43 protein-coding genes and 1 pseudogene are annotated in these 52,006 nt (G+C 70.9%); 20 read left to right on the top strand and 24 right to left on the bottom strand.

Features of this window, described 5'->3' with window-relative positions; genetic code table 11:
- Nucleotides 1-286: 286 nt before the first annotated feature.
- Nucleotides 287-1,306 carry an ADP-ribosylglycohydrolase family protein gene (locus ABZ896_RS26270; protein ID WP_360933876.1) on the bottom strand — a complete coding sequence of 340 codons (1,020 nt, stop codon included), beginning with the start codon at nucleotides 1,304-1,306 and terminating at the stop codon, nucleotides 287-289.
- A 253-nt stretch (nucleotides 1,307-1,559) separates the two neighbouring features.
- On the opposite strand from ABZ896_RS26270, the gene ABZ896_RS26265 reads away from it, so the two are divergent.
- The 3 genes from ABZ896_RS26265 to ABZ896_RS26255 all read left to right on the top strand — a co-directional run bounded on the left by ABZ896_RS26265 (nucleotide 1,560) and on the right by ABZ896_RS26255 (nucleotide 8,722).
- Nucleotides 1,560-2,291 (top strand): VIT1/CCC1 transporter family protein, encoded by a 732-nt coding sequence (locus tag ABZ896_RS26265; protein WP_360933873.1) that lies wholly within the window; start codon nucleotides 1,560-1,562, stop codon nucleotides 2,289-2,291.
- Nucleotides 2,292-2,670: 379 nt separating this feature from the next.
- Complete coding sequence (gene gltB, locus ABZ896_RS26260; RefSeq protein ID WP_360933870.1) at nucleotides 2,671-7,269, top strand: glutamate synthase large subunit; 4,599 nt, start codon at nucleotides 2,671-2,673, stop codon at nucleotides 7,267-7,269.
- The gene (locus ABZ896_RS26255) at nucleotides 7,262-8,722 is read left to right on the top strand and encodes a glutamate synthase subunit beta (RefSeq protein ID WP_360933867.1); all 1,461 of its coding nucleotides are present in this window, start codon (nucleotides 7,262-7,264) and stop codon (nucleotides 8,720-8,722) included. Before gltB ends, ABZ896_RS26255 begins: the two co-directional genes overlap by 8 nt.
- 101 nt (nucleotides 8,723-8,823) lie before the next feature.
- Here ABZ896_RS26255 and ABZ896_RS26250 read toward each other — a convergent pair whose 3' ends face one another.
- From ABZ896_RS26250 to ABZ896_RS26240, 3 genes are read right to left on the bottom strand one after another with little or no spacing between them, the layout of a single operon-like run.
- Entirely contained in the window at nucleotides 8,824-9,855 is a 1,032-nt protein-coding gene (locus ABZ896_RS26250) for a TolB-like translocation protein (protein WP_360933864.1), read from the bottom strand.
- A 32-nt stretch (nucleotides 9,856-9,887) separates the two neighbouring features.
- Nucleotides 9,888-11,159 carry an MFS transporter gene (locus ABZ896_RS26245; RefSeq protein ID WP_360933861.1) on the bottom strand — a complete coding sequence of 424 codons (1,272 nt, stop codon included), beginning with the start codon at nucleotides 11,157-11,159 and terminating at the stop codon, nucleotides 9,888-9,890.
- Nucleotides 11,160-11,184: 25 nt separating this feature from the next.
- Entirely contained in the window at nucleotides 11,185-12,036 is an 852-nt protein-coding gene (locus ABZ896_RS26240) for a glycosyltransferase family 2 protein (RefSeq protein WP_360933858.1), read from the bottom strand.
- A gap of 246 nt (nucleotides 12,037-12,282) precedes the next feature.
- On the opposite strand from ABZ896_RS26240, the gene ABZ896_RS26235 reads away from it, so the two are divergent.
- The 8 genes from ABZ896_RS26235 to ABZ896_RS26200 all read left to right on the top strand — a co-directional run bounded on the left by ABZ896_RS26235 (nucleotide 12,283) and on the right by ABZ896_RS26200 (nucleotide 23,561).
- Complete coding sequence (locus tag ABZ896_RS26235) at nucleotides 12,283-13,722, top strand: sugar transferase (RefSeq protein ID WP_360933855.1); 1,440 nt, start codon at nucleotides 12,283-12,285, stop codon at nucleotides 13,720-13,722.
- A gap of 23 nt (nucleotides 13,723-13,745) precedes the next feature.
- Nucleotides 13,746-14,801 (top strand): Gfo/Idh/MocA family oxidoreductase, encoded by a 1,056-nt coding sequence (locus ABZ896_RS26230; RefSeq protein ID WP_360933852.1) that lies wholly within the window; start codon nucleotides 13,746-13,748, stop codon nucleotides 14,799-14,801.
- A 50-nt stretch (nucleotides 14,802-14,851) separates the two neighbouring features.
- Nucleotides 14,852-15,832, top strand: coding sequence for an NAD-dependent epimerase/dehydratase family protein (locus ABZ896_RS26225; RefSeq protein WP_360933849.1), 981 nt, complete (start codon nucleotides 14,852-14,854; stop codon nucleotides 15,830-15,832).
- Nucleotides 15,829-16,968: a DegT/DnrJ/EryC1/StrS family aminotransferase gene (locus ABZ896_RS26220; RefSeq protein ID WP_360933846.1), complete on the top strand. Its 1,140-nt coding sequence runs from the start codon at nucleotides 15,829-15,831 to the stop codon at nucleotides 16,966-16,968. The genes ABZ896_RS26225 and ABZ896_RS26220 overlap by 4 nt, the downstream gene beginning before the upstream one ends.
- Nucleotides 16,965-17,654: an acetyltransferase gene (locus ABZ896_RS26215; RefSeq protein WP_360933843.1), complete on the top strand. Its 690-nt coding sequence runs from the start codon at nucleotides 16,965-16,967 to the stop codon at nucleotides 17,652-17,654. Before ABZ896_RS26220 ends, ABZ896_RS26215 begins: the two co-directional genes overlap by 4 nt.
- Entirely contained in the window at nucleotides 17,651-18,769 is a 1,119-nt protein-coding gene (locus tag ABZ896_RS26210; RefSeq protein WP_360933840.1) for a DegT/DnrJ/EryC1/StrS family aminotransferase, read from the top strand. Before ABZ896_RS26215 ends, ABZ896_RS26210 begins: the two co-directional genes overlap by 4 nt.
- A 70-nt stretch (nucleotides 18,770-18,839) precedes the next feature.
- Nucleotides 18,840-22,442, top strand: a complete 3,603-nt coding sequence (locus tag ABZ896_RS26205) for a DUF4082 domain-containing protein (RefSeq protein WP_360933837.1) — start codon at nucleotides 18,840-18,842, stop codon at nucleotides 22,440-22,442.
- Between the two features lie 72 nt (nucleotides 22,443-22,514).
- Complete coding sequence (locus tag ABZ896_RS26200; RefSeq protein ID WP_360933834.1) at nucleotides 22,515-23,561, top strand: glycosyltransferase; 1,047 nt, start codon at nucleotides 22,515-22,517, stop codon at nucleotides 23,559-23,561.
- A gap of 23 nt (nucleotides 23,562-23,584) precedes the next feature.
- Here the strand turns inward: ABZ896_RS26200 and ABZ896_RS26195 are convergent, their stop codons facing one another.
- Nucleotides 23,585-24,247: a hypothetical protein gene (locus tag ABZ896_RS26195; protein ID WP_360933831.1), complete on the bottom strand. Its 663-nt coding sequence runs from the start codon at nucleotides 24,245-24,247 to the stop codon at nucleotides 23,585-23,587.
- Nucleotides 24,248-24,327: 80 nt separating this feature from the next.
- On the opposite strand from ABZ896_RS26195, the gene ABZ896_RS26190 reads away from it, so the two are divergent.
- On the top strand, nucleotides 24,328-26,358 hold the full coding sequence (locus tag ABZ896_RS26190; protein ID WP_360933828.1) for an O-antigen ligase family protein: 2,031 nt from the start codon (nucleotides 24,328-24,330) through the stop codon (nucleotides 26,356-26,358).
- Nucleotides 26,355-27,260, top strand: a complete 906-nt coding sequence (locus tag ABZ896_RS26185; RefSeq protein WP_360933825.1) for a glycosyltransferase family 2 protein — start codon at nucleotides 26,355-26,357, stop codon at nucleotides 27,258-27,260. Before ABZ896_RS26190 ends, ABZ896_RS26185 begins: the two co-directional genes overlap by 4 nt.
- A gap of 5 nt (nucleotides 27,261-27,265) precedes the next feature.
- Here the strand turns inward: ABZ896_RS26185 and ABZ896_RS26180 are convergent, their stop codons facing one another.
- The 13 genes and pseudogenes from ABZ896_RS26180 to ABZ896_RS26120 all read right to left on the bottom strand — a co-directional run bounded on the left by ABZ896_RS26180 (nucleotide 27,266) and on the right by ABZ896_RS26120 (nucleotide 40,381).
- Nucleotides 27,266-28,246, bottom strand: a complete 981-nt coding sequence (locus ABZ896_RS26180; RefSeq protein ID WP_360933822.1) for a class I SAM-dependent methyltransferase — start codon at nucleotides 28,244-28,246, stop codon at nucleotides 27,266-27,268.
- On the bottom strand, nucleotides 28,240-28,917 hold the full coding sequence (locus ABZ896_RS26175) for a class I SAM-dependent methyltransferase (protein ID WP_360933819.1): 678 nt from the start codon (nucleotides 28,915-28,917) through the stop codon (nucleotides 28,240-28,242). Before ABZ896_RS26175 ends, ABZ896_RS26180 begins: the two co-directional genes overlap by 7 nt.
- A gap of 67 nt (nucleotides 28,918-28,984) precedes the next feature.
- Nucleotides 28,985-29,779, bottom strand: coding sequence for a glycosyltransferase family A protein (locus ABZ896_RS26170; protein ID WP_360933816.1), 795 nt, complete (start codon nucleotides 29,777-29,779; stop codon nucleotides 28,985-28,987).
- Entirely contained in the window at nucleotides 29,776-30,858 is a 1,083-nt protein-coding gene (locus ABZ896_RS26165) for a hypothetical protein (protein ID WP_360933813.1), read from the bottom strand. The genes ABZ896_RS26170 and ABZ896_RS26165 overlap by 4 nt, the downstream gene beginning before the upstream one ends.
- A gap of 5 nt (nucleotides 30,859-30,863) precedes the next feature.
- Nucleotides 30,864-32,435: an oligosaccharide flippase family protein gene (locus ABZ896_RS26160; RefSeq protein WP_360933810.1), complete on the bottom strand. Its 1,572-nt coding sequence runs from the start codon at nucleotides 32,433-32,435 to the stop codon at nucleotides 30,864-30,866.
- Entirely contained in the window at nucleotides 32,398-33,309 is a 912-nt protein-coding gene (locus ABZ896_RS26155; protein WP_360933807.1) for a Wzz/FepE/Etk N-terminal domain-containing protein, read from the bottom strand. Before ABZ896_RS26155 ends, ABZ896_RS26160 begins: the two co-directional genes overlap by 38 nt.
- 51 nt (nucleotides 33,310-33,360) lie before the next feature.
- Nucleotides 33,361-34,491, bottom strand: coding sequence for a UDP-N-acetylglucosamine 2-epimerase (non-hydrolyzing) (wecB, locus tag ABZ896_RS26150; RefSeq protein ID WP_360933804.1), 1,131 nt, complete (start codon nucleotides 34,489-34,491; stop codon nucleotides 33,361-33,363).
- Between the two features lie 3 nt (nucleotides 34,492-34,494).
- A complete protein-coding gene (locus ABZ896_RS26145; RefSeq protein ID WP_360933801.1) occupies nucleotides 34,495-35,754 on the bottom strand; it encodes a nucleotide sugar dehydrogenase in 1,260 nt (419 codons plus the stop codon).
- Nucleotides 35,754-36,476: a WecB/TagA/CpsF family glycosyltransferase gene (locus ABZ896_RS26140; protein WP_360933798.1), complete on the bottom strand. Its 723-nt coding sequence runs from the start codon at nucleotides 36,474-36,476 to the stop codon at nucleotides 35,754-35,756. Before ABZ896_RS26140 ends, ABZ896_RS26145 begins: the two co-directional genes overlap by 1 nt.
- A 68-nt stretch (nucleotides 36,477-36,544) precedes the next feature.
- Nucleotides 36,545-37,708: a hypothetical protein gene (locus tag ABZ896_RS26135; RefSeq protein WP_360933795.1), complete on the bottom strand. Its 1,164-nt coding sequence runs from the start codon at nucleotides 37,706-37,708 to the stop codon at nucleotides 36,545-36,547.
- Nucleotides 37,709-37,976: 268 nt separating this feature from the next.
- Entirely contained in the window at nucleotides 37,977-38,576 is a 600-nt protein-coding gene (locus tag ABZ896_RS26130) for an acyltransferase (RefSeq protein ID WP_360933879.1), read from the bottom strand.
- Between the two features lie 48 nt (nucleotides 38,577-38,624).
- A pseudogene (locus tag ABZ896_RS26125) lies at nucleotides 38,625-39,467 on the bottom strand (chitosanase); the annotation flags it as partial.
- Complete coding sequence (locus tag ABZ896_RS26120; protein ID WP_360933792.1) at nucleotides 39,464-40,381, bottom strand: rhomboid family intramembrane serine protease; 918 nt, start codon at nucleotides 40,379-40,381, stop codon at nucleotides 39,464-39,466. The pseudogene ABZ896_RS26125 and the gene ABZ896_RS26120, both read right to left, overlap by 4 nt.
- Nucleotides 40,382-40,479: 98 nt before the next feature.
- Here ABZ896_RS26120 and ABZ896_RS26115 point away from each other — a divergent pair, with 98 nt between their 5' ends.
- Nucleotides 40,480-41,196, top strand: a complete 717-nt coding sequence (locus ABZ896_RS26115) for a VWA domain-containing protein (RefSeq protein WP_360933789.1) — start codon at nucleotides 40,480-40,482, stop codon at nucleotides 41,194-41,196.
- A gap of 73 nt (nucleotides 41,197-41,269) precedes the next feature.
- Nucleotides 41,270-42,910: a cytochrome bc complex cytochrome b subunit gene (locus ABZ896_RS26110; RefSeq protein ID WP_360933786.1), complete on the top strand. Its 1,641-nt coding sequence runs from the start codon at nucleotides 41,270-41,272 to the stop codon at nucleotides 42,908-42,910.
- Here ABZ896_RS26110 and ABZ896_RS26105 read toward each other — a convergent pair.
- Both ABZ896_RS26105 and ABZ896_RS26100 read right to left on the bottom strand, forming a co-directional pair.
- Nucleotides 42,885-43,850, bottom strand: coding sequence for an acyl-CoA dehydrogenase family protein (locus tag ABZ896_RS26105; protein ID WP_360933783.1), 966 nt, complete (start codon nucleotides 43,848-43,850; stop codon nucleotides 42,885-42,887). The two genes, ABZ896_RS26110 and ABZ896_RS26105, sit on opposite strands and share 26 nt — an antisense overlap.
- 88 nt (nucleotides 43,851-43,938) lie before the next feature.
- Nucleotides 43,939-45,078, bottom strand: coding sequence for an acyl-CoA dehydrogenase family protein (locus tag ABZ896_RS26100; RefSeq protein ID WP_360933781.1), 1,140 nt, complete (start codon nucleotides 45,076-45,078; stop codon nucleotides 43,939-43,941).
- A 47-nt stretch (nucleotides 45,079-45,125) separates the two neighbouring features.
- Between ABZ896_RS26100 and ABZ896_RS26095 the strand changes: the two genes are divergently transcribed.
- Genes ABZ896_RS26095 through ABZ896_RS26085 form a run of 3 tightly spaced genes read left to right on the top strand, consistent with a single transcriptional unit; the run spans nucleotide 45,126 to nucleotide 47,719 of the window.
- Nucleotides 45,126-45,911 (top strand): SDR family oxidoreductase, encoded by a 786-nt coding sequence (locus ABZ896_RS26095; RefSeq protein WP_360933778.1) that lies wholly within the window; start codon nucleotides 45,126-45,128, stop codon nucleotides 45,909-45,911.
- Between the two features lie 15 nt (nucleotides 45,912-45,926).
- A complete protein-coding gene (locus tag ABZ896_RS26090; protein ID WP_360933775.1) occupies nucleotides 45,927-46,538 on the top strand; it encodes a TetR/AcrR family transcriptional regulator in 612 nt (203 codons plus the stop codon).
- Nucleotides 46,539-46,561: 23 nt separating this feature from the next.
- The gene (locus tag ABZ896_RS26085; protein WP_360933772.1) at nucleotides 46,562-47,719 is read left to right on the top strand and encodes an acetyl-CoA C-acetyltransferase; all 1,158 of its coding nucleotides are present in this window, start codon (nucleotides 46,562-46,564) and stop codon (nucleotides 47,717-47,719) included.
- Here the strand turns inward: ABZ896_RS26085 and ABZ896_RS26080 are convergent.
- The 4 genes from ABZ896_RS26080 to ABZ896_RS26065 are packed head-to-tail and all read right to left on the bottom strand — an operon-like array spanning nucleotide 47,703 to nucleotide 51,009.
- Nucleotides 47,703-48,752 carry a nitronate monooxygenase gene (locus tag ABZ896_RS26080; RefSeq protein WP_360933769.1) on the bottom strand — a complete coding sequence of 350 codons (1,050 nt, stop codon included), beginning with the start codon at nucleotides 48,750-48,752 and terminating at the stop codon, nucleotides 47,703-47,705. The genes ABZ896_RS26085 and ABZ896_RS26080 overlap by 17 nt on opposite strands.
- A complete protein-coding gene (locus ABZ896_RS26075; protein ID WP_360933766.1) occupies nucleotides 48,752-49,462 on the bottom strand; it encodes a CoA-transferase in 711 nt (236 codons plus the stop codon). Before ABZ896_RS26075 ends, ABZ896_RS26080 begins: the two co-directional genes overlap by 1 nt.
- Entirely contained in the window at nucleotides 49,459-50,265 is an 807-nt protein-coding gene (locus tag ABZ896_RS26070) for a CoA-transferase (protein WP_360933763.1), read from the bottom strand. Before ABZ896_RS26070 ends, ABZ896_RS26075 begins: the two co-directional genes overlap by 4 nt.
- The gene (locus tag ABZ896_RS26065) at nucleotides 50,266-51,009 is read right to left on the bottom strand and encodes an enoyl-CoA hydratase family protein (RefSeq protein ID WP_360933760.1); all 744 of its coding nucleotides are present in this window, start codon (nucleotides 51,007-51,009) and stop codon (nucleotides 50,266-50,268) included. It abuts the gene before it with no gap.
- A 56-nt stretch (nucleotides 51,010-51,065) separates the two neighbouring features.
- On the opposite strand from ABZ896_RS26065, the gene ABZ896_RS26060 reads away from it, so the two are divergent.
- Entirely contained in the window at nucleotides 51,066-51,806 is a 741-nt protein-coding gene (locus tag ABZ896_RS26060) for an SDR family oxidoreductase (protein WP_360933758.1), read from the top strand.
- A gap of 1 nt (nucleotide 51,807) precedes the next feature.
- The coding region (locus ABZ896_RS26055; protein ID WP_360933755.1) for an SDR family NAD(P)-dependent oxidoreductase at nucleotides 51,808-52,006 on the top strand (199 nt) is incomplete at its 3' end.

Raw genomic sequence — 52,006 nt, 5'->3', positions numbered from 1 at the left:
GGTGTTGCCAGCGGTGCAACGGAAAGGAACGAGCGCTCATGCGCGAGATCCTCGGAAGGCGACGCAGGCTCCTGTCCCAGCAGAGCGACGGGTGGGGGTGTGGGGGGTTCGTTGTCGGGTGTGGGGGGTGCTTGTGGGGTGGGTTCGCGGTCGGCGACTGCGGGTGGAGGGGTGCGGGGTTCCTTGTCGGGTGCGGGTGGCTCCTGTGGGGTGTGTTCGCCGTCGGTGGGCGCGGGAGCGTGGGGTGCGGTGAGTGTTGTTGGTTCGTTCCAGGGGGTTGGTGGGGTCATGAGGGGACCTCCGTGCGGGCTTGCGCCGTCGTCAGCAGTTCCGCCACCTCCAGGACGTGGTGGCCCGCCATTGCCGGGAGGCAGGTGCCTCGGGCCGGGGTGATGGCCGAGGACCAGTCGGGCGGGATCGACGGCTCGCCCCGCGTCGCACCTGCCAGTGCTCCCGCCACCGCCGCCGTCGTGTCCGCGTCGCGGCCCATGTTGACCGCGGTGAGGACCGACTCGCGGAAGTCGCCGTCCGCCGCCGCGTACGCGCCGAAGGCCAGGGCGACGGCTTCGGGGGCCAGGTCCGTCCAGGGGTAGCCGCCGATCACCACCGCCGAGCGGACCGCCTTCTCGCCCCGGTGGGCCACCGCGACCGCCCGGCGCAGGGAACGCGCCGTCCAGCTGTCGTCCGGGATGACCGCCAGCGCGGAGGCGACCACCGCGATGGTCGGGGCGCCCGCCATCGCCGCCGCCACGCCCGCCGCGACCGCCTGGCCGCCGTAGATGCCCTCGCCCTCGTGGCTCACCGAGCCGTCGATCGCCACCAGGCGGGCCGCCTCCGCGGGGCGGCCCGCGGCGAAGACGCCGAAGGGGGCCGCGCGCATGGCCAGGCCGTCGCTCCAGGCGTGGCGGTGTTGCGCCGAGATGGGGGCCGCGAGGCCCCGGCGGAGGTTCTCCAGGGTGCCGCGTTCGCTGAAACCCGCCCCGCGGAAGGGGCCCTCGTCACGGTCCGCGATCCACTCGTGCCAGGCCGCCTCGACATGGGAGGGGGTCAGCGACGAGCCGTGGCGGGCCAGGAGCAGGCCCGAGAAGATCGCGTACTCCGTGTCGTCCGTGCCGGAGGGGTTCTCGGAGACGTACCCCTCGATACGGCCCCAGCGGGCGCGGATCTCCGACGGCTTCATGTTCTCGGCGGGGGCGCCGAGCGCGTCCCCGACCGCCAGGCCCAGCAGGGCGCCGCGGGCCCGCTCGCGGAGTTCGGCGGTGCCCTGGGGCGCCGGGGCCGAGGGGATGCAGGCGATCGATGCCATACGCGGGCCTTTCCACAGGGACCTTTGCGCATGTGTCCCACCATCGGCGGTTGACCTGAGCCTCCTGAGCCTCATCATCACCCGGTCGACATCTGTGCGGGTCACCGATCAGATGAGCCAGCGAGGGGAAAACCGCAGGTTAGCCCAGCCTCTCCTTGCTGGCGGGAGGGAATGCGCCGACGTACTGTGGGCGTTGTTAAGAATTAGAACTTGTCCAAAGTTAGCTTTGGCTTAGCTTTCCTGGGGGACCGGAATGGCCATCATCGACGTCGAGGCGCCGCTTCACGAGGCGCACCGTGACAACCACACGCACCGCGATGTGAACGGCGGCTGGCTGCGGCCCGCCGTCTTCGGTGCCATGGACGGACTCGTCTCCAACCTCGCCCTGATGACCGGAGTCGCGGGCGGGGCCGTCGGGCGGAGTGTCATCGTGGTCACCGGCCTGGCCGGGCTCGCGGCCGGCGCCTTCTCGATGGCCGCCGGTGAGTACACCTCCGTCGCCTCCCAGCGTGAGCTGGTCGAGGCAGAGCTGGACGTCGAGCGGCGGGAGCTGCGCAAGCACCCCAAGGACGAGGAGGCCGAGCTGGCGGCCCTGTACGAGGGGCGGGGTGTCGAGCCGGAGCTGGCGCGTGAGGTCGCCCGGCAGCTGTCGAAGGATCCCGAGCAGGCTCTCGAGATCCACGCCCGCGAGGAGCTGGGGATCGACCCCGGTGACCTGCCCTCGCCGCTCGTCGCCGCGGTCTCCTCCTTCGGCTCCTTCGCGCTGGGCGCCCTGCTCCCCGTACTCCCGTATCTGCTCGGTGCGACCGCGCTCTGGCCCGCCGTACTGCTCGCGCTGTTCGGGCTGTTCGCGTGCGGTGCCGTGGTGGCGCGGGTGACGGCGCGGACCTGGTGGTACAGCGGATTGCGGCAGCTCGTCCTGGGAGGCGCGGCGGCCGGTGTGACGTACGCCCTGGGCAGCTTGTTCGGAAGCGCCGTAGGATAGGTCGACCGCTACTTATGCGAGGGACCGCATAAGTAGCCGTTACTCACTGGTTTCGAATGCTTAACCACTGGGCATGAGCCGTAAGCGCTGTGGGCAATGACGCTTGCGGCGCACGCGCGGGGTGGGCGACGACGCCCCCTCCGCCCCCGGACCGATGGACACCGATCTGACCGATCAGTCCGGCCCGGACCCCCATACTTCAAGCCACGTGTGCGACACCCCCCTCGCACCCCGTGGCGTCCGCATGTTGGAACGGAATATCCAGTTCCCGAGAACCGCTCCATCATGTAACCTGCACGAAATTTTGCACTCACACGCAGAGGGCCAACGTCGTCCCTCGGCAATCTGCATATGCCAGTTGACGACGACGGGAGAGCCGATGCGTACGCCGCGCCAGCCGTCCCAGCACTCCGTGGATGGCCAGAAGTGGTCCTTCATGGATGCTCGCCCTGCTGCGCAGGGTATGTACGACCCCCGCAACGAGAAGGACGCCTGTGGCGTCGGTTTCGTGGCCACCCTCACCGGCGAGGCGAGCCATGCGCTGGTCGAGCAGGCGCTCACGGTTCTGCGCAACCTGGAGCACCGCGGTGCCACCGGCTCCGAGCCCGACTCGGGTGACGGCGCGGGCATCCTGTCCCAGGTTCCGGACGCCTTCTTCCGCGAGGTCGCCGGCTTCGAGCTGCCCGCGGCCGGCGCGTACGCGGTCGGTATCGCCTTCCTGCCCGAGGAGGGCACCGGGGACGCCGTCTCGAAGATCGAGACGATCGCCGTCGAAGAGGGCCTGACGGTTCTGGGATGGCGTGAGGTTCCCGTTGCCCCCGAGCTGCTCGGTGCCACCGCCCGTTCGACGATGCCGGCCTTCCGCCAGGTCTTCGTCAGCGACGGCTCCTCGGAGGGCATCGACCTCGACCGCAAGGCCTTTGTGCTGCGCAAGCGCGCCGAGCGCGAGGTCGACGTGTACTTCCCGTCGCTGTCCGCGCGGACGATCGTCTACAAGGGCATGCTGACCACCGGCCAGCTGGAGCCCTTCTTCCCGGACCTGTCCGACCGCCGCTTCGCCTCCGCGATCGCGCTCGTGCACTCCCGGTTCTCCACGAACACCTTCCCGTCGTGGCCCCTCGCGCACCCGTACCGGTTCGTCGCGCACAACGGTGAGATCAACACCGTCAAGGGCAACCGCAACTGGATGGTCGCCCGCGAGTCCCAGCTGGTCTCCGACCTCTTCGGCGGCGAGGGCAAGGACCTGGAGCGGATCTTCCCGATCTGTACGCCGGACGCCTCCGACTCGGCGTCCTTCGACGAGGTGCTCGAACTCCTGCACCTGGGCGGCCGTTCGCTGCCGCACTCCGTGCTGATGATGATCCCGGAGGCGTGGGAGAACCACGACTCCATGGAGCCCGCCCGCCGCGCGTTCTACGAGTTCCACTCCACGATGATGGAGCCCTGGGACGGCCCGGCCTGTGTCACCTTCACCGACGGCAAGCAGGTCGGCGCGGTCCTCGACCGCAACGGTCTGCGTCCCGGCCGCTACTGGGTCACCGACGACGGTCTCGTCGTCCTCGGCTCCGAGGTCGGCGTCCTCGACATCGACCCCGCCAAGGTGGTCCGCAAGGGCCGGCTCCAGCCGGGCCGGATGTTCCTCGTCGACACCGTCGAGCACCGCATCATCGAGGACGACGAGATCAAGGCCGGCCTCGCCGCCGAGCAGCCCTACGCCGAGTGGCTGGAGGCCGGGGAGATCGAGCTCTCCGACCTGCCCGAGCGCGAGCACATCGTGCACACCCACGCCTCGGTCACCCGCCGCCAGCAGACCTTCGGTTACACCGAGGAGGAGCTGCGCGTCATCCTCGCCCCGATGGCCAAGGCCGGTGCCGAGCCGATCGGTTCGATGGGCACGGACTCGCCGATCGCCGCGCTGTCCAGCCGTCCGCGGCTGCTCTTCGACTACTTCACCCAGCTGTTCGCGCAGGTCACCAACCCGCCGCTGGACGCGATCCGGGAAGAGCTGGTCACCTCCCTGCGCTCCTCGCTGGGCCCCCAGGGCAACCTGCTGGAGCCGAGCGCCGCGTCCTGCCGTACGGTCACCCTGCCGTTCCCGGTGATCGACAACGACGAGCTGGCCAAGCTCATCCACATCAACGCCGACGGCGACATGCCCGGCTTCAAGGCCGCGACCCTGTCCGGCCTGTACCGGGTCTCCGGCGGCGGCGACGCCCTCGCCGCGCGCATCGAGGAGATCTGCGCCGAGGCCGACGCGGCCATCGACAACGGCGCCCGGCTGATCGTGCTCTCGGACCGCCACTCCGACGCCGAGCACGCGCCGATCCCCTCGCTGCTGCTCACCGCGGCCGTCCACCACCACCTCATCCGCACCAAGCAGCGCACCCAGGTGGGCCTGCTGGTCGAGGCCGGTGACGTCCGCGAGGTCCACCACGTCGCCCTGCTCATCGGCTTCGGCGCCGCGGCCGTGAACCCGTACCTGGCGATGGAGTCCGTCGAGGACCTGGTCCGCGCCGGCACCTTCCTCTCCGACATCGAGGCCGAGAAGGCCATCCGGAACCTGATCTACGCCCTCGGCAAGGGTGTCCTCAAGGTCATGTCGAAGATGGGCATCTCCACCGTCGCCTCCTACCGCGGCGCCCAGGTCTTCGAGGCCGTCGGTCTCGAAGAGGCCTTCGTCGCCAAGTACTTCAGCGGTACCGCCTCCAAGATCGGCGGCGTCGGCATCGACGTCGTCGCCAAGGAGGTCGCCGCCCGGCACGCCAAGGCGTACCCCGCCTCCGGCATCGCGCCCGCGCACCGCGCGCTGGAGATAGGCGGCGAGTACCAGTGGCGCCGTGAGGGCGAGCCGCACCTGTTCGACCCGGAGACGGTCTTCCGCCTCCAGCACTCGACGCGTGCCAACCGCTTCGACATCTTCAAGAAGTACACGGACCGCGTGAACGAGCAGTCCGAGCGGCTGATGACGCTCCGCGGACTCTTCGGCTTCAAGTCGGACCGCCAGCCGATCTCCGTCGACGAGGTCGAGCCCGTCTCCGAGATCGTCAAGCGCTTCTCCACGGGCGCCATGTCGTACGGCTCCATCTCGCGCGAGGCGCACGAGACGCTCGCCATCGCCATGAACCAGCTGGGCGGCAAGTCCAACACCGGTGAGGGCGGCGAGGACCCGGACCGTCTCTACGACCCGGCCCGTAGGTCAGCCATCAAGCAGGTCGCCTCCGGACGCTTCGGTGTGACCTCCGAGTACTTGGTCAACGCGGACGACATCCAGATCAAGATGGCCCAGGGCGCCAAGCCCGGCGAGGGCGGCCAGCTGCCCGGTCACAAGGTCTACCCGTGGGTCGCCAAGACCCGGCACTCCACTCCGGGTGTCGGTCTGATCTCCCCGCCGCCGCACCACGACATCTACTCGATCGAGGACCTGGCCCAGCTGATCCACGACCTGAAGAACGCGAACCCGCAGGCGCGGATTCACGTGAAGCTGGTCTCGGAGGTCGGTGTCGGTACGGTCGCCGCCGGTGTGTCGAAGGCGCACGCGGACGTCGTCCTGATCTCCGGTCACGACGGTGGCACCGGTGCTTCCCCTCTTACTTCGCTGAAGCACGCGGGTGGGCCCTGGGAGTTGGGCCTCGCCGAGACCCAGCAGACCCTGCTGCTCAACGGCCTGCGCGACCGGATCGTCGTCCAGACCGACGGTCAGCTCAAGACCGGCCGTGACGTCGTCATCGCCGCGCTGCTCGGTGCCGAGGAGTTCGGTTTCGCGACCGCGCCGCTCGTCGTCTCCGGCTGCGTCATGATGCGCGTCTGCCACCTGGACACCTGCCCGGTCGGCATCGCCACCCAGAACCCGGTGCTGCGCGACCGGTTCTCCGGCAAGGCCGAGTACGTCGTGAACTTCTTCAAGTTCATCGCCGAGGAGGTCCGCGAGATCCTCGCCGAGCTGGGCTTCCGCTCCATCGAGGAGGCCGTCGGCCACGCCGAGGCGCTCGACGTGACCCGTGCGGTCGACCACTGGAAGGCGCAGGGCCTGGACCTGGAGCCGCTGTTCCACGTGCCGTCGCTGCCCGAGGGCGCGGTGCGCCACCAGCTGATCGCGCAGGACCACGGTCTGGAGAAGGCGCTCGACAACGAGCTGATCAAGCTCGCCGCCGACGCGCTGGCCGCGGACTCCGCGACCGACGCCCAGCCGGTGCGCGCGCAGGTCAAGGTGCGCAACATCAACCGCACGGTCGGCACCATGCTCGGCCACGAGGTGACGAAGAAGTTCGGCGGCGCGGGCCTGCCCGACGACACCGTCGACATCACCTTCACCGGCTCCGCGGGCCAGTCCTTCGGCGCCTTCCTCCCGCGCGGTGTCACGCTGCGCCTGGAGGGCGACGCCAACGACTACGTCGGCAAGGGCCTCTCCGGCGGCCGCGTGATCGTCCGTCCCGACCGGGGCGCCGACCACCTCGCCGAGTACTCGACGATCGCGGGCAACACCATCGCGTACGGCGCGACCGGCGGCGAGCTGTTCCTGCGCGGCCGTACCGGTGAGCGCTTCTGCGTCCGCAACTCCGGTGCGCTGGTGGTCTCGGAGGGCGTGGGCGACCACGGCTGCGAGTACATGACCGGCGGTCACGCGGTGGTCCTCGGTGAGACGGGCCGCAACTTCGCGGCCGGCATGTCCGGCGGTATCGCCTACGTCATCGACCTCGACAAGGACAACGTCAACGTCGGCAACGTCGACGCCGTCGAGGCGCTGGACGACGCCGACAAGCAGTGGCTGCACGACGTGGTGCGCCGCCACCAGGAGGAGACCGGCTCCACGGTCGCCGAGAAGCTCCTGGCCGAGTGGGACACCGCGGTCGAGCGCTTCAGCAAGATCATCCCCAGCACGTACAAGGCAGTGCTCGCCGCCAAGGACGCCGCCGAGCAGGCGGGACTCTCCGAGTCCGAGATCACCGAGAAGATGATGGAGGCGGCGATCAATGGCTGACCCGAAGGGCTTCCTGAACCACGGCCGTGAGGTCGCCAAGTCCCGCCCCGTCGACGTACGTCTGAAGGACTGGAACGAGGTCTACGTCCCGGGCTCGCTGCTGCCGATCATCTCGAAGCAGGCGTCCCGCTGCATGGACTGCGGCATCCCGTTCTGCCACAACGGCTGTCCGCTCGGAAACCTCATCCCGGAGTGGAACGACTACGCCTACCGCGAGGACTGGGCGGCCGCGAGCGAGCGTCTGCACGCGACCAACAACTTCCCGGAGTTCACGGGTCGGTTGTGCCCGGCTCCCTGTGAGTCGGCGTGTGTGCTCGGCATCAACCAGCCGGCTGTGACCATCAAGAACGTCGAGGTCTCGATCATCGACAAGGCGTGGGACAGCGGCGATGTCGCTCCCCAGGCCCCGGAGCGCCTGTCCGGCAAGACCGTCGCCGTGATCGGCTCGGGCCCGGCGGGTCTCGCCGCCGCCCAGCAGCTCACGCGGGCCGGTCACACCGTCGCCGTCTACGAGCGCGCGGACCGCATCGGAGGCCTCCTCCGGTACGGCATCCCGGAGTTCAAGATGGAGAAGCGGCACATCAACCGCCGTATCGAGCAGATGCGCGCGGAGGGCACCCGCTTCCGTACCGGGATCGAGATCGGCCGCGACCTCAAGGCGACCGACCTGAAGAAGCGGTACGACGCCGTGGTGATCGCCGCCGGTGCCACCACCGCGCGTGATCTCCCCGTCCCCGGGCGGGAGTTGAAGGGCGTCTACCAGGCGATGGAGTACCTGCCCCTGGCGAACAAGGTGCAGGAGGGCGACTATGTGACGTCCCCCGTCTCCGCCGAGGGCAAGCACGTCGTGGTCATCGGCGGTGGCGACACCGGCGCGGACTGCGTGGGCACCGCGCACCGTCAAGGGGCCGCGTCCGTCACGCAGTTGGAGATCATGCCGCGGCCGGGCGAGGAGCGGAACCCGAACCAGCCCTGGCCGACCTTCCCCATGCTCTACAAGGTCACGTCCGCGCACGAGGAGGGCGGCGAGCGGGTCTACTCCGTCTCGACGACCCACTTCGAGGGCGACGAGGACGGCAACGTCCAGTGGCTGCACCTCACCGAAGTGGAGTTCATTGAGGGCCGGTTGACCCCGAAGCCGGGCACGGAGCGCAAGATCCCCGCCCAGCTGGTCACCCTCGCGATGGGCTTCACCGGCACCGACCGGGAGAACGGCCTGGTCGAGCAGTTCGGCCTGGAGCTGGACGAGCGCGGCAACGTCGCCCGCGACGCCGACTTCGCGACCAACGTGCCGGGCGTCTTCGTCGCCGGTGACGCGGGCCGCGGTCAGTCGCTCATCGTGTGGGCGATCGCCGAGGGCCGTTCGGCGGCGCGTGGCTGCGACCGGTTCCTGACCGGGGCCAGCGATCTGCCGGCGCCGATCAAGCCGACGGACCGTTCGCTGATGGTCTGAGCCCATCTGAAGAGACGTCCCGTACAAAGGCGTACGGAACGCTGGCGGCGCCTGCCCTTCTCGTCCCCGACCGGACGTTGGGCGGGCGCCGTCGCCTTTGTCTACAGGGGTGCCGGTGACGAGGCGCCCGAGACCAGCAGCCGGGGCTTCCCGCTGCCGTCGGCCGGCACGCTCCACAGGTCGGTGCTCTTGACGTCGCCCTCGCTGGGCAGCGCGTAGGCGACCGTCCCGTCGTCGAGCCAGGTCGCCTGGTCGTCGACGCTGTGCTTCTCGGCGAGCGGGGTCTCGCGCAGGGTGCGCAGGTCCAGGACGTACTCGTGCCAGAGATCGGTGCGGGAGAGCACCCGCTTCTTGAAGGCGACCCGGGTCTCGTCGGGGGAGAGCGAGGGGCACTCCACGTTCTCGACGAGGGTGGTGACCGACTGCCGGGACAGTGAACCCCGTACCAGATAGGTCTTGTTGCCGGTGTTGAGGGTGGCGTAGAAGGTGTCGTCGTCCTTGGCGAAGGTGACACCCCAGAAGTTGACGTCCGAGGCCCGGTAGGACTTGCCGTCCAGCGTGATCGCGAACGTCTCCAGGCTGGGGATCAGCTTCATGGTGCGGGTGTCCAGGATCGAGGTCCTGGTGGAGAAGAACGCGGACGCGTACGACTCGCCGGAGACGAAGACGGTCCAGGCGACGAGCCGGCCGCTGGGGGAGACCCGGGCGCGGCTGGGGGTGCCCGCGAGCGGGAAGGTGCGCTTGGTGCGCAGGTCCGCGTCGAGCAGCAGGGCGCGGTTGCTCTGCTTGAGGACTCCAGGGTTGGACTGGAGGCAGACGCCGGTGCCGGCGGCCGCGTAGAAGCGGGCGCACTTGAGGTCCGAGGCGACCCGGCCGCCCCCGGGGTCGGTGGACGGCACGGAGGCGACGGCGGTACGGCGGGGTCCCGCGGCCGCGTTGACGAAGGCCAGGCGGTTCTTCTGGCCGAGGGTCAGCTTGCCGGTGCTGACGGCGGGGCCGCCCTTCTGGACCTGGTTGGCCCGGTCCGCGCGGTCGGCGGCGTTCAGGACCACGGCGGTCCCCACGCCCGCGAGCAGCAGGACCGCGGCGACGAGTATGAGCAGGCGGCGGCGCAGCGGAGGCGGCGATGTCATGAGCGTCCCTGTGGTTCTGTTCGCTGTCGTGGTCATCGGGGTCCGTCGGCCGGTCGCAGCACCACGGCGGCTACGGCGGCGCAGCACAGCAGGCCGATCGCCGAGCCCGCGAGCGCCGGGCCGTCGCCCCACAGGGTCCAGGCGGCGCCGAAGGCCAGCGAGCAGCAGAAGCGGGCCAGTGCCTGGCTGGTGCCGACGACGGCGAGGCCGGTGGCGCGCAGCCGCTCGGGTACGACGGCGGCGAGGGCGGCCGGGAGCACGCCGTCGGTGGCCGCGTAGAAGATGCCGTGCAGGGCGAGGACGAGGTAGGGCAGGGCCGGGGTGTCCGGGGCCCACAGCAGGAGGCCGTAGGCGCAGAGCAGGCCCACGTGTCCGGCGAGGAACACGGTGCGCCGGCCGATCCGGTCCGCGAGGGAGCCGACGGGCACGGCCAGCAGCAGGAACACCACGGCGGTGCCGAGCGGGAGCAGTGTGAACCACTGCTCGCCGATGCCGGCGCGGCGCTGCAGGAGCAGGTAGAGGAAGGCGTCGCTGACGGTGGTGAGCCCGAGCAGGGCGGCACAGCCGGCGAGGGCGCGGAGCCGGGGGATCCGGAGCAGGGCGAGCGCTTCGCGGAGGTGGACGGGGGGTTTGGCGTCCGGTACTTCTCCGTTCTCCGTGGGGACCGTCTGCCGTCTCCCCGGCACGAACAGCACCAGCACCAGCACGCCAAGTACCGCCACGCATGTGCTGACGCCGAAGACCGCGTCGTAGCCGTCGGCCGCCGCCTGGAGGATGAGGAACGCGGCCAGGGGGCCGAGCATCGCGCCGGTCGTGTCCATCGCGCGGTGCACACCGAAGGCGCGGCCCTGGGTCTCGGTGGGCGTGGACAGGGAGATCATCGCGTCGCGGGGGGCGGTGCGCAGGCCCTTGCCGGTGCGGTCCAGGGCGAGGACCGTGCCGAGCGCTCCGATGCTGCTCACCAGCAGGAGCAGCGGCTTGCAGAGGGCGGAGAGGCCGTAGCCGAGCCCCGCCAGCAGCTTGTGGTTGCGGATGCGGTCCGCGAGATGCCCGCCGGTCAGCTGGACCAGCGCGCTCACGCCGTTGTAGACGCCGTCGAGGGTGCCGAACCCCAGCGGGCTGAACCCGAGCGTGGTGACGAGGTAGAGCGGCAGGACGGCGGTGACCATCTCCGAGGAGACATCGGTGATCAGGCTGACCGTGCCGAGGACGAGCACGACCGGGGCGACCCTGCGCCCCGGCCCGCGTCTTCGGCCGGGGGCGGCGCCCTCCTTCGGGGCCGCGGAGCGGTCGGTGAGGTACAAGACAGGAACTCCTGGTGCGCTGTGATCAGTTCTGCCGGCTGCTCTCGTCCCGTAGCCAGGTCCCGAAGTCCTCGGCCCGGATGGCCTTCCGGGCCCCCCGCCGGGCGGCGACGGCCGCCGCGACGAAGACTACGACACTGGTGAAGAGCTTCGGATCCCCGCGCAGCAGCGCTTTCAGGTCGGCCTTGCTGGTGCGCGCCGAGGCATCCGGGGGACTCTGCTGTTGTTCGACCTGGGCGGTGGAGACCGCGGCCCGGATCCGGCGTCTGATCAGATCCCGCCAGGTGCGCGGGGGTTGGATCACGACCTCGGCCGCGTCGACCACCAGCCGTTCGGCCGGACCGAACGCCAGGGACGCGGCGAGGTCGTCGGCCATCAGCGGGGGCAGCTCGGCGATCCGGGCGTGCCCGGCCTTGGAGAGCGCGATGACGCCCCGGCCGAACAGTCCCTCGCGGACCGCGGGCAGCCGCTGCCACACCCGGTAGTAGGCGCGCACCCGCCAGGCGCAGGCCGCCAGCGGGATCCGGCGGGCCGGGGCGGTGGCGAGGACGCCCGAGTCCGTGTCGTCGAGGGGGGCCGTCAGGGCCCGTACGCCGGCGCCCGTGATCACGACGTCGGCGTCCACGTACAGGCGCGGGAAGCCCCGCGCGTGGTCGTCGCCCGCCCGCATCGCGGCGTGCTTGGAGGGGACGGGGATCTCCACCACCCGTACCCGTGGGCCGTGTTCGGCCGCGACCCGGGCGGTGTCGTCCGTGCAGCCGTTGCATACGACCACGATGTCGGTGTCGTCAAGAGGGGCGGAATCGGCCAACAGTGCGTCGAGGAGTCTGCCGATGACAGCCGCCTCGTTGTGGGCCGGGATCACGATGCTCGTCACGCGGGCAGTATGCCGTCGGTGTCACTATTGCGACATGTGTTTCGTCCAACTGTTCCCGAGCCTGTGCGTGGTGGTCTAGATTGATGTCCGCCGAGCCGGTTTGGGTGGGGAGCAGGAGGCCCTGACCAACAGGTGTGGGGGGCATGGGCGGTTGGGGAATCGCCGAGGCTTTTTGTTTCAACCACCGTTGTGCTGGGGGCGCATCGGTGTTCGGTCAGGGGAAACCGCGCACGTCGTGGGGGGCGCATGACCATTGAGGTCACGCATGAGCACGTGGATGTGGAACACAGACGTCCGCCTGTTCGTCGAAGACGTTGGGAAGAGAAGTACCGGATCGTCCTGCTGGTCGCGGACGGCCTCACGGCCGTTGCCGCGGCCTTCTTGATCCACGCGGCCTACGGCCGCTGGACGGTGGCCCTGGCGCTGCCTCCGGCGTGGATCCTGATGATGCTCGCCCACCGCTCCTACGACCGCAGCGCTCTCGGGCTCGGGAACGAGGAGTACCGGCGGGTGCTGCGGGGGGCCCTCGCGCTGCCGGCGCTGGCCGCGGCCGCGCACTGGTCGTTCACCCACGATTCGGGCCTTCTCCATGACATGACCATGGCCGCGATACCGGCTGTCGCGATCGCCCTGCCCGTCCGCTACACGCTCCGCCGCCGGCTGCACCGGCGCTGGTCCCGCGGCCAGGACCGCAGCGCCACCCTCCTGGTCGGCTCCTCGCGCGGGGTCGTGGAACTGGTCGCGGTGCTCCAGCGGGGCGGTGTGCAGGAGCTGCGGATCGCCGGAGCGTGTCTGAGCGATCCCGAGAACGCCTCGGACGTACGCAAGTTGGGGATCCCCTTCCTCGGCGGCGTCGGCGACATGAACGACGTCGTCCGGGTCGCGGGCATCACCACCGTGGTGGTGCTGCCGACGCCCGAACTCGACACCGCCGCCCTGCGCCGGATGTCGTGGGCGGCAGACGTGCAGGGCGTCGACTTCCTGCTGGCCCCCGTACTGACGGACGTCTCCGCACCACGTCTGGCGGTACGGCCCACCAACGGCGTGCCGCTGGTACGGATCCGGGCGCCGAAGCTCTCCCGGTTCTCCCGGCTGCCCAAGGAACTGCTGGATCGTTTCCTTGCCGCCGGCCTGCTGCTTCTCCTCGCCCCGCTGATGCTGCTGATCGCCCTGGTCGTCCGGCTGGACAGCACCGGGCCCGCGCTCTTCCGGCAGCAGCGGGTGGGCCGCTACGGCGACCACTTCACCATGCTGAAGTTCCGCACCATGCGGCCCGACTCGGAGGAACTGCGCGCGGAACTCGCGCACCTCAACGAGAACAGCGACGGCCTGCTGTTCAAGGTGAAGGAGGACCCGCGCATCACCCGGGTCGGCTCCTTCCTGCGCCGCAGCTCGCTCGACGAACTCCCGCAGCTGGTCAACGTGGTCAAGGGCCAGATGTCGCTGGTCGGCCCCCGCCCGCCGCTGCCCGAGGAGGTCGAGGAGTACACGCCGGACATCAAGCGCCGGCTGCTCGTGAAGCCCGGACTCACCGGACTCTGGCAGGTCAGCGGCCGCTCCGACCTGCCCTGGGACGAAGCGGTCCGGCTCGATCTCGCATACGTGGACAACTGGTCGACCAGCCTCGACCTGTCCATCCTGGCGCGCACCACGACAGCGGTGGTGCGCGGGACGGGGGCCTACTGATGGACCGAAGGAAGAGGAACCAAGTGACTGAGACCAAGGGGCCGTTGGGGGTCGCGGTCGTGGGGGCCGGCTACTGGGGTCCCAACCTCGTACGCAACTTCCAGGCCAGCGACCGGTTCCGGCTGCGTCAGCTGTGCGACCTCGACGTGGACCGCGCCCGGCGGGTCCTCGGCGCCTACTCGACCGTCGAGGCCACCGCGGACTACGCGGCCGTCCTCGCCGACCCCGAGGTCCACGCCGTCGCCGTGGCCACGCCCGCCGGCACCCACCTCGACATCGCCCTGGCCGCCCTGCGCGCCGGCAAGCACGTCCTGGTGGAGAAGCCGCTCGCGGCCACCTACGCCGACGGACTGCGCCTGGTGACCGAGGCCGAGGAGCGCGGCCTGACCCTGATGTGCGACCACACCTACTGCTACACGCCCGCCGTGGGCCGCATCCGCGAGATGGTCCGCTCCGGCGAACTCGGCGAGATCCACTTCGTCGACTCGGTCCGCATCAACCTCGGCCTGGTCCAGAAGGACATCGACGTGATGTGGGACCTCGCCCCGCACGACCTGTCGATCCTGGACTTCATCCTCCCGGCGGGCGTCGAGCCGGTCGCCGTCGCCGCCCACGGGGCCGACCCGATCGGCGCCGGACAGGCCTGCGTCGCCTATCTGACGCTCACCCTCAACACCGGGGCCATCGCCCACGTGCACGTCAACTGGCTCTCCCCGACCAAGGTGCGCACCACCATGGTGGGCGGCTCCAAGCGCACCCTGGTCTGGGACGACCTCAACCCCCTGCAACGGGTGGCGGTCTACGACCGGGGCGTGGACATGGCCGCGCCGCAGGAGATCGGCGCCGACGAGCGCCGCGAGATGCTCATCTCCTACCGCTCCGGCGACATGGTCGCGCCCGCGATCGGCGAGAAGGAAGCGCTGCGCAGCATGGTCGACGAGTTCGGCGACGCGATCGGACAGGGCCGCGCGCCGCTGACCGACGGCCGGGCGGGGCTGCGGGTGCTGGACATCCTTGAGGCGGCTTCGCGAAGCCTCGAGTTCAAGGGCGCGGTCGTCGGCCTGCGCGCCGGGCGCTGACGCCGGCCGTCGACAGAGGCCGTTGACAGATCCAATCCGCTGAGAGGTAAGTGCAGTTGAGCAGCGTACGAGGCAAGAAGATCCTGGTCACCGGGGGCGCGGGCACCATCGGCTCCAACCTGGTCGACCTGCTGGCCGAGGGCGGCGCCCGCGAGATCGTCGTACTCGACAACTTCGTGCGCGGACGCCGGGCCAACCTGGCGAAGGCCCTGCCCAGCGGGGTCGTGGAGGTCGTCGAGGGGGACGTCCGGGACGTCCCCCTCGTGAAGAAGGTCACCGAGGGCGCAGACCTGGTGTTCCATCTCGCCGCGATCCGCATCACGCAGTGCGCGGAGGAACCCCGGCTCGCCAACGAGGTGTTGGTCGACGGCACCTTCAACGTCCTGGAGGCGGCCGCCGAGGCCGGGGTCGGCAAGGTGATCGCCTCCTCCTCGGCGTCCGTCTACGGCATGGCCGAGGACTTCCCGACGACCGAGCGCCACCACCCGTACAACAACGACACCTTCTACGGCGCCGCGAAGGCCTTCAACGAGGGCATGCTGCGCAGCTTCCACGCCATGTACGGCCTGGACTACGTGGCGCTGCGCTACTTCAACGTCTACGGGCCCCGCATGGACATCCACGGCCTGTACACCGAGGTGCTCATCCGCTGGATGGAGCGCATCGAGGCCGGTGAGCCGCCGCTGATCCTCGGCGACGGCACGCAGACCATGGACTTCGTCGACGTCCGCGACATCGCGAGGGCCAACATCCTGGCCGCCGAGGGCGACTTGACCGACGAGGTCTTCAACATCGCCAGCGGTACGGAGACTTCGCTGCGCGAGCTCGCCGACGGTCTGGTGGAGGCGATGGGCGCCGAGGGGCTTGAGCCCGTGCACGGGCCCGCGCGCTCGGTGAACTCGGTCGTACGGCGTCTCGCGGACACCTCACAGGCCGCCGAACGGCTCGGGTTCACCGCGGAGATCGATTTGAAGACCGGCCTCAAGGACCTCGTCCAGTGGTGGCGCGCCGAGCGGGAGGCCGCGAAGTGAGCACCGACCGTATCCCCGTGATGATCCCCTGGCTCGGCGAGGAGGAGGCCGAGGCCGCCTCCGACGCCGTGCTGTCCGGGTGGGTCGCCCAGGGCCCCCGCGTCGCCGAGTTCGAGAAGGCCTTCGCCGAACGCGTGGGCGCCGAGCACGGCATCGCCGTCAGCTCCTGTACGACCGCCCTGCACCTGTCCCTCGTCGCGCTCGGCCTCGGCCCCGGCGACGAGGTCGTGGTGCCCTCGCTGTCGTTCATCGCCACCGCCAACGCGGTGCGGTACGTCGGTGCCGAGCCGGTGTTCGCCGACGTCGACCCGGACACCGCCAACTTGACCCCGGCCACGGTGGACGCGGTCCGTACGTCAAGTACCCAGGCTGTGCTCGCCGTTCACCAGGGTGGCGTACCCGCCGACGTGCACGCCCTGCGCGCCGCCTGTGCCGAGTGGGAGCTGCCGCTCGTCGAGGACGCGGCCTGCGCCATCGGCTCGACCGTCGGCGGCAAGCCCGTCGGGCACGGCGCGCTGCTCGCCGCCTGGTCCTTCCACCCCCGCAAGGTCGTCACGACCGGCGAGGGCGGCATGATCACCACCGACGACGCCGAGTGGGCGGCCCGGCTGCGCAGACTGCGCGAGCACGGCATGAACGCCTCCGCGGCCGAACGCCACGCGAGCAACAAGCCGGTCCTGGAAAGCTACTTGGAGGTCGGCTTCAACTACCGGATGACCGACATCCAGGCCGCGGTCGGACTCGTCCAGCTCGGCAAGCTCGACGCGATGATCACCCGCCGCCGTGAACTGGCCGCGCGCTACGACGCGTTGCTGCGCGACATCCCGGGCCTGACCGCCGTACGCGATCCCGAGCACGGGCAGTCCAACTTCCAGTCCTACTGGGTGCTGCTCGACGAGGACTTCCCCGTCGGCCGGGACGACCTGCTCGCCGCGCTCTCCGAGGCCGGGGTCTCCGCCCGGCGCGGGATCATGGCCGCGCACCTCGAACCCGCCTACGCCGACCACCCGAGCGGCCCGCTGCCGGTCACCGAGCGCCTCAGCCGCGACTCGCTGATCCTGCCGCTGTTCCACACCATGACCGAGGCCCAGCAGGACCGCGTCGTCGCCGCACTGCGCGAACAGGCCCGCGGATGACGGGACTTGTGATCGTCGGGGCGGGCGGCTTCGCCCGGGAGACCGCCCAGGCCGTGGCGGACCTGGGTGACTTCACGCTGCTCGGACACCTCGACGACAATCCCGCGCTGCACGGCACCGAGGTGGACGGGGTGCCCGTCCTCGGCGGCTGCGACCTGGTCCACGAACTGCCCGAGGCACGGGTCGTGATCTGCGTGGGCAACCCGCGCGACTACGCGGCCCGCGCCCGGCTGGTCCGGCGGTTCGGCCTGCCCGAGGACCGGTACGCGACCGTCGTCCACCCGACCGCGGCGGTGTCGGCGACCTCGGAGATCGGCCCCGGCTCGGTGCTGCTCGCGCACTGCGTGCTCACCGCCGCCGTGCGGGTGGGCGCGCATGTCGCGGTGATGCCGCACGTCGTGCTCACCCACGACGACGTGGTCGAGGACCACGTGACGCTCACCTCCGGTGTCCGGCTGGGCGGGGGAGTGCGGCTGGAGCGGGGGGCCTATGTCGGCTCCGGCGCTCTGGTCAGGGAGGGCACCACGGTGGGTGCCTGGTCGCAGATCGGCATGGGGAGTGCCGTACTCGACGACGTCCCGCCCGGCGAGGTCTGGGTGGGGAGCCCGGCCCGGCGGCTGCGGGAGGCAGGTGCCCCGGCGCTTGCGGAACTTGAGACACGAACAGTGGGGGGACCGCTGACATGATCCAGATACCGCTCGTGGACCTCAAGGCGGCCCATGAAGAGGTCGCCGACGAGGTGCGGGCCGGATTCGACCGCGTCCTGGCGAACACCGCGTTCGTCGGGGGCGACGAGGTACGCCGATTCGAGCGCGAGTACGCCGAGTTCGGCCGGGTCGCGCACGTCGTGGGCGTCGCCAACGGCACCGACGCCGTCGAACTCGCCCTGCGCGCCAGTGGAGTCGGCGTCGGCGACGAGGTCGTCGTCCCCGCCAACACCTTCATCGCCACCGTCGGCGCGGTCGCCAGGATCGGTGCCAGGCCGGTCCTCGCGGACTGTCTGCCCGGCACCCATCTCCTCGACCCCCAGGCCGCGTTGGCCGCGGTCGGCCCGGCGACCCGCGCGGTCGTGCCGGTGCATCTGTACGGCCAGATGGCCGAGGTGGACGTACTCAAGGCCCAACTACCCGACCGCGTAAGGGTCGTCGAGGACGCCGCCCAGTGCCAGGGCGCGAGCGCCGACGGCCGTACCCCGGGCAGCGGCGGTATCGCGGCCACCAGCTTCTACCCGGGCAAGAACCTCGGCGCCTACGGCGACGCGGGCGCCGTCCTCACCGACGACGAGGAACGCGCCGAACTGGTACGGGCGACCGCCAACCACGGCGGGGTCGCCAAGTACCGTCACGACGTCCCCGGGTTCAACAGCCGCCTCGACGGACTCCAGGCCGTCGTCCTGCGCGCCAAGCTCAAGCGGCTGGCCGCCGGCAACGAAGCGAGAAGGACAGCCGCCGCCCGCTACGACGCACTCCTCGCCGACCTGGTCGCCGCCGGCCGGGTCGTCCTGCCCGAGACCGCGCCGGGCAACGTCCACGTCTGGCACCTGTACGTCGTCCAGATCGCCGGAGCCGACCGCGACGACACCGTCGGCAAGCTCAACGCCGAGGGCATCGGCGCCGGGGTGCACTACCCGGCCCCCGTCCACCTCACCCCCGCCTACCGCGAACTCGGGTACGCCCGCGGCGACTTCCCCCACGCCGAGCGGGCCGCGGACCGGATCCTGTCGCTGCCGCTCCACCCGCACCTCACCGCCGACCAGCAGCAGCGCGTCGTGGACACCCTCGCCCACGCGCTCCGCGGCTGACCGCCCCCGTCCCCACGCACCACAGCCGATCTCGTGGATCGGTCTGCACAGCACCGCTGAGAGGTACACCATGAGAAGTTGGCTCAGACGGATCCGGGGCGGGCGCCTCGCCGTCGTAGCAGCACTGATAGTCGCCGTGCTCCCGGTGGCCGGGTCCGCCCAGGCGGCGTCCGATCCGTGCGGAACGGGCTCGAACCCGATCGTCTGCGAGAACTCCAAGGCGGGCAGCCCGATGTCCGACTGGTACTCGCCCAACGCCTACGGCGACATCAAGGGGTTCACCACCAAGGAGTCCGTCCAGGCGGGCGACACCGTCCAGTTCAAGATCCAGTCGAAGACCACGTACCAGATCCAGATCTACCGCCTGGGCTGGTACGGCGGCGACGGCGCCCGGCTGATGTCGACGGCGGCCCAGGCCGCGACGACCTACCCGGCCAACTTCACCTCCAACCCCGCCAGTTGCACCACCAAGGCCGGCACCGGCCTGGTCGACTGCGGCAACTGGCCCGTGACCGCGAGCTGGACGGTGCCCAGCGACGCCGTGTCCGGCCTGTACATCGCGAACCTCACGCAGACCGACGGCGACGGCCTCATGCCGTACCCCTTCGTGGTCCGCAAGGACTCCAGCACCTCCGACATCGTCGTACAGACCAGTGACCAGACCTGGCAGGCGTACAACGACTACGGCGGCCAGGACCTCTACGGCGGCGCGGGCCCGGCGCCCGACGGCCGTGCCTACGAGGTCAGTTACAACCGGCCGCTGGACATCGGCGGCGACAATGGCATCTACGGCTCCGAGTACATGATGCTGTCCTGGCTGGAGCGCAACGGCTACGACGTCAGCTACCTCTCCGGCGTGGACGTGTCGACCAACGGCTCCACCCTGCTGAAGAACCACAAGGTGTACCTGTCCTCCGGCCATGACGAGTACTGGACGCAGAGCCAGTACAGCAACGTCCTCGCGGCCCGCAAGGCAGGCGTCCGGCAGGGCTTCTTCAGCGGCAACGAGGTGTTCTGGAAGACCCGGCTGACCCCGAGCATCGACGGCACCAGCACCGCCAACCGGACGCTGACCTGCTACAAGATGACCAAGATGGCGCAGAACAACGGCGTCGCCGACCCGAGCGGCCAGTGGACCGGCACCTGGATGGACCCGACGAGCACCCAGTACGGGCAGAGCTACCAGCCGCCGAACATCCTCACCGGCTCCATGTTCACCGTGAACGGCTACCGCGCCGACGCCATCACCGTCCCCGGCTCGTACGGCAAGAACCGGATCTGGCGCAACACCTCGATAGCGGGCCTCACTTCGAGCCAGACCGCCACCTTCCCGACCGGCACCCTCGGCTACGAGTGGGACAGCGACCTCGACAACAGCACCCGGCCCGCGGGCGCGATCGACGTGTCGTCCACGACCGTGGACATCAACGACGGCAAGCTCCGGCTCGACTGGGGCAACATGTACGGCAACGGCACCGCGACCCACAACCTCGTCGAGTTCCGCGACCAGGACTCCGGAGCGCTGGTGTTCGGCGCCGGTACCGTGCAGTGGTCGTGGGGCCTGACCAACCTGCCGACGTACGACCCGGCGGACGTGGTGGTCACCGAGGACGTCCGGATGCAGCAGGCGACCGTGAACATCCTCGCCGACATGGGCGTCCAGCCGCTGACCCGGCAGAGCAACCTCGTCGCGGCCACGGCCTCCACCGACACCACGGGCCCGACGATCACCGTGTCCAGCCCGGCCTCCGGGGTCACCGTCCCGGCGCTCAAGCCGGTCACCATCAAGGGCACCGCCACCGACTCCGGCGGCGTGGTCGCCCGCGTGGAGGTCTCCACCGACGGCGGCTCGACCTGGCAGGCCGCCACCGGCCTGACCTCCTGGAGCTACAGCTGGACCCCGACGGCCCCCGGCTCCGCGTCCATCAAGGTCCGCGCGGTCGACGACAGCGTCAACATCGGCGCCGTCACCACCATCCCGCTGACCGTCGGCCCGCAGGCCTGCCCCTGCACCATCTGGCCGGCCACCTCGGTCCCCGGCACCGTCAACGCGGGTGACGGCGGCCCGCTGGAGCTCGGCGTCAAGTTCCGCACCACGACGGCCGGTTCGGTCACCGGGGTGCGCTTCTACAAGTCGACCGCCAACACCGGCACCCACACCGGCAGCCTGTGGACCGCCTCCGGCACCCGCCTGGCCACCGGCACCTTCACCAACGAGACGGCCTCGGGCTGGCAGCAGCTCAACTTCGCCACCCCGGTCACCGTGAAGGCCAACACCACCTACGTCGCCTCGTACTTCGCCCCCAACGGCGGCTACTCCTACGACGGCGGCTACTTCTCGAACAGCGGCGCGGGCCTCGCCCCGCTCACCGCGCTCCAGTCCGGCACCGACGGCGGCAACGGCGTCTACAAGTACAGCTCCACCAGCGCCTTCCCGTCCTCCGCGTCCTCCGGCAGCAACTACTGGGTCGACGTGGTCCTGGACACCTCCACGGCCAGCACCACCCCGCCCACCGTCAGCTCCACCTCGCCGACGTCCGGGGCGACCGACGCGTCGATCACGACGCCGGTGTCGGCCACCTTCAGCGCGGCCGTCGACACCGACAACGTGACGTTCACCCTGAAGGACCCGGACGGCAACACCGTGCCCGGGGTCCTCACCTACCCGGCGTCGAACAAGGCGACCTTCACCCCCTCGACCGAACTGGAGCTGCACACCACGTACACCGCGTCCGTGCAGGCCGCGGACGTCTGGGGCAACACCATGGCGAACCCGGTGACCTGGTCCTTCACCACCAGTTCCACCCCGCCGGCGGTCACCTGCCCCTGCTCGCTGTGGAGCGCGAGCGCGGTCCCGGCCACCACCGCCGTCACCGGCGACCCCAACTCGGTCGAGCTGGGCACCCGGTTCACGTCCTCGGCGGACGGCTGGATCACCGGCGTCACCTTCTACAAGGGCGCCACCAACACCGGCACCCACACCGGCAGCCTCTGGTCCGACGACGGCACGCTGCTCGCCACCGGCACCTTCACCGCGGAGACCGCCTCCGGCTGGCAGACGATGACCTTCGCGACACCGGTCGCCGTCACCGCGGGCACCGCGTACGTGGCGTCCTACCACGCGCCGAACGGCAACTACGCGGTGGACGGCGGCTACTTCGCCTCGGCTCACAAGTCGTATCCGCTGACGGCCACCGCCGACACCACCACCCACCACAACGGGCTCTACAAGTACGGCAGTACGACGGCCTTCCCGAGCGGGTCCTACGGATCCGCGAACTACTGGGTGGGCCCGCTCTTCACCGCCGACGACCCGAGTGCGTCCCTGGCGACGGCGACCGCCTCGGAGGCGGGTGAGTTCGCGGTGCAGTACACCGCGGACGCGGACAGCGCCCTGGTGATGAGCGTGCCCACGACGGCCAGGCCGACGTCGGTGCAGGCGACCCTGACCATCCTGCCCGGCACCAAGGCGGCCGCGGCCAGGAAGCTGAAGGTCAAGGCCGTCACCTCCTACGACCGGGCCACCCACAAGGTGTCCGTCCACCTCACCACCCCGCTGCCGGACGGCACCAGGTTCAGGATCACGGTCACCGCCCGGGACAAGCAGCGCCACACGGTCAGGTCCAAGACCTGGACGCTGTCCAGCAAGACCGTCCGCACGAAGAAGAACTGACCGACCGGAACCCACCGGTGGTGGCCCCCGCCCGCTGCGGCGGGGGCCACCACCGGGGATTGGCCCCCACACATGAGCACCGTCAGTGTTGTGATCCCCTGCTACAAGTACGGCCATTTCCTGGCCGACTGTGTCAGCAGCGTCCTGGACGAGCAGGACGGCGTCGACGTCCGGGTGCTCATCATCGACGACGCCTCGCCCGACGACTCGGCGGAGGTCGCGCTCAAGCTGGCCGCCTCCGACCCGCGCATCGAGGTGCACGTCCACGAGACCAACAAGGGCCACATCGCCACGTACAACGAAGGCCTCATGGAATGGGCCGACGGCGACTACGTGGCCCTGCTCTCCGCCGACGACCGCCTGGTGCCCGGCGCGCTGGTGCGGGCCGCGGCCCTGCTCGACGCCCACCCCGAGGCCGGTTTCGCCTACGGGCGTCCGCTGCGCTTCCAGCACGGCGGGCCGCTGCCCAACGCCCGTACACAGAGCACCGGTTCGGTCGTCTACCCCGGCCAGTGGTGGCTGGAGCGCCGCTTCCGCGAGGGCACCGGCTGCATCACCTCACCCGAGGTCGTCGTCCGCACCGGCCTCCAGCGCCAGGTCGGCGGCTACGACCCCGCCCTGCCGCACGCCGGTGACATCGAGATGTGGATGCGGCTCGCCGCCCACGCCGACGTCGGCTACATACGCGGCGCCGACCAGGCGTTCTACCGCGTCCACGGCAACAACATGTCCACCGTCGACTTCGGCGGCCAGCTCGACGACCTGCGCCAGCGCCTGGTCGCCTACGACTCCGCGCTCGCCAAGTGCGCCGACCGGCTGCCGCACGCCGACCGCCTCGCCGAGCAGGTCCACACCCGGCTCGCCCGCTACGCGCTGCGCCGGGCCTACCGCGCCTACGACCGGGGCCGCACCGACGTCGTCCCGGTCGAGGAGTGCGTGGCCTTCGCCGAGGAGTGCCTGCCCGGATACCGGGCGCTGCCCGAGTACCGCGCGCTGCGGCTCAGAAAGCGGATCGGCCCGAAGGCGATGCCGTACCTCCAGCCGCTGATCCTGTCGGCCGTCGCCGAGCGCGGCCGCGAGTGGCTGTGGTGGGAGTCGTGGAAGCGCCGCGGAATCTGATGAAGCCGTTCAGCTCCCGGGCCTCAGCCCGTCACCGCCACCTCGTCCGGGTACAGCCGCGGCCCGGTGACGTCCTCCCGACGGCGCCGCGCGAACCGGTCGAACCACAGCGCGCCCAGGATCCCGCCGAGCCCGCCCAGCAGCGCCGTACCGGCCAGCGCGCGGCTCTTGGTGCCCTGCACCAGGGCGGAGCTCGGGGCGACCAGCACCGAGGCGCTGATCCGCGCCCCCGTCGCGACCCCCTGCGCCTCCTGTACGGCCGCCACATGCCTGCCGTACACCTCGATGACCTTGCGGACCACCGCGTCGGCCTCGGCGGCGGAACCGCGGCGGGCCTGCACCTGCACCGAGGGGATGAGGTAGGCGGGCGTGGCGCTGGTGCCGCTGTTGCGCGGGATCAGCTGGTACGTCCCCTCGACCCCGTCGGCCTTCAACTCCTTGTGCCCGTCGGGCGATTCGAGCTGCTGGATGACGCCGTAGGAGAGGGAGGCGAGCGGCGGCTGGAGGTTCGTCAGCTGGTTCGGCTGGTTCCCGGTCACCGGCGGCTTGAGGACGACCACCGCCGAACTCAGGTACTCCGGCGCCGGACGCAGCACTTGGTAGGCTCCGGCGGCCGTCAGCAGGAGCGCGAGCAGGAGTACGTACCAGCGGCGGAGCAGCGCTTCGGCGACGTCACGAGGCGACACAGGGATTCCTTCCGTCGGCACCGATCCTCGCAGGCGCGGGGGCGGGCCGCCACCCGATCGCCGGGCCGGAAGGAGAGTTCATGAGTCTCGCCGACCTGCTGGCGATCATGCGCAGGCGCTGGTACTTCATGGTGCCGCTCACCCTGCTCAGCCTGTTCGCCGGCGGCTACCTCTACCGGACCGTGCCGGTGTCCTACGAGTCCCAGAGCTCGGTGACCCTGCTCGACTCCACGGCCATCGCCGAGTTGGCGCCCACCTTCGGCAACCCCCTCTCCAACGCGGGCGGTTCGCTGGTCGTCACCGCCGACGTGCTGATCAGGACGCTCCAGTCGAGCGACTCGGCGAAGGAACTGCACTCCCGCGGGGTCACCGACCGGTACACGGTCGGCTTCGCCCCGGACGCCGACAGCCCGCTGCTCACCCTCGGCGTCACCGGCACCGACCAGGCGAAGGTGCTCAAGGAGACCACCATCCTCACCGACTTCACCGGTGAGCAGCTCAAGGCCCTGCAGGCCGCCTCCAAGGTGCCGAAGACGTATCTGGTGCAGACCGCGCCCGTCGTCCTGCCCCAGACGCCGGTCTCGGAGCCGAAGAGCCGGTACCAGAGCATCGCGGCCGTCGTCATCGCCGGACTCGGCAGCGCGTTCCTGCTGTCCATCCTGGCCGAGGGCATCGCCGTGGTCCGCAGACGGGGCAAGGCCGTCGCCGGATACGTCCCCCGCCGCCACCGCGCCCAGCCGCCCGAGCGGCCGCCCAGAGGACTGCTGGTCCGCCGCCTGGACGCCACGACGATCCTCAGCGGCTATCTCGTGCTGGCCTTCTTCGTGCCGTCCAACCTCACCCTGCCCGCGCTGGGCGGGGTCGGCACCCCGGCCAACGTCTTCGCCCTGCTGGGACTGATCTGGTACCTAGCGACCTGGCTCGGCGGCCGTATCCTCCCGGCACCGGGCACCCGGCTGCCGCGCGTGGTGATGTGCCTGCTCGCGGTGGCGGTCCTGATGTCCTACCTCGCCGACGCCACCCGCGACAGCTCCCACGAGGAGGTCCTCGGCGCCGACCGCGGCCTCATCGGACTCGGGGTCTGGGTGGCGCTGGTGGTGCTGGCCTCGGCCGGCATCCAGGAACGCAGCCGCCTGGAGACCCTGATGCGCCGGCTCGTCGTCCTCGGCACGGTGGTCGCGCTGATCGGCTACTACGACTTCTTCGCCGCCACCAACATCGCCGACTCCATCCACATCCCCGGCCTCCAGTCGAGCACCGCGGGCATCAGCGCCATGGACCGCGGCTCGTTCACCCGGCCCCGCTCCACCACCGCCCACCCGCTGGAGTTCGGCGGGATGCTGGCCATCCTGGTGCCGTTCGCCGTCCACCAGGCCTTCGATCCGGTACGACGGCACGCGGGCGCCCTGCGCCGCTGGGCGCCGGTCGCGATCATGGCGGGGGCGCTCCCGCTGACCGTGTCCAGGACGTCCATCATCGGCGTCTTCATCGTGATCCTGGTGATGGTGCCCCGCTGGAAGCCGCAGCGCCGCTGGGCCGCGATCGCACTGATCACGGGCTCGGTGGCCGGGTTCAAGGTGATCATCCCCGGGCTGATCGGCACGATCACCAACCTGTTCGCCAGCTTCCTGTCCAACTCCGACAGCAGCACACAGGCGCGCACCGTGAAGTACAGCGCGATCGTCCCCTACTTCCACGAACACCCCTGGTTCGGGCGGGGGTTCGGCACCTTCACACCCGACCTGTACTTCTTCACCGACAACCAGTACATGCTGACGCTGGCCGAGATGGGCATCCTGGGGCTGGTCGCGCTGGCCGCCCTGTTCATCACCGGGATCCACACCGGGGGCGCGATCCGCCGGCTGGCCCTGAACGACTCGGACCGCGAGCTGGGGCAGGCGTTCCTCGCCTCGGCGCTGGTCGCGTTGGTGATCAGCGCGACCTTCGACGCGCTGAGTTTCCCGATGTACGCGGGGATGTTCTTCCTGGTGCTGGGCGCCGGCGGCAGCTATCTCGGGTTCATCCGCCGGGAGGCGGCGGCCGCGGCCGTCCCGGCCCCGCGGGCCGCCGCACCCGAAGTCCAGCTCCCTGAACTCGTGGAGTCCCGATGAGTACCGTCGCCGTCATCGTCGTCACCTGGAACAGCGCGTCGGTGCTGCCCGGGTTCCTCGCGGCCCTGCCCGACGGCATGGCGGGGCTGGACTGGCGGCTGGTCGTCGCGGACAACGACTCCGCGGACGACACGGTCGAGGTGCTGCGGAGGCTGGCGCCCGAGGCCGAGGTCGTGCAGACCGGGCGCAACGCGGGGTATGCGGCGGGGGTGAACGCGGCGCTGGCCGCTGCCGGGGAGTACGACTCGGTGCTGATCTGCAATCCCGACATCCGGATGCGGCAGGGCTGCGCGAAGCGTCTCGTGGACAGCCTGGGGAGCGGGGTCGGGATCGCCGTACCTCTGCTGTACGAGGAGGGCTCGGACGTGCCGCATTTCTCGCTACGGCGTGAGTCGAGCGTGCCGCGGGCGCTGGGCGAGGCGGTCATCGGGAACCGGCGGGCCGGGCGGTTCTCTTGGCTGAGCGAGCTGGTGACCGATCCTGACGCCTATCGGCGGCCGACGCGGGCGGACTGGGCGACGGGGGCGCTGATGGCTGTGTCGGGGGAGTGTGCGGCCGCGTGTGGGGCCTGGGACGAGTCGTTCTTCCTGTACTCGGAGGAGACGGAGTACTGCCTTCGGGCTCGGGACCTGGGGTTTGCGACGCAGTTGGAGCCGTCTGCGGAGGCGGTGCACCTGGGGGGTGAGTCCCAGGTGTCGCCCCGGCTTTGGTCGCTGCTGGTGGTCAATCGGGTGCGGTTGTATCGGCGGCGGCATGGGGTGGTGGCGACGGAGGTGTTTCGGGGGGCTGTGCTGCTTCGGGAAGTGTTGCGGGCGGTTTTGGGGAGACAGGCCAGTCGGGCGGCTGTGAGTGCGTTGGTGCGGCGCCGTCGTGGCTGGTCGCGCAGTTCCCCGCGCCCCTAAAAGCCTTATGCCTGACGTTTCTTGCAGATCATCGCTGTGAAGTCGTGGCCCACCTCAGGTAGAGCCTCGTCCTCCGCTGCGAAGCACTTCTCCAGGAGGGCCAGTGTTTCCGGCTTCTCGTCTCTGAAGTTGTGGGCTATTCCCGAGAACGCTATGTGCAACACCGTTCCGCCGTACGGGCGTTCCTCCACCACCTCGAAGTGGCGGCGCAGGCCCGGGAGCAGGGAGGCCGCGTCCACCGCTTCCGACGGGTCGTCCAGGATCATCGCGAGTCTGCTGGGGCGGACGACACGGTGCTTGATTCTGCCGTCCGCCAACCGCCGTCGGTCCTCCGGGAGTTGGGCCAACAGTGTGTTCGCCGCGTCCAGTTGTGCGTCCGTCCACTGGAAGCGCGTCGGGCCCACGAACTCGTCGATCACGAACAGGCCGTCCGGCTCGATCAGTTGGGAAAGCCGGGGCAGGGTCTCCGTCAGGTTGTCGAAGTGGTGGAGGGACTGGAGGCCCAGCAGGACGTCGAAGCGTTCGCCGTCGCTGGTCATGCGGTTGACGTCGGTGACGCGGAAGCGGAGGACGTCGGCGAGGCCCGCCTCGGCGGCGGAGCGGGTGGCGAAGTCGATGCGCTGCTGGGCCACGTCCACGCCCTCCAGGAGGCCGAACGCGCCGGTCTTCGCCCACAGGAGCTCGTTGCCGCCGGTGCCGCAGCCCAGGGACAGGCCGCGCAGGTCGGTGCGGGGCGCGAAGTGCTTGGCGGCCACGTACTCGGGGAACGATGTCTCCGCGTCGCCGGTCATCAGCAGGTTCCACCGCTTGATGACCGAGGGGATCGCCCACCACTCGGTGAGCGAGGGGTCGACCTGGGACCAGTGCTGGACCACCCGCGCCCCGCCGCGCACCTTCAACTTGGCCAGCACGGGGTCGAGTTCGAGCTTGCGGACCTTGCGCATCAGCCGGTCCGCGTCATGTCTGTTGATCAGGTTGTTCAGCATGACGACTCCGTCCGTACGGCGATGAGGGACTTGGTCGCGCCGAGGACCCGCTCGCTGAGCAGGGTCGAGTGCGGGAACAGGTAGCGCATCTCGGTGCGGGTCAGCAGCTCGATGTTGATCACGGCGTTCATCGCCGACTCCGGGCTGTCGGGGCGGCTGTGGACCAGCGGCCAGTGCCGCACCAGCCGGGCCCGGGCGGCCAGCGGCAGGAACTGGAAGCCGGGTGCCACGAAGTGCGGCTCGACCGGGAAGTAGCGGTACGGCGTCTGGATCCAGTGCAGGGGCGCCAGTTGCTCGACCGCGGCGACGAACAGCCGGCGCTGGCTGTGGCCGCCCACGTGCTCGATGGTCGAGTTGGAGAAGACCAGGTCGTAGCCGCCCTGCCGGCTCAGCTCGGCGGCGACCTCGGGGTCGGTGACGTCGGCGTTCTCCGCGGTGATCCAGTCGGGCAGTTCGGCCGGGTGCGCCTCCAGGTTGATCAGGTGGACGTGCTTGGCGCGCACGGGGGCCCGCAGCCACATCTCGGCCGTGCCGCCCAGGTCCAGGACGCTCATGTTCTCGATGCCGGGGAAGCAGCGCCTGAACCGTTCCCAGCGGGCGACGCGCATGCGTTCGCCGAGCGAGCCGGGTGCGTCGACGAATCTGTTCCTGAGGGCGCGGGATCGGGGCACGGGATCAACCACCTGTGGTCGTGAGAGAGGGAGAAGGGCGCTTCAACGGGTCGCTTCAACGGGTCGGTCACCACCGGGTGTAGAAGCTCGCCGGGTTCATCAGGTACCGGACGGTCGGGTACGGCACATGCCGGACCCGGTGTCTGCGGGCGTACCGGCGGATCAGCTCCCAGTCCTCCCGGGGCATCACCTCCGGGGTCCGGCGCAGCCGGCTGAAGCGCAGGGTGCGGGTGCGGCGGGCGACGAAGGCGTTGGTGTCCAGGAAGGACTCGCGGGCGGCCCGGCGCCGATCGTAGGGCACGGAGAGGACGTCCCGGTCGGTGCCGTCGGGCAGGACGCGGCGGAGCGCCGTATAGACGCCGTCGGGTCCGTCCGGGGACTCCAGCGCCTCCAGCGCCCTGGCCAGGTGGTCCGGCTCCCAGAGGTTGTCGTCGTCCAGGAAGGCGACGTAGCGGGAGCGGGTCAGCCGGATGCCGACGTTGCGGACGACTCCGGCGGTGCCGGTGTTGGCGGACAGGGAGACCGCGAACAGCCGTGGGTCGTCCGGGAGTTCGGGGAGCCCGGCGCCGTCGTCGACGACCATGACGACCTGGTCGCGGATGCTCTGGCCGAGGGCCGAGCGGACCGCCGCGCGCAGGGCCTCGGGGCGGCGGTGGGTGGCGATGACCGTGGCGACCAGGGCGGAGGGTGTCTTCACCAGGTCGGCTGCCAGCCGTCTGGTCTCGGCGTCCTCGGTCCGGCGCAGGCGCACCGCGGAGGGAGCCAGCAGGACCTTGTTCCTCGCCTCGAAGAGCACCAGCCAGCCGAAGACCGCCTTGAGCAGCGTCCAGGGCAGCCGTGCGGCACGGCGCACCACGCTCATGACGCCGGCTCCGGAGTGACCAGGCGGCCGTCGGACATGCGGTTGTTGCGCCACACGTTCCCGGCGCCGTCCGCGTTCCAGTGCGCGACCACGCCGTACCCGCCGGAGGCCGGGTGGTACTGCGTCGAGAAGACGTTGTCGGTGACCTTGATCCCGGTCGCGCCGGTGGAGCCGCCGTAGAGGGCGTACGCGCCACCCGCGATCCAGTTGTCGTCGACGGTGACGTTGCGGACCACGCCGGTGTCCGCGAACAGGCCGATGCTGCCCGAGGCGCCCTGCTTGAGGCTGGTCGGGTTCAGCAGGGTGTTGTGGCGGATGACCAGGTGGCCGGTGTTGCCGCCGCCGCTGATCACCGCGTTGGTGTGCTGCCACTCCTTGCCGAGGTTCACGAACGGCACGATGTCGTGGACGTAGTTGTCGTGGATGTTGCCCTGGCCCATGGAGAGGGCGTCGCCGAACACCGAGACGTCGCACCAGCCGACCTCGATGGAGCTGCCGCCCATGTTCGAGACCGCGTAGTCGACACCGCCGTTGTCCGGGCCCTTGCCGGGCACGGCCGTGATGGTGGTGTGCAGGACCTTCAGCCCGCTGTAGCCGGGGCGCAGGTTGATGCCCCACCAGTTGTCCGAGGTGATCCGGGAGTCGATCACGGTCACGTTGTTCGCGTAGATGTCGAGCGAGCCGGTGATGTCCCAGCCGCGGATGACGAGCCCGTCCTGGCGGACGGCCATGTACCCCGTGTCGCGCGCCACGAGCTTGGTCCGGTGGCCGGTCGTCTTGGCGTCGGGGAAGCCGCAGGCCCCGGGGGAGGAGCAGGTGTTCTTGGCGGCCGCCGGGGCGCTGCCGGACGCACTGGGCGACGCGGAGGTCTTCGGGGACGATGACGTGGGCGTGGCCGTGGGCGACGGCGACACCTGGGCGGCGCTGGTCGACGGGGCGGCGCCCGACGACGTCGGGGGAGCGCTCGAGGAGCGCGGTGCCGCCGACTCGGCGGCTCCCGAACAGGCCGTGGCCGCGATCGCCAGTAAGGCCGCCAGCAGCAGCTCCGCGATCCGGCTCCGGCCGATGGGTCGTGACATCCGGCTCACCTCATGTCCTGTCGGGCGGACGGCACCGGTACGGACGACCGGCGTCGGCCCCGGCGGGGCCGGTCGACGCCGCGCAGGAAGTCGCGGCTGGGCAGTACACAGACGGTGTAGGCGGCCATGGCGAGCGTCCCGACGGCGAGCAGCGCGAGCCGGCTGTCGCCGAACCGCGGTTCCAGGCCGAGGACGACCGCGGCCATCACGGCCCCGCCGAGGAAGGGCCACGCGCAGGCCCGCGCGATCCGGCCGACGCCGATGCCGCCCCGGCGCAGGGCCAGCAGGAACACGGGCACCACCAGGCCGCCGGCGACCAGGACATGGGCCTGGGAGACACCGACGATGCCGTTCAGGTGCGAGGCGGCGAGGAGTGCCGGGATCAGGGCCACCAGCCACAGGCCCTGCACGAGGAAGAGCGAGCGGCGCTGGCCCACGGCGATCAGGCAGTCGTACGCCAGTTCCGCGCCGATCCTGATCAGACCGAGCGCCATCAGCCAGGGCAGGGCCGCGGCGGCGGGCGTCCATCTGCTGCCGTAGATCAGCTGGATGACGGGTTCCGCGAGGCCGCCCAGCAGGACGCACAGCGGTACGGTCCCGGTGATCAGGACGCCGAGGGCGCGGCTGAAGCCCTGGGCGAGCGCCTGCGGGGACTCGGCGAGGCGGGAGAAGCCGGCGAAGGAGACCCGGCGGGCGGCCTCCGAGATGATCCGTACGGGCCAGCCGGAGATGTTGAAGGCGAGCACGTAGAAGCCCAGGGAGACATTGCCGAGCGTGGCACCCACGACCATGGTGTCGACGTTGACCACGGCGAGGGCCAGCATGCTCGCCCCGGCCAGCGGGAGGCCGAACCGCAGGAGCGCGCGGGCCTGTTCGGGGTTCCAGCCGTACGTGAGGGTGCCGGGGGCGGCCAGCCAGCAGCCGATCAGCGTCACGACGTTGCCCGCCACGGCTCCGACGGCGAAGCTCATCGCGCCCCAGCCCTCGAAGGCGAGCAGGAGGGTGAGCGAGGTGCCGACGACGAAGTTGAGCGCGTCGATCGCCATCCGCTTGCCCTGCGCGAACTCACGGGTGAGGAAGTTCCCGGGGACCTGGGCGATTCCGTCGATCACCACGCACAGGCACATCACCCGCAGCACGCCCGCGGCGTCCGGCGAGCCGAGCAGACCGGCCAGCGTGGGCGCGGCCGCGAACAGCGCGACGTAGAGCAGGCCGCTGGAGAGGGTGCTCAGGGTCAGCACGGTCGGCGCGAACCGGCGCGCGTCCCCCTCCCAGCGCACGATCGCCAGACCCACGCCCAGTTCGTTCGCCGACAGCAGGACCAGCAGGACGGTCTGGGCGACGCCGTAGACGCCCCACTCCGCGGGGCCCAGGGCGAAGCGTGCCAGCACGATGCCGGTCGCGAAGGTGCCCAGCCGCATGACGACGGTGTTGATCAGACTCCACTGGGCCGCGGAGCGGACCTTGCGGCCGAGGGCAGGGGGTGGTGCGGGTGCGGGAGAAGCGGTGAGCGCGGGAGGAGTGGGGGCCTCGCTCGTCTCACCGGTCTCGCTGTCCGGTGCGCGGGCGATGTCCATGAGTCGGCTCCTCGTCGGGCGGCTCTGCGGCGGAAGCCACGGCCATGACGGGCCGGGGCGTGGTGGGCTCTGCGGCGGAACCGTCCTCGCGGGACCGCGTCCAGCTGGGCGGACGCCGGATGGCGAGGGTCTCCTCCACGATCGACTCCTTGGCGGGGTCGGCCGTCTCGGCCGGGTTCGCCGGAGCGAGGGCGGAGGCGGGTGTGGCACCGGACGCCGACGGCTCCGGACCCGGCTCCGAACCCGCCCCCGACTCCCTTTCGGCCAGGGCCCGTTGGGACCTCCTGCGGGCTTCCACGTAGAAGACGGCGACCATCGTGAGCACGAACCCCGCGCCCCCCGCCATGATCATGTACTCGAGCCGCGTCTTGGTCTGCGCCACCGGTGTCTGCGGCGAGACGATCGTGCTCATCCGGATCCTGGCGTTGTCCGCGACCGACTGCTGCTCCTGGAACTCCTCCAGCCGCTCCTTCGCGTACGCGGTCAGCGTGCGGTCGGAGGCCAGCACGGCGCTCTCGTCGGTGCCGGTGACCGTCAGCCACAGCAGCGGCCCCTGCGCGTTGTCGGCGAGCTTCGCCTCGAACGTGCCGGTGGCGCCACGGGACTTGAGCTCCCGGATCGACATGTCGGAGTTGAGGTTGCGCGCCAGGCTGTCGGCCATGCCCGTGAGCGAGGTCTGGGTGCTCAGGAACGGGTTGCCGTCGTAAGCCTCGGTGGCCTTCTTGGAGTTGAGGAGGACCACCGTGCTCTGCGACTGGTAGGTGACCGGGACCACCACGGTGACGGCGAACGTCAGACCGGCGGCCAGCAGCAGTCCGGGCAGCAGGACGTACCAGCGCCTGCGCATGACCCGGAAGATCTCAGCGAGATCCATGGGCGTTCCCCCCAGCGATCTGGTGTTCGACGAGCGTATGTTGCAGGCGGATCATATGGGGAAGTTCCGGTCGGCGGGTCCGGGCTGGTCGGTCGGTCTGGGCCGGGTGTTCGCCGTGCCTCCTTCCAGCAGCACCCCGGCGATCCGGTCACTGGCGTGTCCGTCCCAGAGGTCGGGGCGGCGCGGGGCGGGCGGGCTGTCCAGCACCTGGCCGGTGACGGACACGATCCGCGCCGGATCCCGGCCGGCCAGCACGTTGGTGCCCTGCTCGACGGTGATGGGCCGCTCGGTGTTGTCCCGCAGGGTCACGCAGGGGACGCCCAGCGCGGTGGTCTCCTCCTGGATGCCGCCCGAGTCGGTGAGGACGACACGGGCCGCGTCCTGGAGCGCGATGAAGTCCAGGTACCCGGCCGGCGGCACCAGTCGGATGCCGCCGGGTACGCCGATCTCGGCCAGCCGGCCGGCCGCGCGCGGATGCACGGGCAGCAGCAACGGCAGCCGGCCGGCGATCTCGCCGAGCGCCTTCAGCAGCCCGGCGAGAGTCTCGGGGTCGTCCACATTGGCCGGGCGGTGCAGGGTGACCAGGCCGAACTCGCCCTTGGTGAGGCCGAGTCGGGCCAGGACGTCCGAGGCCCTGGCCCGTTCCAGGTTGGTCAGCAGGGTGTCGATCATGACGTTGCCGACCAGGTGGATCTGGTCCTCCCGGTACCCCTCGGCGCGCAGGTTCTCGGCGGCGTCGGGGGAGGGGGCCAGCAGATAGTCGCTGACCCGGTCGGTGGCGACCCGGTTGACCTCCTCCGGCATGCCCCAGTCCCGGCTGCGCAGTCCGGCCTCGACATGGGCGAGCAGCGGCCCCGCCTTGGCGGTGACCAGGGCGCAGGCCAGCGTGGAGTTGATGTCGCCGACCACCACCACGACGTCCGGGCGGACCTCGTCGAGGAGCGGCTCGAACGCGGTCATCACCCGTCCGGTCTGCTCGGCGTGGCTGCCGGAGCCGACCCCGAGGAAGCGGTCGGGCGGCCGGATGCCGAGGTCGGCGAAGAACACGTCGTTCATGGCCGGGTCGTAGTGCTGGCCGGTGTGGACGAGGATCACCTCGGCGCCCCGGCGCTCCAGGGCGTCCATCACCGGCTTGATCTTCATGTAGTTGGGCCGGGCCCCGGCGACGCAGACGATGCGCATGACTCAGAGCACCTCGATGGTGGGGCCGGCCGACAGGCGCCGACGGCAGTCCAGGACGAAGGGGGCGTGTTCGGCGACGAGGTCGTAGTCGAAGCCGTCGTGGTCGGTGAGCAGGACCACCACGTCGGCGGAGGCCAGCTCCTCCTGCGTCGGCTCGACCCGCACCAGCCGGTTGTCCACCGGCAGGCTCTCGACGACATGTGGGTCCGCCGCCCTGACCTGGGCCCCCATGTCCAGCAGGAGTTGGGAAATGCGCAGGGCGGGCGACTCGCGGGCGTCGCCGGTGTTCTTCTTGTACGCGAGGCCGAGCAGCAGGACGCGCGAGCCGTTCACCGACCGGCGCCGCGCGTTGAAGTGGTCGCTGACCCGGCGCGTCACGTACTCGGGCATATGGCCGTTGATGTCGTTGGCCAGCTCCACGAACCGGAAGTTCTGGCCGAGTTCGCGCTGCACCCGCCAGGACAGGTACGAGGGGTCGATCGGCAGGCAGTGGCCGCCGACGCCCGGTCCCGGCGTGAACTTCATGAACCCGAAGGGCTTGGAGGAGGCCGCGTCGATGGCCTGCCAGACGTCGATGTCCAGGTGGTGGGCGAACATCGCGATCTCGTTGACCAGCGCGATGTTCACATGCCGGAAGGTGTTCTCCAGCAGCTTGGCGAGCTCGGCCTCCTTGGGCGAGCCGACCGGCACGGTGGTGTCGACGAGTTGGCCGTAGAAGTCCTGAACGGCCTTGAGGGAGGCCTCGTTGACGCCGGAGACGACCTTCGGGGTCTCCTTGAAGCCCCACACGGTGTTGCCGGGGTCGATCCGCTCGGGGCTGTAGCCGAGGTGGAAGTCGCTGCCCGCGGTGAGCCCCGAGCCCTCCTCCAGGATCGGCGCGAACAGCTCCTGGGTGGTGCCCGGGTAGGTCGTCGACTCCAGGACGACCGTCGCCCCGGGGCGCAGATAGCGGGCGAGGGTGGCGCCGGACTCCCTGATGTAGCGGAGGTCGGGGGCGCCCTCGTGCAGCGGGGTCGGCACGGTCACCACGGCGATGTCGAAACCGCCGCAGTCGCGGGCCGACTCGCTGGGACGGTAGCTGCCGTCGTCCAGCGCGGCCCGGATCCGCTCCGAGGAGACGTCCTCGACGAAGGACTCGCCGGCGGCGAGGCTCTTGATCCGCCGGGCGTCGACGTCGTAGCCGATCACCTCGTGCCCGACCTCGGCGGCCCGGATGGCCAGCGGCAGTCCTACGTATCCCTGTCCGACCACGACGACGCGCATCAGCGGCTCCTGTTCACGGGGGCGGCCTGTGGGGTGCTCCGGATGAACTCCCGCGCCGTCATGAGGAGGAAGGCGGTGTTGGTGGTGATGTAGCGCTTGCCGAGCCGGCGCGGTTCCTGGAGGGCGCGGTAGAGCCACTCGACGCCGAGCCGCTGCCAGGTGGCGGGGGCCCGCTTGGTGATCCCGGCGAGGATGTCGAAGGAGCCGCCGACGCCGTGCACGACCCGGGCGCCGGTGGCGGCGCCGTACGCGGCGGTGAAGATCTCCTTCTTCGGCGAGGTCATGCCAAGGAAGAGCATCTGGGCACCGCTGCGGGCGATGTCCTCGGCGATGGCCTCCTGCTCGGAGTCCGCGAAGTAGCCGTTGCGGCTGCCGGCCACCTTCAGGCCGGGGAAGCGGTCGGCCACCCGGCGCAGCATGTCCTGGAGCACCTCCTGCTTGGCGCCGAGGAAGTACACGGAGATGCCCGCGGTCTCCGCCTCGCCCAGCAGCCGCAGGAACAGGTCGATGCCGGCGACGCGTTCGGGCAGCGGGGCGCGCAGCACCCGCCCGGCCCAGACCACGGCCTGTCCGTCGGCGAGGACCAGGTCGCAGCCGGAGACGGCCTGCGCGAGCCGCTCGTCGCGCCGCATGTTCACCAGCTTCGCCGCGTTGACGACACCGATCTCCAACTGCCGTCCGTCGCGCACCGCTTCGAGGCAGCGCTCGACGGTCTGGTCCATGGTCAGCGGATCGAGCTCGACCCCAAACAGGGTGCGTCTCTCACGTCTCTCACGTCTTTCGGTCGCGCTCATATCCGGCCCCCCTGCCAGGCGTGGAGCATCCAGCCGAACTCGTACGGCCGGCATTCGCGGTCCACGGACAGCGGGCGGTAGACCCGGTCCAGGGACTTCAGCCGGAGGTTCGCGGAGACCCGGGTGCCGAGCCCCCGCGCGGCCCGCACGGCCTTCTTCGGGTCGCCCCGGAACACCTTGCGCCAGGTGACGCCGAGTTCGTCGAGGACCATCGGCTCCTCGTGCTCCGTGCCGGAGAGTTCGGGGACGTCCGTCATCCAGCGCAGCCCCTTGCGGATCGCCGCGCCGAAGTCGCCGCCGCCCGCGTCGGTGAGGTCGAACAGGGCGGTCGGGGCCATCGCGTGCTGGTGGACGCTGTAGACCGGGTAGCCCTCCACGACACCGCCGGTGCGCGCGTCGTAGTGCCACCACCACTGCCCGCCGTCGCCCTGGAGTGCGCAGATGCGCTCCCCGCAGGCCCGGGCCGCGGCCAGCGCCTCGGGGTCGCCGTCGCCGCTCGCATGGGCGCGGGCCAGGGCCTGGAGAGGGTAGGTCTGGTCCGCGAAGCAGCTGACATGGGCCCGGTACCAGGGCACCAGGCCCGGTCCAGTGGCGTGCGGGAAGAGCGGGCTGTCACCGATCCGGGCCCGCAGCAGCCGGTCACGAGCCGCGCGGAAACGTCTCTCCACGTCGACCGTGGCCCGGGCCGCGGCGAGCGCGGACAGCACCCAGGCGGCCTCCACGGTGTACTGCGGCCGCCCCTCCACGTCCAGGGCGTCGACCCGGGCGAGGGCGTCGGAGAGCTTGGGGTGGTCGGTGTCGGCGGCGGCCCAGGCGATGAGCGCCGCGTCGCCGAGATTGGTCACCGCGGGCAGCGACTCGATCAGCAGACCGGTGAACTCCTCGGCGGTGCGGCCCGCGAGCACCGCGCGCTGGCGGTCCTCGGGCAGGAAGCGGACGCCCAGCGCGGTGATGGCCGCGTACCGGGTGCTGATGCCGCGTGGCTCCAGGCGCCAGGAGCCGTCGGCGGCCCGGCTTCCGGCCATGGTGAAGGCGAAGGTCTCGCCGCCGGGCAGCAGCATGGACGGCAGCCCGGACTCGGCGACGGTGAGCAGCCGTTGGGCGAGCGAGAGCAGCGGCGGATCCTCAGAACCGAGCGCCGCCAGACGTGAGGTGGTCATCTTGTGAGCACACCAACCCCCCTGTGGGTCCTCTTTTTGTGCAGGCTTGTGACCGTCGTGGCACGACTGAGCGCACGACGGGAGTCAGACGTCAGACATCAGGCGGCGGAGCGGTCCGCGCTCCTCGCCGCAGGCATAGGTGTCCCCACCCGGTAAACCCCCCCTGGGCACTTACTGGTTCGTGCGCTCATTGTGCTTGCTCTGCACAGATCGCACACATGTTATGCCTGTAGATGTTCGAGGATTTGCGTTTTGACGTAAAGAGGCGTCATGCGCGTTCGACGAGCGCGCCGTCCTTCTCGTCGTAGAGCTCCCCCGTCCGCGGGCACTCCCAGGTCCCCGGCTCGTCCGCCCGCTCGGCCAGCCGCACCCCGGCCCGGCCCACCCAGCCGATCCGGCGGGCCGGCACACCCACCACGAGTGCGAAGTCCGGCACGTCCCGGGTCACCACCGCACCCGCCGCGACGAGCGCCCAACGGCCCACGCGCACCGGCGCCACACACACCGAACGGGCCCCCAGGGACGCCCCCTCGCCCACCACGACGGCCACGGCCTCCCAGTCGTCACCGCGCTTCAACTTCCCCTGCGGGTCCACCGATCGGGGGAAGTAGTCGTTGGTGAGGACGGCCGCCGGACCGACGAACGCCCCGTCGCCGAGGACCGCGGGCTCGTAGACCAGCGCGTAGTTCTGGAGCTTGACGTGGTCGCCGATCCGCACGCCCGGGCCGACGTACGCCCCCCGGCCCACGATGCATCCGCTGCCCAACCGGGCGTCCTCCCGGATCTGGGCCAGATCCCAGACCGTCGTCCCGTCACCGATGGTGGCCCTCTCGTCGACCTGGGCGGTCGGCCTGACCTCGAAGCTCACAGGGGTGGACCTTTCTCTCGAACGGCTGGTCGTGCAGGGCCTCTTGCTAGGCACCCGGTACGTCTCCCCGTACACCTGCCAGGTCAGCGGTGTCGCGAGGGCCAGGTTCCCCTCGTCGAGGAACCGCCGCTGGGCGGTGTCGACGCGGCTGGTGTCGATGTCCGGCCGCCGGGTGCGCATGGCCTCCCGGCGAATGTCCAGAAAAATGTCCAGATACCTCGCCTCGGAGCCGCCCTCGGCGGGGGTGTCGGCCTCCTTCAGGGCGCGTGCGCGCAGCCCGGAGAAGCTCGTGGCCCCCGTGCCCGGGCCGTGGAAGACCATCGCGTCGTAGTAGATGAACTGGCCGAGCGCGCCGAGGCCGTCGAGCTTCGCGCGGCGGACCGCCGGGTCGAAGTACACGCGGTCGCGCTCCGCGTCCTGGACCGCGCGGAAGGCCGGCTTGCGCGCCTCCGCCTTCCAGGCGGCCGGGAAGCCCGGGTCCAGGCCCGCGTGCGAGTCCGTGCCGTCGACCTTCCGCAGCGCGGGCAGATAGGCGGCCAGGGCGTTGTCGGGGTGGTCCTTGGTGTAGCGCTCGACGAGGGTGAGCAGGTCGTGGGTGCCGGTGCAGAAGCCGATGATCCCGGCCGTGTAGCCCTGGCCGTCGCCGATGTCCTCGACGTAGGAGTAGGCGCTGCGCCAGTTGAGGGTGGAGTTCTCGGCGCTCGCCACGAGCTGCTGCGCGAGCTCCTTCTTCGCGGGGTCGGCCAGGCCCGTCTGCCGGGGGACCGACTGGCTGGTGGGGAGCGCGGGCCCCTTCGCGTCCGAGTCGACGGCGACCGGGGAGAGGAAGTAGACCGCCGCCGTGACGACCACGGGGGCGGCCGCGAACAGCAGTACTCCGGTACGTCTCACTGGGCTCCCGTCAGTTCGGCGACCTTGCCCCACGCACTCACCAGGAGCAGCACCAGCAGGACGGCGCATGCCCCCGCCTGCACCAGGGTGCGACGGCGGTCCCGGGGAGCGTACGCGTAGGCGAGCGTCACCGCACCGCCCGTCAGCAGTCCGCCGAGGTGCCCCTCCCAGGAGGTCATCGCCGCGGAGATCACCAGCCACAGCAGCAGGCCCGCCATGAACCGGTTGACGGCGCTCATGTCGGCGTCCAGGCGGCGGGCCATCACGTAGTACGCGGCGCCGAGACCGAAGATCGCGCCCGAGGCGCCCAGTGTCGGGTCGGCCGGTGCGACCAGCAGCACCAGGACCGAGCCGCCGAGCGCGGAGAGCAGATAGAGCGCGAGATAGCGGACCCGGCCGAGCTGTGCCTCGACGACCCGGCCGAGGTTCCACAGCGACACCATGTTCATCACGATGTGCAGGATCCCGAACGTGCCCTCCGTGGGCGGCAGATGCAGGAACGCGCCGGTCAACAGCCGGTACCACTCGCCGTCCACGATCCCTTCGGCGTGGTAGCCGCTCGGGTACGAGGCCTGCCACACGTAGTGGCCGCCGTCCGGTCCCCTGAGCCCCACGCCCAGCATCTCGAACCGGTCGACGATCTCCGGGCGCACCAACTCGCCGACGTAGGCGAGGACGTTGAGGGCGATGAGGACGTACGTCACCATGGGGACGGCCGTGATCCGGCCACCGAACGCGGTACGGGCCTGCCGCACCGACCGCGCGCCCTCCTGCACGCACTCCGGGCACTGGAAGCCGACGGTCGCCTCCCGCATGCAGTCCGGGCAGATGTACCGGTCGCAGCGGGTGCAGCTGACGTGGGACTCCACCTTGGGATGGCGGTAACAGGTGGTGACGGTGGACTCGGATGCCACGGCCGGCTCCTCGGGAACGGGGACGAACGGTGAGCCGGTGGGGACGGCGGCGAACAAAATATCGAAGATCGGCGAGGAAAGAGAGCGGAGGGGCCCAGGTGGCGATCAGCCTGAGCAAGGTGGAGGAGACCGCGCCCGCGCTGGTCAGCCTGTACAAGACGGCCGGGGCGTCGCTGTCCGCGCACGGCCTGGAGGGCGAGCGGGCCGCGGTCTACCTGGTGGTCGACTACTCGGGCTCGATGAAGCCGTACTACCGCGACGGCACCGTCCAGGCCCTCGCGGACCGGGTCCTCGGCCTCTCCGCCCACCTCGACGACGACGGCCGGGTACCGGTGGTCTTCTTCTCCACGGACATCGATGCCGAGACCGACATCGAACTCGCCGACCACGAGGGCCGGATCGACCGGATCGTGGCGGGTCTCGGGCACATGGGGAAGACCAGCTACCACCTGGCCATGGACGCGGTCATCGACCACTACCTCGACAGCGGCACGACCGCCCCCGCGCTCGTGGTCTTCCAGACCGACGGCGGCCCGATCAACAAGCCCGCCGCGGAACGGTACTTGTGCAAGGCGGCCAGGCTGCCGCTGTTCTGGCAGTTCGTCGGCTTCGGCGACCCGGACAGCAAGCAGTTCGACTTCCTGCGCAAGCTGGACGAGTTGGCCGTACCGGAGCGGCGGGCGGTGGACAACGCCGGGTTCTTCCACGCGGGTTCGGATCCGCGGACGGTCTCCGACGCCGAGTTGTACGACCGTCTGGTGGGCGAGTTCCCCAAGTGGCTGGTGTCGGCGCGTGCGGCGGGCATCCTGCCGTAGGCCTCACGCACCGTTGGCTTGCGCGGGCGACCGTGCCACGCTGTGGGGTGATCCGACGGGGAGGCGACGACGTATGGACGGCGCGCGATCGGTGAACCAGGGGACGCGTGGGGGCGAGGCCGGCAAGGGCGAGAAGCTGGCCGACTGGGCGGACGGGCGGCTCGGCCTGTACGCGCTGGCCAAGGCCAATATGCGCAAGGTCTTTCCGGACCACTGGTCGTTCATGCTGGGCGAGGTCTGCCTCTACAGCTTCCTCGTCCTGATCCTCACCGGCATCTACCTCACCCTGTTCTTCGAGCCCAGCGGCGTCGAGGTCGTCTACCACGGCTCCTACGAGCCCCTCAACGGCGTGATCATGACCAGGGCGTACGAGTCCACGCTCGACATCAGCTTCGACGTACGCGGCGGTCTGCTGATCCGGCAGATCCACCACTGGGCGGCCCTCGTCTTCGTCACCGGCATGCTCGTGCACATGATGCGGGTGTTCTTCACCGGCGCCTTCCGCAAGCCGCGCGAGGTCAACTGGGTGTTCGGCTGGACCCTGTTGTTCCTCGGCATCATCACCGGCCTGACCGGCTACAGCCTCCCCGACGACCTGCTCTCCGGCACCGGCATCCGCTTCGCCGACGGGGCGATCCTGTCGGTCCCGATCGTCGGGACGTACCTGTCGTTCTTCCTCTTCGGCGGGGAGTTCCCGGGCCACGACATCATCCCGAGGCTCTTCCCGATCCACGTCCTGCTGCTGCCCGGGATCATGCTCGGCCTGGTGGTCGCCCATCTGATCCTGGTCTTCTACCACAAGCACACCCAGTACCCGGGGCCTGGACGCGACAACAGGTCCGTGGTCGGGATGCCCTTCCTGCCGGTCTACATGGCCAAGGCGGGCGGCTTCTTCTTCCTGACCTTCGGCGTGCTGGCGCTCATGGGCGGACTCGCCCAGATCAACCCCGTCTGGGCCTTCGGCCCCTACAGCTCGCACGTGGTGACCACCGGCGCCCAGCCCGACTGGTACCTCGGCTTCTCCGAGGGGCTGATCCGGGTGATGCCGGGATGGGAGATCACCTTCTGGGGCCACACCCTGGAACCGGGCGTCTTCATCCCCTTCTCGCTCTTCCCGCTGATCCTGCTCGCGATCGGGCTCTACCCCTTCGTCGAGGCGTGGATCACCGGCGACAAGCGCGAGCACCACATCCTGGACCGGCCGCGCAACGCACCCGTCCGCACCGGGCTCGGGGTCGCCTGGCTGAGCCTGTACGTCGTGCTGCTGATCGGCGGCGGCAACGACATCGTGGCCACGCATCTGCATCTGTCCATCAACGCGATCACCTGGTTCGTACGGGTCTCCGTCTTCGTGGTCCCGGTGCTCGCCTTCGTCGCCACCAAGCGGGTCTGCCTCGGCCTCCAGCGCCGGGACCGGGACAAGGTGCTGCACGGTCGGGAGACCGGCACCATCCGTAGGCTCCCGCACGGCGAGTTCGTCGAGGTGCACGAGCCGCTCGCGCAGGCGCAGCTGCACACCCTCACCCAGCACGAGCAGGAACCGCCGTACGAGATCGGGCCGTTGGTCGACGCGAACGGGGTGCGGCGGCCGGTCAAGGCCGCGCAGCGGGTCCGGGCGCGGCTGGCGCGGGCGATGTTCGGACCCGAGACCCGGATCGCCAAGCCGACGGTGGAGGAGTACCGGGAGGTCACGAGCGGCGACCACCACCCCTGAGGACGACCGCGCGCAGGGCGTCCGGGGTGCCCCACGCGGTGCGCAGGGCACGGGCCTTGGTGAGCCACAGGGACAGGTCGTACTCCGCGGTGTACCCGATCGCGCCGTGCAGCTGGAGTGCCGTACGGGCCGTCCTGTACGCCGCCTCGCACGCTGTGACCTTGGCCGCGGCGACGTCCTCCTCGGTCATCGTGAGCGCGGCGCCGAGAACCAGGGGCCGGGCGAACTCCAACGCGGTCTTCGCATCGGCGAGTTGATGCTTCACGGCCTGGAAAGAGCCGACGGGTGTGCCGAACTGGGTGCGCTGCCTGACGTATTGAACGGTCTTGTCGAGGAGGGCGAGTCCGACGCCGAGGGCCTGGGCGGCGGTGGTGAGACGGGCGGTGCGGAGGGCGTTGTGGGTGGGCGGTCGGGCGGTGAGCAACTCGCCTGACGGCGTCAGGGAGGTCAGCCGGCGGGCCGGGTCGAGGGAGCGGCGCACCGGGCCGTGGCCGGCTGCTTGATGCAGGCCGTCGGAGGTCAGGGCGAGGCGGACGTCCGCGATGTCCCCGTCCAGCGCGTACCCGCCGTCGACGGCGACCGTGGCCATCGCCTCGCCCGAACCCAGCGCCGGAAGCAGCCGCTTCGCCGGGTCGGCTTCCGGTCCGCTGAGCAGGGCGGCGGCGGTGACGGTCTCCACCAGGGGCCCCGGTACGGCGTGCCGCCCCAACTCGACGAAGGCGACGGCGAGTTCGACGGGCCGGAACCCGAGACCGTCGTACTCCTCGGGCACGGCGAGCGCGAACACCCCCGCGTCGGCGATACGACGCCACAGCGCACGGCCGCTCCGGTGCTCGCCGCGGCTCCAGTCCCGTACGACGGAGGGCGTGTCGGCGGCCCCCAGCATCGCGCCCAGGGAGTCCGCGAAGGCGAGGTGCTCGGCATCGAGGAGGAAGCGCATCAGCGACGTCCCTTCGGAGGCGTCCTTCGGTGGGCCGACATCTTGAGGCGCGTCGCCCTTCCTGCGGCGCCGGCGGAGCCCCCGCGCATCACCGGCGTCCCTTCGGCAGGCCCAGCAGGCGTTCCGCGATGATGTCCCGCTGGATCTCGTTCGTGCCGGCGTAAATCGGGCCCGCGAGGGCGAAGACGTACCGCTCCGACCAGTCCGTGTCCGCCAACTCGCCCTCCTCGCCCAGGAGATCGAGGGCGGTCTCGGTGAGGGCGATGTCGTACTCGGACCAGAAGACCTTGTTGAGGCTGGACTCGGGGCCGAGGGTGGCGCCGGAGAGGAAGCGGGACGCGGCGGCGTAGGTGGCGAGCTGGTAGGCGCGGGCGCCGATCAACGCGTCGGCCACGCGGGTCGCCGTATCCGAAGGGCTGCCTCGGGCCAGCCACAGCGCGTGCAGCCGGTCCGCGGCGGCGAGGTAGCGGCCGGGGGAGCGGAGCGTCAGCCCCCGTTCGTTCCCGGTCGCCGCCATCGCGATCCGCCAGCCCTGGCCCGGCTCACCGATCACGTCCTCGTCCGGCACGAACACCTCGTCCAGGAAGAGCTCGGCGAAGGCCGGCTTCCCGTCGAGGCGTTGGACGGGGCGGACCGTCACCCCGGGCGCGCGCAGGTCGAACATCAGGTAGGTCAGGCCCTGGTGGGGCTTCGGCAGGTCCGGCTCGCTGCGGAACAGGCCGAACGCGCGGTCCGCGAAGGCGGCCCGGGACGACCACGTCTTCTGCCCGCTGAGCAGCCAGCCCCCGTCGGTGCGGACGGCCCGCGACCGCAGCGACGCCAGGTCCGAGCCCGCCTCCGGCTCCGACCAGGCCTGCGCCCACACGACCTCCCCCCGCGCCATCGACGGCAGCACCCGCGCCCGCTGCTCCGGTGTGCCGTGGTCGAAGAGCGTCGGCGCGAGCAGGCTGACGCCGTTCTGCCCGACCCGCCCCGGCGCCCCGGCCGACCAGTACTCCTCCTCGAAGACCAGCCACCTGATCAGCCCCGAGTCCCGGCCACCGTACTCCGCGGGCCAGTCGACGACCGACCAGCGGTCCGCCGCCAACTCCGCCTCCCAGGCCCGGTGTTCGGCGAACCCCTCCTCGGTCTCCAGGGAGGGCGGCGGCTCGGCGGGCACATGCGCGCGCAGCCACGCGCGGGCCTCGGCGCGGAAGGCCTCGTCCTCCCGGGTGAACGCCAGATCCATCCCCACCGTCCTTCCCTAACAAGTGTTTGGTAGGTTAGCTTGGCCCTATGACAGGCGTCGAGAGTCCGGAGTACGTCCCCGGACACGGACTGCTCAAGGGCCGCACCGCCGTCGTCACCGCCGCCGCGGGCGCCGGGATCGGCGGGGCCACCGCGCGCCGCTTCCTGGAGGAGGGCGCGCGCGTGCTGATCAGCGACGCGCACGCGCGGCGGCTGAAGGAGTACGAGGCCGAGCTGGCCCGGGAGTTCCAGGGCGCGGTGACCTCCATGGCGTGCGACGTCACCGACGAGGCACAGGTGGGCGCCCTGTTCGACAGGGCCGTACGGGAACACGGACGGCTCGACGTGGTCGTCAACAACGCGGGACTGGGCGGGACTTCGGAGCTTGTCGACATGACCGACGAGCAGTGGACCCGGGTCCTGGACGTGACGCTCAACGGCACCTTCCGGTGCACCCGGGCCGCGTTGCGGCTCATGCGGGACTCCGGCGGCGGGGTCGTCGTCAACAACGCCTCGGTCGTCGGCTGGCGCGCCCAGGTCGGACAGGCGCACTACGCCGCCGCGAAGGCGGGCGTGATGGCGCTGACCCGGTGCGCGGCGCTGGAGGCCGCCGAGTTCGGGGTGCGGGTCAACGCGGTGGCGCCGAGCCTCGCCATGCACCCGCACCTCGTGAAGGTGACGTCGAAGGAGCTGCTGGAGGAACTCACCGCCCGCGAGGCGTTCGGGCGGTACGCCGAGCCCTGGGAGGTGGCCAACGTGATCGTGTTCCTGGCGTCCGGCTACTCCTCGTACATGACCGGCGAGGTCGTCGCCGTCAGCAGCCAGCGCGCCTAGGACCACAATGTGTCCGTGCCGACCAAGAAGAAGCCCCAGGTGACCGCCGCCCCCGCGCGCCGCGGCGAGCTGCTCAACACCGCCGCCGAGGTCTTCGCCGAACAGGGCTACAACGCCACCACCGTGCGCAAGATCGCCGACCACGCGGGCATGCTCGCGGGCAGCCTCTACTACCACTTCGACTCCAAGGAGTCGATGCTGGAGGAGATCCTGCGCACCTTCCTCGACGAGCTCTGGGACGGCTACGACACCGTCCTGGCCGCCGGGACGGGCCCCCGCGAGACCCTCCAGGCCCTCGTCACCGAGTCGTTCCGGGAGATCGACCGGCACCGCGCCGCCGTCGCGATCTACCAGAAGGAGAGCAAGCAGCTGGTCGCGCAGGAGCGGTTCGCGTTCCTCGCCGAGTCCCAGCGCAGATTCGAGAAGGCGTGGCTGTCCACGCTGGAGCGCGGGGTCGAGGAGCGGGTCTTCAGGGCCGACCTCGACGTCCGGCTCACCTACCGGTTCGTCCGCGACACCGTCTGGGTCGCCGCCTCCTGGTACCGGCCCGGCGGACAGCACAGCCCCGAGGAGATCGCCCGGCAGTACCTGTCGATGGTGCTGGACGGGATCGCCGTACGCGAATAGCCCCTATCTGTCTGGGAGTTGGCATGGCCGAGGCCTACATCGTCGAAGCGGTCCGGACACCGGTCGGGCGGCGCGGGGGAGGACTGAGCGCGGTCCACCCGGCCGACCTGGGCGCGCATGTGCTCAAGGCGCTGATGGCGCGTGCGGGGGTCGATCCGGCCGCCGTGGAGGACGTCGTCTTCGGCTGCCTGGACGCGGTGGGGCCGCAGGCCGGGGACATCGCGCGGACCGCGTGGCTCGCGGCCGGGCTGCCCGAGGAGGTGCCGGGGGTGACCGTGGACCGGCAGTGCGGGTCCTCGCAGCAGGCGGTGCACTTCGCGGCGCAGGGCGTGCTGTCGGGGACGCAGGACCTGGTCGTCGCCGGGGGGCTGCAGAACATGTCGATGATCCCGATCGCCTTCGCGACCCGGCAGGCCGCGGAGCCGCTGGGGCTGACCCAGGGGCCGTTCGCGGGCAGCGAGGGGTGGCGGGCGCGGTACGGGGACCGGGCGGTGAACCAGTTCGTCGGCGCCGAGATGATCGCCGGGAAGTGGGGGATCAGCCGGCAGGACCAGGAGGAGTTCGCGCTGCGCTCCCACCGGCGGGCGCTGCGGGCCATCGACGAGGGGCGCTTCGAGCGCGAGACGGTGGCCTACGGCGAGGTCGCGGTCGACGAAGGCCCGCGCCGGGACACGTCGTTGGAGAAGATGGCCGCGCTGAAGCCGGTGATCGAGGGCGGCACCATCACCGCGGCCTGCTCCTCCCAGGTCTCCGACGGGGCGGCCGCCATGCTGCTGGCCTCGGAACGGGCGGTGCGCGAGCACGGGTTGACGCCCCGGGCCCGGGTGCACCACCTCTCGGTACGCGGCGAGGACCCCATCCGCATGCTCACCGCGCCCATCCCGGCGACCGCGCACGCCCTCAAGAAGACCGGCCTGACCATCGACGACATCGACCTCGTCGAGATCAACGAGGCGTTCGCGCCGGTGGTGTTGGCCTGGCTCAAGGAGACCGGCGCGGATCCCGGCAAGGTCAACGTCAACGGCGGCGCGATCGCCCTCGGCCACCCCCTCGGCGCGACAGGCGTCAAACTGATGACGACCCTCCTGCACGAACTGGAGCGCACGGGCGGCCGCTTCGGCCTCCAAACGATGTGCGAGGGCGGTGGCCAGGCCAACGTGACGGTCATCGAGAGGCTGTGAGGTCTTCGATCACCTCGGCGGCCTCCTTCACGATCCGCTCCACCAGCTCCGCGCACGACGGCAGGTCGTCGATCACCCCGGCGACCTGGCCGGAGGCCATGACCCCGAGATCCGTACGGCCGTCCACCATCGCGGACTTGAGGAGCATCGGGGTGTTGGCGGCGAGGAGGACCTGGCTCCAGGTGAGGTCCTTGCCGTGCCGCAGGGCGAGGCCGTCGTGGACCAGCTGCCGCCAGGTGAGGCCGGACAGGTGCCGGAAGGCGGCCGCCCTGCGCACCGCCCGCAGCAGGGACCTGGCGCGGCCGGAGTTCTCCAGCGCCGTCACCAGGTCCGTGCGGAGCATGCGGTGCGGGAGGCCGTCCACCGCCCGCGTCACCGTCACGTCCTTCACCGTCGCCGCCAGATACCGCGCCTTCACCGCGTCCGGCACCGTCGAGTCCGAGGTGAGCAGGAACCGCGTGCCCATCGCCACCCCGGCCGCCCCGTAGGCGAGCGCCGCCACCAGCCCCCGCCCGTCGAAGAAACCGCCCGCCGCCACCACCGGGATGTCCACCGCGTCCACCACCTGCGGCAGCAGCACCGTCGTCGCCACCTCCCCGGTGTGCCCGCCGCCCTCCCCGCCCTGCACGATCACCGCGTCCGCGCCCCACGCCGCGACCTTCTCCGCATGCCGCCGCGCCCCCACGGACGGCACGACGACCACACCGGCCGCCTTCAACTCGCCGATCAACTCGGCCGAGGGCGCGAGGGCGAAGGACGCCACCCGCACCTCCTCCTCGACGATCAGCCGTACCCGGTCACCGGCGTCCGCCGCGTCCGCCCGCAGATTGACCCCGAAGGGCGCGTCCGTACGGGACCTCACCTCCCTTACGGCGTCGCGGAGTTGGTCGACGGTCATGGTCGCCGAGGCCAGGATGCCGAGTGCCCCCGCGTTCGCCGTCGCGGAGACCAGACGGGGACCCGCCACCCACCCCATCCCGGTCTGCACGATCGGATGCCGGACGCCGACGAGCCGGGTGAGAGCAGTCTCCATCAGACCTCCTTGGCGCGGGCGCCCTGAGGATCGAGCACCTCGCGGATCAACTCCAGCTCGTGTGACGTCGGTTCACGGGTGAGCGACACGTTCTCGGGGACGCTTAGCTCGAACCCGGTCGCCTCCCGTACCTCCGCCACGCTCACCCCCGGATGCAGCGACGCCAGCCGCATCGACCGGTCCGGCGTCGCGAAGTCGAACACGCCCAGGTCGGAGACGACCCGCGGGATCCGGTGGAAACGGGCGCCGTCGGCGCGGTCGTACCCCACCCCGCACACCAGGTCGACCTTCTCGACGAACACCCGCCGCGAATGCCTCGGCACCCAGTAACTCGTCGGATTGTTGAGGGTGTTGACCGGCGCGCCCCGCACCCCGAGCAGCTGCCTCTTCGGCCGTTGCCAGTCGCCGATGCAGGAGATGTTCTGGTTGCCGTACCGGTCGATCTGGCTCGCGCCCATCATGACGTGCCGCCGTCCGCCGCTGACCAGCGCGAGATGCTGCCGGTACGGCAGCCAGCCCTCGGCGGTCCCGTCCGGGCGCACGATCATCGCCTCGCCGTCGGTGAGCAGCAGATCGGGGGAGAAGGTGAGCCGGGCCAGCCGGGCGCCGAGGGAGGGGATCAGGCCCATGGGGCTCGCCAGCACCTCTCCGTTGTCCCGCCAGGCCTCCGCGCAGGCGATCACGCAGTACTCGGCACGGGTCACCGTCATGTCGTCCTCCCGTCGAGATACCGTGCGGCGAACTCCGGCCACGGCGTGGTCGCGTATTCCCGCTGTGCGGCCTCGTCCCGGCCGTAGTCGGGAGCACAGGACGTGAAGTGGGCGCCGCCCGGGGCCTCGACGACTCCTGTCACCGTGTGCCGTTTGATCAGCAGCGACTGCGGGGCCGCCTCCTTCGTCAACTCCGCGGTGTCGACGACCCGTTCGCAGGAGACGTACGCCGTGTCCGCCGCCTCGCAGAACAGGTCGTCGAAGTAGGGGTCCGGGCCCAGGTACTGCCCGTTGCCCAGCCGGTCGGCGCGGTTGACGTGGACCAGCGCCGCGTCCAGGCGCAGGGCCGGCATCGCCACGAACGTCTCCCCGTCGTCGTACGGCGAAGTGACCGTCCGCAGACCGGGGTTGACCCGCATCACGTCCGAGCCGATCCCGGCCCGCACCGGCAGGAACGGCAGCCGGTTCGCCGCCGCGCGCAGCCCCCACATGAACATCGCCTCGTCGATCTCCATGAGTTCGAAGGCGCCGCGCTCGCGGGCCGCCCGGTAGTGCGGTTCGAGCGGGATCGAGTCGAGGGTGACGAAGGCGGCGACCAGCTTCCGGATCCGTCCGGCGGCGGCGAGCATGCCCACGTCGGGGCCGCCGTAGGAGACGACGGTGAGGTCCGTGATGTCGGACCGCAGCAACGCGCGCACTAGCGCCATGGGTTTGCGGCGGGAGCCCCAGCCGCCGATGCCGAGGGTCATGCCGCTGTGCAGCCGGGAGGCCGCCTCGTCGGCGGTCATCGTCTTGTCGGTCATCTAACGGCCCTCCTTCCCGAACCTGTCACGGACGCGGTCGGCCACCCCGGCGGTGCTCGCCTCGTAGGTGAAGCCCTGCTCGAAGCGGTAGCTGCGGCGCACGTCGACCGGGTCGATGCCGTTGATGGCGGCCTTGGCCAGGCGCAGCAGCTCGCCGTCCTTCGCGGCGATCTCGCGGGCCAACTCCAGTGCCGCGTCCGCGAGTTCCGCGCGCGGCACGACCCGCCACACCGACCCGTGCGTGTGCAGCTCGGCCGCCGTGACCGTGCGCGAGGTGAAGTACAGGGCACGCATGAGGTGTTGGGGAACCAGCCGGGCCAGATGCGTCGCCGCGCCCAGCGCGCCCCGGTCCAGTTCCGGCAACCCGAACGTGGCGTCCTCGCTCGCCACGACCACGTCGGCGTTGCCGGCCAGCCCGATACCGCCGCCCAGACAGAAGCCGTGCACGGCCGCGACGACCGGCACCTCGCAGTCGTACACCGCCGAAAACGCCTCGAAACAGCCCCGGTTGACACCGACCAGGGCGTCCGAGCCGCGCGCCTGGATCTCCTTGATGTCCACACCGGCGTTGAACCCGCGCCCCTCGGCGGCCAGCACCACACACCGGACCTCCGGGTCGCGGCCCGCCGCGCGCACCGCGTCGGCCAGGGCGAACCAGCCGTCCACCGGGAGCGCGTTCACCGGCGGGAAGTCGACCGTGACGACACGGATCCCCTTTTCCGGGGACGAGGTGGAGACAGTCATGGAAGCATCAGCTACCTTTCCACCAAACGTTTGTTAGGTGAGAAGGGTAGCGGCGAATGGAGCTGAACGGGAGGGTCGTGGTCGTCACCGGCGGCACCCGCGGTGTCGGCGCCGGGATCGCGCGCGCCTTCGCCGAGGCGGGTGCCGAGGTCGTCGTCTGCGCCCGCCGACCACCCGAAGTCCCGCTGCCGAAGACGGAGTTCACGCCCCTCGACGTCCGGGACGCCGACGCGGTACGGCGCTTCTTCGCCGAACTCCCGCGCGTGGACGTCCTGGTGAACAATGCGGGCGGGGCGCCGTACCGGCTGCTGGCCGACCTGGAGACCGAACGGCACCTCAGGGTCCTGGAGTTGAACCTCCTCGCCCCGCTGACGGTCTCTCTGGCCGCCTACGAGCACCTGAAGCGGGCCAGAGGGTCGGTCGTCATGATCGGCAGCGTGAGCGGCGGCCGGCCCTCGCCCGGCGCGGCCGCGTACGGGGCGGCGAAGGCCGGGCTGGAGAACCTCGCCCGCTCGATGGCCGTCGAGTGGGCGCCGGAGGTCAGGGTGAACACCCTGGTCGTCGGCATGGTCCGCACCGAGCGCTCGGACCTGTTCTACGGCGACGAGGAGGGCATCGCCGCCGTCTCCCGCACGGTCCCGCTCGGCCGGCTGGCCACCCCCGCCGACGTGGGCTCAGCCGCCGTCTTCCTCGCCTCGGACGCGGCCGCCTACATCAGCGGGGCCTCGCTCCATGTGCACGGGGGCGGGGAGCGGCCGGCGTTCCTGGATGCCTCGACTGCCAACAAGGAGACGTGAGATGACCGGAATCTGCGACGGCCGGGTCGTCGTCGTCACCGGCGCGGGCCGCGGCCTCGGCCGGGCCCACGCGCTCGCCTTCGCCGCCGAGGGCGCACGGGTCGTCGTCAACGGCCACGACGACCATGAGGAGCAGGGCCACGATCTGGCCCTTGTCGGGGCGGCGGGCGACGAGTCTGCGGCGGCCGTCCGGCGAGGTC

It is taken from the genome of Streptomyces sp. NPDC047072 (genome assembly GCF_040643855.1).
Taxonomy (GTDB): Bacteria; Actinomycetota; Actinomycetes; order Streptomycetales; family Streptomycetaceae; genus Streptomyces.
Note: the sequence above shows the minus strand (reverse complement) of the source record. Positions and strands in the feature narration are given on the sequence as shown.

What these genes read in the sequence shown, in the direction of transcription:
- ABZ896_RS26270 (WP_360933876.1), bottom strand. Translation starts at nt 1,306, where the DNA reads ATGGCATCGATCGCCTGCATCCCCTCGGCCCCGGCGCCCCAGGGCACC.
- ABZ896_RS26265 (WP_360933873.1), top strand. Translation starts at nt 1,560, where the DNA reads ATGGCCATCATCGACGTCGAGGCGCCGCTTCACGAGGCGCACCGTGAC.
- gltB (WP_360933870.1), top strand. Translation starts at nt 2,671, where the DNA reads ATGCGTACGCCGCGCCAGCCGTCCCAGCACTCCGTGGATGGCCAGAAG.
- ABZ896_RS26255 (WP_360933867.1), top strand. Translation starts at nt 7,262, where the DNA reads ATGGCTGACCCGAAGGGCTTCCTGAACCACGGCCGTGAGGTCGCCAAG.
- ABZ896_RS26250 (WP_360933864.1), bottom strand. Translation starts at nt 9,855, where the DNA reads ATGACATCGCCGCCTCCGCTGCGCCGCCGCCTGCTCATACTCGTCGCC.
- ABZ896_RS26235 (WP_360933855.1), top strand. Translation starts at nt 12,283, where the DNA reads ATGACCATTGAGGTCACGCATGAGCACGTGGATGTGGAACACAGACGT.
- ABZ896_RS26215 (WP_360933843.1), top strand. Translation starts at nt 16,965, where the DNA reads ATGACGGGACTTGTGATCGTCGGGGCGGGCGGCTTCGCCCGGGAGACC.
- ABZ896_RS26210 (WP_360933840.1), top strand. Translation starts at nt 17,651, where the DNA reads ATGATCCAGATACCGCTCGTGGACCTCAAGGCGGCCCATGAAGAGGTC.
- ABZ896_RS26205 (WP_360933837.1), top strand. Translation starts at nt 18,840, where the DNA reads ATGAGAAGTTGGCTCAGACGGATCCGGGGCGGGCGCCTCGCCGTCGTA.
- ABZ896_RS26200 (WP_360933834.1), top strand. Translation starts at nt 22,515, where the DNA reads ATGAGCACCGTCAGTGTTGTGATCCCCTGCTACAAGTACGGCCATTTC.
- ABZ896_RS26190 (WP_360933828.1), top strand. Translation starts at nt 24,328, where the DNA reads ATGAGTCTCGCCGACCTGCTGGCGATCATGCGCAGGCGCTGGTACTTC.
- ABZ896_RS26185 (WP_360933825.1), top strand. Translation starts at nt 26,355, where the DNA reads ATGAGTACCGTCGCCGTCATCGTCGTCACCTGGAACAGCGCGTCGGTG.
- ABZ896_RS26180 (WP_360933822.1), bottom strand. Translation starts at nt 28,246, where the DNA reads ATGCTGAACAACCTGATCAACAGACATGACGCGGACCGGCTGATGCGC.
- ABZ896_RS26170 (WP_360933816.1), bottom strand. Translation starts at nt 29,779, where the DNA reads ATGAGCGTGGTGCGCCGTGCCGCACGGCTGCCCTGGACGCTGCTCAAG.
- ABZ896_RS26165 (WP_360933813.1), bottom strand. Translation starts at nt 30,858, where the DNA reads ATGTCACGACCCATCGGCCGGAGCCGGATCGCGGAGCTGCTGCTGGCG.
- ABZ896_RS26160 (WP_360933810.1), bottom strand. Translation starts at nt 32,435, where the DNA reads ATGGACATCGCCCGCGCACCGGACAGCGAGACCGGTGAGACGAGCGAG.
- ABZ896_RS26155 (WP_360933807.1), bottom strand. Translation starts at nt 33,309, where the DNA reads ATGGATCTCGCTGAGATCTTCCGGGTCATGCGCAGGCGCTGGTACGTC.
- wecB (WP_360933804.1), bottom strand. Translation starts at nt 34,491, where the DNA reads ATGCGCATCGTCTGCGTCGCCGGGGCCCGGCCCAACTACATGAAGATC.
- ABZ896_RS26145 (WP_360933801.1), bottom strand. Translation starts at nt 35,754, where the DNA reads ATGCGCGTCGTCGTGGTCGGACAGGGATACGTAGGACTGCCGCTGGCC.
- ABZ896_RS26140 (WP_360933798.1), bottom strand. Translation starts at nt 36,476, where the DNA reads ATGGACCAGACCGTCGAGCGCTGCCTCGAAGCGGTGCGCGACGGACGG.
- ABZ896_RS26135 (WP_360933795.1), bottom strand. Translation starts at nt 37,708, where the DNA reads ATGACCACCTCACGTCTGGCGGCGCTCGGTTCTGAGGATCCGCCGCTG.
- ABZ896_RS26110 (WP_360933786.1), top strand. Translation starts at nt 41,270, where the DNA reads ATGGACGGCGCGCGATCGGTGAACCAGGGGACGCGTGGGGGCGAGGCC.
- ABZ896_RS26105 (WP_360933783.1), bottom strand. Translation starts at nt 43,850, where the DNA reads ATGCGCTTCCTCCTCGATGCCGAGCACCTCGCCTTCGCGGACTCCCTG.
- ABZ896_RS26100 (WP_360933781.1), bottom strand. Translation starts at nt 45,078, where the DNA reads ATGGATCTGGCGTTCACCCGGGAGGACGAGGCCTTCCGCGCCGAGGCC.
- ABZ896_RS26095 (WP_360933778.1), top strand. Translation starts at nt 45,126, where the DNA reads ATGACAGGCGTCGAGAGTCCGGAGTACGTCCCCGGACACGGACTGCTC.
- ABZ896_RS26085 (WP_360933772.1), top strand. Translation starts at nt 46,562, where the DNA reads ATGGCCGAGGCCTACATCGTCGAAGCGGTCCGGACACCGGTCGGGCGG.
- ABZ896_RS26080 (WP_360933769.1), bottom strand. Translation starts at nt 48,752, where the DNA reads ATGGAGACTGCTCTCACCCGGCTCGTCGGCGTCCGGCATCCGATCGTG.
- ABZ896_RS26075 (WP_360933766.1), bottom strand. Translation starts at nt 49,462, where the DNA reads ATGACGGTGACCCGTGCCGAGTACTGCGTGATCGCCTGCGCGGAGGCC.
- ABZ896_RS26070 (WP_360933763.1), bottom strand. Translation starts at nt 50,265, where the DNA reads ATGACCGACAAGACGATGACCGCCGACGAGGCGGCCTCCCGGCTGCAC.
- ABZ896_RS26065 (WP_360933760.1), bottom strand. Translation starts at nt 51,009, where the DNA reads ATGACTGTCTCCACCTCGTCCCCGGAAAAGGGGATCCGTGTCGTCACG.
- ABZ896_RS26060 (WP_360933758.1), top strand. Translation starts at nt 51,066, where the DNA reads ATGGAGCTGAACGGGAGGGTCGTGGTCGTCACCGGCGGCACCCGCGGT.